The organism is Streptomyces sp. NPDC031466 (assembly GCF_055581265.1).
In genome coordinates this window covers 57,672-115,342 of record NZ_JBVIJT010000004.1, presented here as the reverse complement: position 1 = coordinate 115,342, position 57,671 = coordinate 57,672, and the positions used below count along the sequence as shown (strand labels likewise).

The 57,671-nt window shown below is 72.1% G+C and carries 34 protein-coding genes and 1 pseudogene (2 of these 35 cut by a window edge); 14 read left to right on the top strand and 21 right to left on the bottom strand.

The features are described from left to right. The 8 genes from ACZ5GP_RS09360 to ACZ5GP_RS09325 all read right to left on the bottom strand — a co-directional run. Positions 1-809, bottom strand: partial view of a cytochrome P450 gene (locus ACZ5GP_RS09360; protein WP_468750249.1) — the 5' portion only. It extends 535 nt beyond the left edge of the window; 809 of the gene's 1,344 nt are visible here — the first part of the coding sequence; it begins with the start codon at positions 807-809; its stop codon lies off the left edge, out of view. After that, the gene (locus ACZ5GP_RS09355; RefSeq protein WP_468750248.1) at positions 806-8,125 is read right to left on the bottom strand and encodes an amino acid adenylation domain-containing protein; all 7,320 of its coding nucleotides are present in this window, start codon (positions 8,123-8,125) and stop codon (positions 806-808) included. Before ACZ5GP_RS09355 ends, ACZ5GP_RS09360 begins: the two co-directional genes overlap by 4 nt. A 22-nt stretch (positions 8,126-8,147) precedes the next feature. Next, complete coding sequence (locus tag ACZ5GP_RS09350; protein WP_468750247.1) at positions 8,148-14,444, bottom strand: amino acid adenylation domain-containing protein; 6,297 nt, start codon at positions 14,442-14,444, stop codon at positions 8,148-8,150. A 177-nt stretch (positions 14,445-14,621) separates the two neighbouring features. After that, the gene (locus ACZ5GP_RS09345) at positions 14,622-17,012 is read right to left on the bottom strand and encodes a lantibiotic dehydratase (protein ID WP_468750246.1); all 2,391 of its coding nucleotides are present in this window, start codon (positions 17,010-17,012) and stop codon (positions 14,622-14,624) included. A 10-nt stretch (positions 17,013-17,022) separates the two neighbouring features. Next, a complete protein-coding gene (locus ACZ5GP_RS09340; protein ID WP_468750245.1) occupies positions 17,023-17,286 on the bottom strand; it encodes an acyl carrier protein in 264 nt (87 codons plus the stop codon). Next, positions 17,283-18,254 (bottom strand): threonine ammonia-lyase, encoded by a 972-nt coding sequence (locus ACZ5GP_RS09335; protein WP_468750244.1) that lies wholly within the window; start codon positions 18,252-18,254, stop codon positions 17,283-17,285. Before ACZ5GP_RS09335 ends, ACZ5GP_RS09340 begins: the two co-directional genes overlap by 4 nt. Beyond that, positions 18,251-19,753: an amino acid adenylation domain-containing protein gene (locus ACZ5GP_RS09330; RefSeq protein ID WP_468750243.1), complete on the bottom strand. Its 1,503-nt coding sequence runs from the start codon at positions 19,751-19,753 to the stop codon at positions 18,251-18,253. The genes ACZ5GP_RS09335 and ACZ5GP_RS09330 overlap by 4 nt, the downstream gene beginning before the upstream one ends. Further along, on the bottom strand, positions 19,753-22,080 hold the full coding sequence (locus ACZ5GP_RS09325) for a lantibiotic dehydratase (RefSeq protein ID WP_468750242.1): 2,328 nt from the start codon (positions 22,078-22,080) through the stop codon (positions 19,753-19,755). The genes ACZ5GP_RS09330 and ACZ5GP_RS09325 overlap by 1 nt, the downstream gene beginning before the upstream one ends. A gap of 215 nt (positions 22,081-22,295) precedes the next feature. Here ACZ5GP_RS09325 and ACZ5GP_RS09320 point away from each other — a divergent pair, with 215 nt between their 5' ends. Then, complete coding sequence (locus ACZ5GP_RS09320) at positions 22,296-22,514, top strand: MbtH family protein (protein ID WP_468750241.1); 219 nt, start codon at positions 22,296-22,298, stop codon at positions 22,512-22,514. Between the two features lie 96 nt (positions 22,515-22,610). On the opposite strand, the gene ACZ5GP_RS09315 is transcribed toward ACZ5GP_RS09320, so the two are convergent. Continuing rightward, positions 22,611-23,006 carry a hypothetical protein gene (locus tag ACZ5GP_RS09315; RefSeq protein WP_468750240.1) on the bottom strand — a complete coding sequence of 132 codons (396 nt, stop codon included), beginning with the start codon at positions 23,004-23,006 and terminating at the stop codon, positions 22,611-22,613. Positions 23,007-23,054: 48 nt separating this feature from the next. Further along, a complete protein-coding gene (locus tag ACZ5GP_RS09310) occupies positions 23,055-23,201 on the bottom strand; it encodes a hypothetical protein (protein ID WP_468750239.1) in 147 nt (48 codons plus the stop codon). Between the two features lie 573 nt (positions 23,202-23,774). Here ACZ5GP_RS09310 and ACZ5GP_RS09305 point away from each other — a divergent pair. Further along, on the top strand, positions 23,775-24,686 hold the full coding sequence (locus ACZ5GP_RS09305) for a MerR family transcriptional regulator (RefSeq protein ID WP_468750238.1): 912 nt from the start codon (positions 23,775-23,777) through the stop codon (positions 24,684-24,686). A gap of 651 nt (positions 24,687-25,337) precedes the next feature. Continuing rightward, entirely contained in the window at positions 25,338-26,069 is a 732-nt protein-coding gene (locus ACZ5GP_RS09300; protein ID WP_468750237.1) for an alpha/beta fold hydrolase, read from the top strand. A 365-nt stretch (positions 26,070-26,434) separates the two neighbouring features. Here ACZ5GP_RS09300 and ACZ5GP_RS09295 read toward each other — a convergent pair whose 3' ends face one another. Beyond that, positions 26,435-27,880 (bottom strand): endonuclease/exonuclease/phosphatase family protein, encoded by a 1,446-nt coding sequence (locus ACZ5GP_RS09295; protein ID WP_468750236.1) that lies wholly within the window; start codon positions 27,878-27,880, stop codon positions 26,435-26,437. Between the two features lie 343 nt (positions 27,881-28,223). Here ACZ5GP_RS09295 and ACZ5GP_RS09290 point away from each other — a divergent pair. The 4 genes and pseudogenes from ACZ5GP_RS09290 to ACZ5GP_RS09275 form a co-directional block, all read left to right on the top strand. Next, positions 28,224-28,494, top strand: a pseudogene (locus tag ACZ5GP_RS09290) (AfsR/SARP family transcriptional regulator); the annotation flags it as partial. 160 nt (positions 28,495-28,654) lie between these two features. Further along, positions 28,655-29,155 (top strand): HIT family protein, encoded by a 501-nt coding sequence (locus tag ACZ5GP_RS09285; RefSeq protein WP_468750235.1) that lies wholly within the window; start codon positions 28,655-28,657, stop codon positions 29,153-29,155. Positions 29,156-29,785: 630 nt separating this feature from the next. Next, on the top strand, positions 29,786-30,058 hold the full coding sequence (locus ACZ5GP_RS09280; protein ID WP_468750234.1) for a hypothetical protein: 273 nt from the start codon (positions 29,786-29,788) through the stop codon (positions 30,056-30,058). Between the two features lie 932 nt (positions 30,059-30,990). Then, positions 30,991-32,004, top strand: a complete 1,014-nt coding sequence (locus ACZ5GP_RS09275; protein ID WP_468750233.1) for a LacI family DNA-binding transcriptional regulator — start codon at positions 30,991-30,993, stop codon at positions 32,002-32,004. A gap of 113 nt (positions 32,005-32,117) precedes the next feature. Here ACZ5GP_RS09275 and ACZ5GP_RS09270 read toward each other — a convergent pair whose 3' ends face one another. After that, a complete protein-coding gene (locus tag ACZ5GP_RS09270) occupies positions 32,118-34,988 on the bottom strand; it encodes a glycoside hydrolase family 3 C-terminal domain-containing protein (RefSeq protein ID WP_468750232.1) in 2,871 nt (956 codons plus the stop codon). Between the two features lie 405 nt (positions 34,989-35,393). Here ACZ5GP_RS09270 and ACZ5GP_RS09265 point away from each other — a divergent pair, with 405 nt between their 5' ends. Genes ACZ5GP_RS09265 through ACZ5GP_RS09255 form a run of 3 tightly spaced genes read left to right on the top strand, consistent with a single transcriptional unit; the run spans position 35,394 to position 39,099 of the window. After that, a complete protein-coding gene (locus tag ACZ5GP_RS09265; RefSeq protein ID WP_468750231.1) occupies positions 35,394-37,073 on the top strand; it encodes an extracellular solute-binding protein in 1,680 nt (559 codons plus the stop codon). Then, positions 37,073-38,176, top strand: coding sequence for an ABC transporter permease (locus ACZ5GP_RS09260; RefSeq protein WP_468750230.1), 1,104 nt, complete (start codon positions 37,073-37,075; stop codon positions 38,174-38,176). The genes ACZ5GP_RS09265 and ACZ5GP_RS09260 overlap by 1 nt, the downstream gene beginning before the upstream one ends. Continuing rightward, positions 38,173-39,099: a carbohydrate ABC transporter permease gene (locus ACZ5GP_RS09255; RefSeq protein WP_468750229.1), complete on the top strand. Its 927-nt coding sequence runs from the start codon at positions 38,173-38,175 to the stop codon at positions 39,097-39,099. The genes ACZ5GP_RS09260 and ACZ5GP_RS09255 overlap by 4 nt, the downstream gene beginning before the upstream one ends. 257 nt (positions 39,100-39,356) lie before the next feature. On the opposite strand, the gene ACZ5GP_RS09250 is transcribed toward ACZ5GP_RS09255, so the two are convergent. From ACZ5GP_RS09250 to ACZ5GP_RS09235, 4 genes are all read right to left on the bottom strand, one after another. Beyond that, entirely contained in the window at positions 39,357-39,518 is a 162-nt protein-coding gene (locus ACZ5GP_RS09250; protein ID WP_468750228.1) for a hypothetical protein, read from the bottom strand. Between the two features lie 268 nt (positions 39,519-39,786). Next, entirely contained in the window at positions 39,787-40,773 is a 987-nt protein-coding gene (locus ACZ5GP_RS09245) for an acetylxylan esterase (RefSeq protein WP_468750227.1), read from the bottom strand. Positions 40,774-40,864: 91 nt separating this feature from the next. Beyond that, positions 40,865-42,379 carry a glycoside hydrolase family 43 protein gene (locus tag ACZ5GP_RS09240; RefSeq protein ID WP_468750226.1) on the bottom strand — a complete coding sequence of 505 codons (1,515 nt, stop codon included), beginning with the start codon at positions 42,377-42,379 and terminating at the stop codon, positions 40,865-40,867. A 145-nt stretch (positions 42,380-42,524) separates the two neighbouring features. Further along, on the bottom strand, positions 42,525-44,510 hold the full coding sequence (locus ACZ5GP_RS09235) for a beta-galactosidase (protein ID WP_468750225.1): 1,986 nt from the start codon (positions 44,508-44,510) through the stop codon (positions 42,525-42,527). Between the two features lie 346 nt (positions 44,511-44,856). On the opposite strand from ACZ5GP_RS09235, the gene ACZ5GP_RS09230 reads away from it, so the two are divergent. Genes ACZ5GP_RS09230 through ACZ5GP_RS09220 form a run of 3 tightly spaced genes read left to right on the top strand, consistent with a single transcriptional unit; the run spans position 44,857 to position 46,936 of the window. After that, positions 44,857-45,702 carry a helix-turn-helix domain-containing protein gene (locus tag ACZ5GP_RS09230; protein WP_468750224.1) on the top strand — a complete coding sequence of 282 codons (846 nt, stop codon included), beginning with the start codon at positions 44,857-44,859 and terminating at the stop codon, positions 45,700-45,702. 53 nt (positions 45,703-45,755) lie between these two features. Next, positions 45,756-46,625, top strand: coding sequence for a phytanoyl-CoA dioxygenase family protein (locus ACZ5GP_RS09225; protein ID WP_468750223.1), 870 nt, complete (start codon positions 45,756-45,758; stop codon positions 46,623-46,625). Next, positions 46,622-46,936: a hypothetical protein gene (locus tag ACZ5GP_RS09220; RefSeq protein WP_468750222.1), complete on the top strand. Its 315-nt coding sequence runs from the start codon at positions 46,622-46,624 to the stop codon at positions 46,934-46,936. The genes ACZ5GP_RS09225 and ACZ5GP_RS09220 overlap by 4 nt, the downstream gene beginning before the upstream one ends. Before the next feature lie 466 nt (positions 46,937-47,402). Here the strand turns inward: ACZ5GP_RS09220 and yicI are convergent, their stop codons facing one another. Continuing rightward, the gene (yicI, locus tag ACZ5GP_RS09215) at positions 47,403-49,631 is read right to left on the bottom strand and encodes an alpha-xylosidase (protein WP_468750221.1); all 2,229 of its coding nucleotides are present in this window, start codon (positions 49,629-49,631) and stop codon (positions 47,403-47,405) included. 901 nt (positions 49,632-50,532) lie between these two features. After that, entirely contained in the window at positions 50,533-52,671 is a 2,139-nt protein-coding gene (locus tag ACZ5GP_RS09210; protein ID WP_468750220.1) for an alpha-galactosidase, read from the bottom strand. A 105-nt stretch (positions 52,672-52,776) separates the two neighbouring features. Between ACZ5GP_RS09210 and ACZ5GP_RS09205 the strand changes: the two genes are divergently transcribed. After that, a complete protein-coding gene (locus ACZ5GP_RS09205) occupies positions 52,777-53,985 on the top strand; it encodes an ROK family protein (protein ID WP_468750219.1) in 1,209 nt (402 codons plus the stop codon). A 132-nt stretch (positions 53,986-54,117) separates the two neighbouring features. Here the strand turns inward: ACZ5GP_RS09205 and ACZ5GP_RS09200 are convergent, their stop codons facing one another. The 3 genes from ACZ5GP_RS09200 to ACZ5GP_RS09190 form a co-directional block, all read right to left on the bottom strand. Further along, a complete protein-coding gene (locus ACZ5GP_RS09200) occupies positions 54,118-55,764 on the bottom strand; it encodes a glycoside hydrolase family 27 protein (RefSeq protein WP_468750218.1) in 1,647 nt (548 codons plus the stop codon). Positions 55,765-55,851: 87 nt separating this feature from the next. Beyond that, complete coding sequence (locus ACZ5GP_RS09195; protein ID WP_468750217.1) at positions 55,852-57,255, bottom strand: non-reducing end alpha-L-arabinofuranosidase family hydrolase; 1,404 nt, start codon at positions 57,253-57,255, stop codon at positions 55,852-55,854. A 215-nt stretch (positions 57,256-57,470) separates the two neighbouring features. Further along, positions 57,471-57,671, bottom strand: partial view of a ricin-type beta-trefoil lectin domain protein gene (locus ACZ5GP_RS09190; RefSeq protein ID WP_468750216.1) — the 3' portion only. The gene runs 906 nt beyond the window's last position; 201 of the gene's 1,107 nt are visible here — the last part of the coding sequence; its start codon lies off the right edge, out of view; its stop codon occupies positions 57,471-57,473.

Below are 57,671 nucleotides of genomic sequence, written 5' to 3'. Positions count from 1 at the left end.
CCGATCTGGCCGCCCGCCAGCACGCAGCTGATCAGGTCGTCCTTGGGGTCGGCGCGGCGCTCGCGGACCAGACCGGCGAGGTAGTCGTCCAGTTTCACCAGGGATTGGAGGGACGTGCGGTACTCGCGTTCCTCCTGGGCGGCCCCGAGGACCAGGTCGCCCACCCGGGCGTTCCAGTACCAGAAGGAGGGGCTGTGCGCCTGGGGGACGCCCAGCCAGCGGGCGAAGACCAGCGCGGGCAGCGGCCGGGCGATGTCGGCGAGCAGGTCCCCGCAGCTGCCGGGGACGCTGCGCCGGGCCAGCATGGCCCGGGTGGCCCGCTCGACGAACGTCCGGTAGCGGCCGATGGAGCGCGCCGAGAACTGCTCCTGGAAGACCTGGCGCAGCCGCCGGTGCTGCGGAGCGTCGTTGAAGACCATCCAGCGGGAGAGGACGGAGTACGCCCGCTCGGTGTCCTCCCGGGCGCCCTCGGGGACGGCGTCCATCAGCGGGCCCACCCGCTCGGCGGAGACCGCAGGGTCGCGCAGGCAGTGCATCAGCTGGCCGTGGCCGGTGACGAGCCACGCGCGGTGCATGGCGGACCAGTAGACGGGGTCGTGGTCGCGCAGGGAGTTGAGGTACCGGTACGGGTCCGCGTTGACGGCGGGGTCGAGCAGGTACCGCTCGGTGAAGGGGGCCCGCGGTGCGGGCGGAGCCGTGCGGGGCGCCGTGGCCGGCGGGGCGGTGCGCCCGGACATGGGGCACATCGGGGCGGAGAGGTCCGCGGACGCGCTCGTGTCGGTGGGCGTGTTCGTGGTCAGGACGGTCATCGGCGTGCCTCCGACTGGATCCGGCCGAGCACAGCAGCGGTCTTGTGCATCAGCCGTTCGGACATCATGGACATGTGGTCGCCTTCGGTGACGTGGACGGTCAGCCCGCCGAGCGCGATCTCGCGCCAGCGTGCGACGTAGGTGCGGAAGTCCACGTCCAGCCCGGGCATCGGTTCCCCGTCGGGAAGTTCCGCGGCCGCGCTGCCCACCAGGAGGTGGACGTGGCCGGGGTAGGGGCGCAGTACGTAGTCGGACAGGGCGGTCAGCAGCGAGTGCCAGACCTCGATGGGGGCCTGCTCCACCAGGGCCGCCTCGCCCGGGCTCATGCCGGCGCCCAGCAGCAGGGTGGTGAGTTCGGCCGCGGCCGCGTCCCGCTCCGGGGACGGCGGCAGTTCACGGACGCGGTCGCGCATCCGCAGCCCGCGCTCCATGTCGCGGCCCACCGCCGCGAGGCGTTCGCAGGCCGCCGGGTGGGGCAGGTGCGGCTCGATCAGCGTCAGCGGTGCGACGGTGTGACCGGCCTCGTGCATCTGGGTGGCCATCTCCAGGGCGATGTTGGCGCCCATGGACCAGCCCAGCAGGTCGTGCGGGCCGTCCCCGCCGTGGGCCGTGATCTCGGCCGCGTAGTTGGCCGCGATCCCGGAGATCGTGGTCGGGTCCACCCCGCCGAGCAGACCGCGGGCCTGGAAGGCCCGAACCGGCTGACCGGGCGGCAGGGCCCGGGCGAGCGGCATGTACCAGGCGCCACTGCCGCCGCTGGGGTGCACGCACCACAGCGGGGTGCCCTCGCCCTCGCGCAGCCGGACCTCGGAGGTGACGGCCTTCGGGCCGGGAGCGGCCTGCGGGACGTCGGCGCCGGCCGCACGCTCCGCCGCCTCCGTGGCGCGGGCGGCGAGCCGGGCGATCGTGGGCAGTTCCAGCAGGTCCCGCACGGAGACGCTCAGCCCGCGTGCGGCCGCCTGCGCGGCGACCCGGACGGTGGACAAGGAACTCCCCCCGAGGGCGAAGAAGTCGTCGTGGACACCGACCCGCGCGATGCCGAGGACCGTGCGCCAGACCTCGGCGAGTGCCACCTCGGCCGGGGTGCCTGGCGCGACGTACTCGGTGGCGCTGCCCAGCCGGTCGGCCGCGGGCAGGGGCAGGGCCTTCTTGTCGACCTTGCCGCTGCTGTTGACGGGCATCGCGTCGAGGAAGACGAACCGCGCGGGGACCATGTATGCGGGCACCTTGGCCCGCAGCGCCAGGCGGAAGGGCTCGACGACGGGCCGCACGCCCTCCTCGGGCACCACGTACGCCACCAGCGCCGGTTCCGGCAGGTCCCGCCGCAGCATGACCACCGCCTGCTGCACCTCGGGCAGTTCCCGCAGCCCGTGCTCGATCTCGCCGAGCTCGATGCGGAACCCGCGCAGCTTCACCTGGCTGTCGCGGCGGCCGAGGACCTCCACGGCGCCGTCGGGCAGCTGGACGCCGATGTCTCCGGTACGGCACAGCCGGCCGCCGGGAGCGCCGTACGGGTCGGGGACGAACGTGGCGGCGGTCAGACCGGGGCGGTTCACATAGCCGCGGCCGATGGCCCGCCCGCCGAGGTAGACCTCGCCCTGCACCCCGACGGGAACCGGCTGGAGGTCCTCGTCGAGCACGTACACCTGGGTGTTGCGGATCGGCCGGCCGATCGGCGGACGCTTGCAGTCGGGCCCGAGCGGGGTGGAGACGGACCACACGGTCGTCTCGGTGAGCCCGTAGACGTTGTGGAACTGCCGTCCGCGCGCCCACTTCTGGGGCAGTTCCGCCGGGCAGGCCTCGCCGCACACCTGGAGGATCCGCAGCGCGGGGAAGTGGTCCTCGCCGAGGGCCGCCAGGGCGCTCGGGGCCAGCATCGCGACGGTGATCCCGTACTCCAGCAGGGTGTTCGCGAGGTCGGCGCCGGCGCGCAGCCCCTCCCTCGTCGGGGTGCACAGCTGGGCGCCGTTCGCCAGGGCCCAGGTCAGGTCCATGATGGAGACGTCGAAACTGAGCGAGGCGAACTGGAGCACCCGGTCCTCGGGTGTCACGGGGAACAGGTCGCGCTGTCCCTCCAGCATGTTGGTCAGGCTGCGGTGCTGGATGGTGACGCCCTTGGGCGTGCCCGTGGAGCCCGAGGTGTAGAGGACGTAGGCCGCGTTGTCCGCGCAGACGGCGAGGGCCGGCGCCGGGACCTGGGCGGGCGCCGCCCAGGTCGCCGGATCGTCCACGACCAGGGTCGGGCCGTCGAAGGGCACCGTCCCCAGCAGCGAGGACTGGGTGATCAGTACCGGCATCCCGCTGTCCTCGACGATGAACTTCAGCCGGTCGCGGGGGTGCTGCGACTCCAGCGGCAGGAACGCGCCGCCCGCCCGCAGCACACCGAGCACGGCCCGGACCAGCTCCGGACCCCGGTCGAGGCAGATGCCGACGGGTACCTCGGGTCCGACCCCGAGGGCGCGCAGTCGGTCCGCCAACTGGTGCACGGAGGCATCGAGTTCGGCGTAGGTGACCTCCCGGTCACCCTGTCGGACGGCCACCGCGCCGGGCGTGCGCACGGCGTGTTCGGCCACGCACTCGTGGAACATCAGCGAGGTGCTCGGCAGGTCGGGGCCGCGGCCCCATTCCTCCAGCGCCCGCATCCGCGCCTCGCCGGCCAGTGCCGGGGCCGTGACCGGGCCCTCCGGGCGCGTGGCCATCGCCTCCAGCACCCCGCACATCAGGTCGGCGAGCTGTTCGGCGGTGGCGGGCGCCAGGTGGTCCGGGTCGACGTCGAGGATGAGGGACTCCACGCTCGCGTTGAGCATCAGCGGGAACGCGGTGCGGGCGATCTCCAGCGAGTCGTCCCAGCTGTCCCCGGACAGCCGGTGGAAGTTCACGTAGTTGAAGAGGGTGTCCGCCACGCGCGGAGCACCGGACCTCAGCTGCGCCATCCGCGCCAACGGCACCCTGCGGTACGGGAGCATCTCCTGCTCGGCCGCGAACGCCGCCTTCAGGTACTCCAGCCAGCTGCCCCGGGGGCGGCGCACCCCGAACGGCACGGTGTTGAGGAACAGGCCGCGCATCCGGTCGGAGCCGGGAACCTCGGGCCGGCCGTTGGTGACCAGGCCCACCGAGTGGCCCTCGGCGGAGCCGTCGCGCTCGGCGAACAGGCTCATGGTGTGGTGGAACGCCGTGAGCAGGACGGTGCGGCGGGGCACCCCGGCCAGCCGGGCCAGCCGGCCGATCGGCTCGGCCAAGGACGCGTACGAGCGCCGCACCTCGTGCACGAACTGACCGCTGTCGGAGGCCTGTGTGCCGCGGCGGTTGAACAGCACCGGGCTGAGGTCGGCCAGCGTCGAGCGCCAGTACTCCAGGCCCTCCTCGTCGACCAGCGCGGCCCGCTCCAGCGCGACGTACTCGGCGTACGGGGGCGCCTCCGGCAGCTGCGGGGTCCGGCCCTGCGCCACGGCCTGCCGGTGCAGGTCGAGCAGGTCCGCGATCAGCGAGGTGAGGCTCCAGCCGTCGAGCACCACGTGGCAGTCGGTGAGCGTGAGCCGCAGCTCCCGGTCGGTGAGCCGGTGCAGGTGGATGCGGACCAGCGGCGCGGCCGCCAGGTCGAAGCGCCGGGAGAACTCGGCGTCGACGTAGGCCCGTACGGACGCCCACTGCTCCTTGTGGGAGAGCGCGCGCAGATCGCTGTAGCCCACCGGCAGCGCGGCGGTCGCGTGCACCAGCTGGAGCGGCTCGGAGAAGGAGACCAGGTCGATGGAGGACCGCAGGATGCTGTGGCCCCGTACGACGGTGTCCACGGCCGCCTGGAAAGCGGCGAGGTCGAAGCCCTCGGGCACGGTGATCTTGAGGTCGGTGACGTTGTGGTAGGCGCCGCGGCTCGGGTCGGCGAGCATTTCGTGCAGCATGCCGGCCTGGAGCATGGTCAGCGGATACGCGTCGTCGAGGCCCTGCGGCAGCCGCGCCGCGTCGGCCGGGTCGAGCTGGGAGAAGGGCTCCACGGGCGCGGGGCCGGTGTCCTCGGCGGCCTGCGTCGCCAGCGCCGCCAGGTCGCCCAGGGTGCGGGCCCGGAAGAGGTCGGGGACGCTGAGGCCCAGCCCCGCGGAACGGGCCTGCCCGATCACACGCAGGGCCAGCATCGAGTCGCCGCCCAAGTCGAAGAAGTTCGCCGTACGGCTGATCCGCTCGGCGCCCAGCACGTCCGACCAGATGCGGGCCAGCGCCTCCTCGGCCGGACCCGTCGGCGGGACGTGCCCGGGGGGCGCGGCGGCCCCCTCGACGGCCACCGCCACCAGGGACTTGCGGTCCACCTTGCCGTTGGAGGTGATGGGCAGCTTCGGGTGCCGGACGAACAGCGCGGGCACCATGTACTCGGGCAGCGTCAGGCGCAGCCGGTCGCGCAGGTCCGGCGCGTCCAGCGGGCGGCCCTCGGTCAGCACCAGGTGGGCGACCAGGCGGGCACCGCCGTGCGCGTCGGGCCGGGCCACCACCGCGGCGTCCCGGACGCCGGGCAGGGAGCGCAGCGCGGTCTCGATCTCGCCGGGCTCGATGCGGAAGCCGCGGATCTTCACCTGGTGGTCGGCGCGGCCCGCGTACGCGAGCTGCCCGTCGGGAAGCACGCGGACGAGGTCGCCCGTGCGGTACATCCGGGCGCCGTCGCCCGGGACGAACGGGTCCGACGGGAAGCGCTCGGCCGTCAGTTCGGGCCGGTTGCGGTAGCCGCGGGCCACACCGCCGCCCGCCACGTACAGTTCGCCGACCGTGCCGCGGGGCGCGAGCCGCCCGTGCCGGTCGAGGACGTACCCGTGCTGGCCGGCGAGGGGGCGGCCGATCGGCGAGTACACGGGGGAGACCGTGTCCTCCTCGGTGATCAGCCGGTACGTCACGTGCACGGTCGTCTCGGTGATCCCGTACATGTTCACCAGCGCGGGCCGCCCGGCGGCGGGACCGGCGAACCAGTCGCGGTAGTCCCGGGCGTCGAAGGCGTCCCCGCCGAAGATCACCGTCCGCAGGGCCAGGGCGGCGAAGTCCTCGCCCCGCTGGGCCAGATGGCCCCGCAGCCCCTTGAAGGCGGCCGGGGTCTGATTCAGCACCGTGACCCGCTCGTCACGCAGGACGGCGTGCACCGCGGCCGGGTCGCGGACCTCGTCCTCGGTCAGCACCACCACCCGTCCGCCGGAGGTCAGCGGACCCCATAGTTCCCAGACGGAGAAGTCGAAGGCCGGGGAGTGCAGCAGGGTCCACACGTCGTCGGTGCCGAAGCCGAAGTGGTGGTCGGCCGCGCCCAGCAGCCATGCCAGGTTGGCGTGGGTGACCTCGACGCCCTTCGGCTGACCCGTGGAACCCGAGGTGTAGATCACGTAGGCGAGCGAGTCCGGGCCCGGGACGACGGACGCGAGGTCCGCCGCGCCGGGAGCGCCGGCGCTGTCGGTCGCGGTGGTGTCCGTCAGCGGGACCACCCCGACCGCCAGCCCCTCCACGGCCGCGCGCCCGGTGTCGTCGGTGACGACCCACTCCACCCCCGCGTCGGCGATGGTGAACTCCCGCCGGGCCCGCGGGTGCGCCGGGTCCAGCGGCAGGTACGCCGCCCCCGCACGCCACACCCCGAGGAGTGCCACGGCCAGGTCCACCGACCGGGCCAGGCACACCCCGACCAGGGAATGTGGCCCGATCCCGGCCGCTCGCAGCCGCCCGGCCAGCGCCAGCGAGGCCGCGTCCAGCTCGCCGTAGGTCAGGGAGCGGCCGCCCCCGGAGACGGCCACCGCGGTCGGCGTCCGGCCGATGTGCTCGGCCAGCCGCTCCCAGGCGAGCCGGGGCGCGGCGGCCGCGGCGTCCGCCGCCGTGGTGACGGCCCGGCTCGCCGGGCCGTCGGGGCCGAGCAGCTCGGCCCGCTCCGGCGCCGTGAGCAGCTCCATCCGGCTCAGCGGGAGGGCCGGGGTCCGGGTGAAAGCCCGCAGCACCGCCACGGTGTGCTCCGCCAACCGGGCCATCGACTCCGCCGCGAACAGGTCGGGGCGGTAGACGAAGCGCAGGCCGAGCCGGCCCGCGTCGTCCGAGACGTCCAGCGTCAGATCGAACTTGGCGGTGTCCAGGTCGATCGGAAAGGCCGTGCCGGTGGCGCCGCCGAGGGCGTGGTCGCCGTGCTCGGCCGTGCTGTAGGTGAACAGCACCTGGAAGAGCGGATTGCGGGACAGGTCCCGTTCGGGACTCAGCTCCTCGACCACCCGCTCGAAGGGCAGCGCCTGGTGCGAGAGCGCCCCCAGCACGCTCTCCCGGGTCCGGGCGAGCAGCTCGTCCCCGGTCGGGTCGCCCGTCAGGTCGGCCCGTACCACCAAGGTGTTGACGAAGAACCCGACCAGCTGCTCGGTCTCCGGCCGTTCGCGGTTGGCGACGACCGTGCCGATCGCGATGTCGTCCTGTCCGCTGTGGAAGCCCAGCGCGGCCTGGAACGCGGCCATCGTGGTCATGTAGGGGGTGGTGTCGGTCCGCCGGCCCACCTCCGTCAGCGCCCGCGTCAGCTCTTCGGGCAGCTCGACGGTGTGCACGGCCGCGGCGTAGGAGCGGGTGGCCGGGCGCGGGTGGTCCAGGGGCAGTTCGAGCGGGGTCAGACCGGCCAGGGTCGCCCGCCAGTAGGCGAGGTCGGCGCTCTCGTCGCGACCGCGCTGCCAGATCGCGTAGTCGGCGTAGGCGATCGGCGCCGGGTCGGCGGGCGGCGCGGTGCCCTCGGACCGGGCCCGGTGGAAGGCGCGCAGGTCACGCATGAGGAGGTCGAGGGACCAGCCGTCGGCGACGATGTGGTGCAGGGCCAGGACCAGCACGTGGTCCTCGGCCGAGACACGTACCAAAGTGGCCCGGAAACCGGGCTCGACGGTCAGGTCGAAGGGGCGCAGCGCCGCCCTGCGCACGGCCTCGGCCACGGCCCGGGCATCCGCCCCCGCGGGCAGATCCACCAGGTCCAGGCCGCTGCCGTCGGCGGGCCGCACCTCCTGCGCCGGTACGCCGTCCACGTCCGGGAAGACCACGCGCAGCTGCTCGTGGCGCACGACCAGGTCACCGACGGCCGCGTCCAGGGCGAGGACGTCGAGGGGGCCGGTGAACCGCCAGGCGGCGGGCATCAGGTACTCGGTGCCCTGCGGGTCGAGCCGGTGGAGGAAGTAGAGGCCCTGCTGGGCGGCCGACAGCGGGACGCGGTCCGGACGGGGTGAGACGCGGGGGATGCCCGCCGGGGCGCCGGCGCGGCCCCGCAGTCTGCGCTCCAGCAACTCACGTGCGGCGGCGGAGAGTCCGGTCTGCACGGGGGAGGTCTCGACCTGTGAAGTGGTCATGGGAATGCGGTCCTATCTCGTCTCAGAAGTCAGCCGTCAGGGACAGGTCGATCTCGTCATCGCTCATTCCGGCGATCTCCTCGAACAGACGGCGCTCCACCAATGCGGCGAGCAGCTCGACCGTCGGGTGTTCGAACAGGTCACGGACCTGGACCGGGCAGTCGAAGGCGGCGCGGAGCCGGGAGGCCACCGCGACGGCGCGCAGGGAGTGCCCGCCGAGGGCGAAGAAGTCCTCGCACACCCCGATCCCGGGCAGGTCGAGGACCTCGGCCCAGATCTGGGCCGTCACCTCTTCGGTGGGGGTCCTCGGGGCCACGGACGCGGCCGGCGGGGGCAGTTCGGGGTCGGGCAGCGCCGCAGTGTCGGTCTTGCCCTGCACGGTCAGGGGCAGGGCGTCCAGGACCACGAAGGCGGCCGGGACCATGTAGCCGGGCAGCCGGTCACGGCACCACGCGGCCAGCTCGTCGGGGTTCAGGCCCGGCCCGGCGACGTAGCCCACCAGGGCGCGGTCGCCGCGGAGTTCGCGGACCAGGACGGCGGCGCCGCGCACGCCCCCGTGCTGTTCGAGAACGGCCTCGATCTCACCGGGCTCGATGCGGAACCCGCGGATCTTGACCTGCTGGTCGGTCCGGCCGAGGAAATCCAGCTCCCCGTCGGCCCGTCGGCGCACCAGGTCCCCGGTGCGGTAGAGCCGGCCGCCCGTGCCGCCGTACGGATCGGGCACGAACCGCTCGGCGGTCAGTGCGCTCCGGCCGAGGTAGCCCCGGGCCAGTTCCGGTCCGCCGACCAGGAGTTCGCCCGGTACGCCGACCGGCACCGGCTCGTCGTGCGCGTCCACGACGTACAACCGCCGCCCGCCCCAGGCCCGGCCGATCGGCACCCGGCCCTCGACCGGCCCGGTGACCAGGTGGGAGGTGGCCGAGATGACGGACTCGGTGGGCCCGTAGGTGTTCTCGACGGGCACGTCCGGCAGGTGGGCGAACCAGGCTGCCAGCGGCGCCGAGGGGAGTGCCTCCCCGCCGGTCACCACCAGGCGCAGGCTCTTGAGGTCCCCGGCCACCGTGTCGAGGCGGGCGGCGATCTCCTCCCAGTACGAGGGGGTGACCTCCATGACGGTCACGCCCTGCGCCCGCACCTGCTCGGCGAGTTCCTCCACCGTCCACACCTCGTCCGGACGGATCACCACCGCGGCCCCCGCGCCGAGCGCGGGCAGGATCTGTTCCAGGGAGGCGTCGAAGGAGTGGGAGGCGAAGTTCAGCACGCGGTCCTCGGCCGTGAGCGTGAACCGCTCGCGGGCGGCGAGGGCGTGCGCGGCCAGCGCGTGGTGCTCCACCCCGACCGCCTTGGGCAGGCCGGTCGAGCCGGAGGTGAAGATGACGTAGGCCAGTGCGCGGGGATCGGCCGCGCAGCGCGGTCCGTCCGGGTCGGGCCGCACGTCCTCTACCCGCAGGACCGGCCGGCCCAGGGCCGCGGCCAGGGAGGCGGTCGGGCCGTCCGTCACGACGTACCGCACCCCGGCCTGCTCCACCATGAACCGCAGCCGTTCCTCGGGCAGGTGCGGATCCAGCGGTACGTACACCCCGCCCGCCCGCCAGATCGCGGCCATCGCCGCGACCGACCAGGTGCCGCGCCGCAGGCACACCCCCACCGGGGTCTGCGCCGCGGCTCCCGCCGCGGCCAGCGCGCCGGCCAGTCCGCCGGTCAGGGCGTCCAGTTCGGCGTAGCGCACGGTCCGCTCCCCGCAGACCAAGGCCACCGCGTCGGCCTCGCCCCGCACCGTGAACGGCGGCGCCTGCGCCACCGTCGCAGCGGTTCCCGGCACCGCGGTGAGCTGTGCGCGCTCGGCGGGCGAGAGGAGTTCCAGGCGCGCCACGGGGCGTCCCGGATCCGCCACGGCCGAGGCCAGGACCCGGCCCATGTGACCGGCGAACCGGGTCACCGTCCCGGGATCGAAGAGGTCGCTCGCGTACTCGACGTTCAGCGCGAACCGGTCCGGGTAGAGCAGGAAGGTGACCGTCAGGTCGAACTTCGCCGAGCGCCACGGCAGGACGAAGTGCTCCACTTCCAGTCCTTCGACCCGCGGACCGCCCGTCGCGCTCTCCTGTACGTCGAACATCACCTGGAAGAGCGGATTGCGCGACGGGTCGCGCTCCGGGCGCAGTTGCTCCACCAGCCGTTCGAAGGGCACCTCCTGGTGGTCGAAGGCGCCGAGCACCGACTCGCGGACCTGGCCCAGGAACTCCTCGAAGGTGGGCTCGCCCGACAGATCCGCCCGCAGCACCACCGTGTTCACCAGCAGTCCCACCAGCCGTTCCAACTCCACCTGGCCGCGCCCCGCCACCGGGGTTCCCACCGCCAGGTCCCGCTGCCCCGACCAGCGGGACAGCACGATCTGGGTCACGGCCAGCAGCACCATGAACCGGCTCACCCCGAACCGCCGGGTCAGCTCGCCCAGCCCGGCCGCCAGCTCCACCGGCAGGTCCACCTCCACCGCGCCGCCGCGGCCCGACCAGCCCGCCGGACGCGGCCGGTCCGTCGCCAGTTCCAGCGCGGGCACCCCGGCGAGGTTCCGCTCCCAGTAGCCCAGCTGCCGGTCCAGCACCTCCCCGCTCAGCCGGTCGCGCTGCCAGACCGCGTAGTCGCCGTACTGCACCGGCACCGGCGCCAGCGCCGACGGCTCCCCGGCCAGCCGGGCCCGGTAGGCGGCCGACAGCTCGCCGATGATGATGTCCTTGGACCAGCCGTCGGTGGCCGCGTGGTGGAAGGAGAGGACCGAGACGTGGTCCTCGGGCCCCAGCTCCCACACCCCGGCCCGCAGCAGCGGTGGACGCGCCAGGTCGAAGCGGCGCGTGGCGAAGGCGAAGGCCAGGTCACGGACCTCCCCGAGCCGGACGGACTCCCCGCCCGGCGGGGCCTGGTGCCACTCCAGCGGTACGCCGATCCCCTCCACCACCCGCTGCACGGGCCGCCCGTCCAGCTCGGACAGCGCGGTGCGCAGGGCCTCGTGCCGCGCGACCACCTCGTCCAGGGCGCCCTGCCAGGCTGCCCGGTCCAGGCCGCCGCGCATCCGCCAGGAGAACCACAACACGTACGTGTCACCCGCGTCCGACATCCGGTCCAGGAACCACATGCGCTCCTGGGCGAAGGACTGCGGCAACGACCCGGAGCGGTCCACCGGGACCACCGCGCTCGCACCGGCCTGCCGGGCCGCCGCCACCAGCGGTCCGAAGGCGCGGATGGCCGGGTTCTCGAACAGGGTGCGCAGCTCCACCTCACGGCCGAGCCGCTCGGCGATCCGCGAGACCGCCATCGTGGCCAGCAGCGAGTGGCCGCCCAGGTCGAAGAACCCGTCGTCGATGCCGACCCGGTCCACGCCCAGCACCTCGGCCCAGATCTCGGCGACGACCCGTTCGGTCCCGTCGCGCGGGGCGATGAACTCGGCCCCGCCCACCGCGCGTTCGCGGTCCGGGCGGATTGCGGGCAGTGCGGCCCGGTCGAACTTTCCGGACGCGTTCACGGGGAGCGCGTCCAGGGTCACGAAGTCGGCCGGCACCGCGTGGAGCGGCAGCCGCTCCGCGCAGAAGGCGCGCAGCACCGCTGCGGGAACGGGGCCGTCGGCGCCCACCACGTAGCCCACGAGGGTGGTGCCGCCCTGGGCGTCCTCCCCGGTGGCCACTGCGGCGGCCACCACTCCGGGGCACTGGAGCAGGACGGACTCGACCTCCCCGAGTTCGATGCGGAATCCGCGGATCTTGACCTGGTCGTCGGTCCGGCCGAGGAACTCCAGCTCCCCGCCGGGCAGTCGGCGTACCAGGTCACCGGTGCGGTAGAGGCGGCCGCCGTCCGGGACGAACGGGTCGGGGACGAACGTCCGCGCGGTCAGGGCCGGCCGGCCGAGGTAGCCGCGGGCCAGTTCCGGGCCGCCGATCAGCAGCTCGCCCGGGACCCCCTCGGGGACCTGCTCGTCCCGCTCGTCCACGACGTACGCCCGGCGCCCGCCCAGCGGGCGGCCGATCGGCACCCGGGCAGCGCCCGCGCCGTCATCGGCGGGGGTCTCGGCCGTGATGTCGTGGACCGTCGCGGTCACGGTGGTCTCGGTCGGTCCGTAGGCGTTGACCACCCGCACCCAGGGGACCCGGGACCGCCAGGCCGCCAGCGCCCCCGCCGGCACGGACTCGCCCCCGAGGATCAGCAGGCGCAGCCGGGCCAGCGCGGTGGCGCAGGCGTCGGTCAGGGAGAAGGCCAGCTCGGCCCAGTACGTCGGCGGCAGGTTCAGCACGGTGATCGCGTACCGCTCGACGAGCGCGGCCACCCGGCCGGGCAGCCACTGCTCGTCGGGCCGCACGACCAGGCTCGCCCCGCAGCCCAGTGCCGTCAGCAGCTGGTCGAAGGAGGCGTCGAAGGAGAAGGAGGAGAAGGCGAGCACCCGGTCGCCCGCGGTGATCCCGAACTCGGTGCGCGCCGCCGCCACATGGGCGGCCATCGCGCCGTGCTCCACGCCGACTGCCTTGGGGCGGCCGGTGGAACCCGAGGTGAAGATGATGTACGCGAGTTCCCGCGGATCCGGGGTGTGCCGCGGCGCACCGCTCCGCGCACCCGAACCGGGCGTTACGCTCTCCACGGCCAGCACGGGCCTGTCGAGCGCCTCCGCCGTCCCGCGCGTCCCGGCATCGGTCAGCACGCACCCGACCCCCGCCTCCGCGGCCATGAACCGCAGGCGCTCCAGCGGGAGCCCGCGGTCCATCGGGACGAACACCCCGCCCGCCCGCCAGACGGCGGCCATCGCCGCCACGGACGGGATCCCGCGCCGCATGCACACGCCCACCGGGGTACCGGGGCACACCCCCGCCCCGGTCAGCGCCGCGGCCAGGTCACCGGTCAGTGTGTCCAGCGCCCCGTAGGTCAAGGACTCCTCCCCGCACACCAGGGCCACGGAATCCGGGGTGCCGGACACGGTGAAGGGCGCCGCGGGAGCACCGGGCGCGGTGGCACCGACCCCCGGGCCGCCCGCCAGCGCGACCAGGCGCCGGGCCTCCCCGCCGGGCAGCGGCTCCAGCTCCCGGGCGAGCGCGGCCACCGAGGCCTGGGGCGAGGCCACCACCGCGCGCAGCAGGGTGACGTAGCCGGCGGCGAACTGCTCCATCGTCGCGTCGTCGAAGAGGGTGGTGGAGTACTGGAGCAGGGCCGCGATGTCGCCGTTGGCGCGCAGGCTCAGGTCGAGGAACACGTCGAGCCCGGTGCCGCCGAGCGGAGTGGGGACGAGCGCCACGTCCAGGTCCGCCAGCCGGGCCGCGGCGGGTGCGTTGTTCAACAGGGTGAAGGAGGCCTGGGCGAGCGGGTGCCGGGACAGGTCGCGCTCGGTGACCACCTCGCCGACCACCCGGTCGAAGGGGGCGTCGGCGTGCGAGAAGTCCTTGAGGGCCCCCGTCCGCACCCGGGCCAGCAGCTCGGCGAACGCCGGGTCGCCGGACAGGTCGGTGCGCAGCACGATGGTGTTGACGAAGGGGCCGATCAGCGCGTCCACACCGGGCCGTCCCCGGTCGGCGAGGGTGGTGCACACGGCGATGTCGTGGCGGCCCGAGTAGCGGCCCAGCAGTGCCTGGTAGACGCCGAGCAGCAGCATGTAGCGGGTGGCCCGGTGCTCCCGGGCCACCCGGTCGACCTCGGCGACCAGCGCGGCCGGCAGCTCGAAGCGGACCACGTCCCCCGCGCCGTCCCAGAAGGCGGGCCGCGGCCGGTCGGCGGGCAGCGCCAGCGGGGTCACCCCGGCCAGCCGCTCGCGCCAGTACCCGAGCAGCCGCTCCATGCGCGGGCCGCTGAGCCGCTCCGCCTCGGCGGCGGCCACATCGGTGTACTGGAGTCCGGGGGCGGCGACCGCCTCCCCGCGGTAGCCGGCGTCCAGTTCGCGCAGCAGCACGGCCCAGGACCAGCCGTCGACCGCGATGTGGTGGACCACGAGGAGGAGCAGGTGCTCCTCGGGGCCGAGCCGGGTGAGACCGGCGCGCAGCGGGTGCTGCGTGGCCAGGTCCAGGGGCCGGGAAAGCTCCCGCGCGAAGACCTCGGCGGCGTCGGCCGCCTCCGCCCGCTCCAGGGTGACCGGGCCGGCCGGGTCCACCCGGGGCACGGGCTCCCCGTCCACCGCGGTGAACCGGGTGCGCAGCACCTCGTGCCGCGCGACGATCCCCGTCAGGGCGCGTTCCAGGGCCGGGACGTCGAGGGCGCCTCGGATCCGGAGCGCCAAGGGAAGCAGGGAGTCCGTGGACCCTCGGGTGAGCTGGTCGAGGAACCACAGCCTGCGCTGCGCGAATGATGCCTTCACTGCGGACCTCCAAGCGGTGTTTTCCATAACACTGCTGGCTGAGAAGGCCTGTCAGTAGGGAAGAAGACGCAGCCGCGCGCGCAGCCGCCGGGGGTAGAACGCGCAACGGCGGCCCCGCCCGGGCACGTCGACCGTGCCGGGCGTGCCGCCGTGGGCCACGCCGCTCCCGCGAAATCCCTATCCCTCGTCCACCGCCACGAAGCGCAGCTCGGAGGTGTAGACGGAGCCCTGGTCGTCGGTGAGCCAGGCCTCTTCCGGACTGGGCAGCATCTCGGTGAACACGGCGCGGCCGTCCGGGGCGTTGCGGGCCATCCTGCGCAGCGCCTTGGCCAGGATGGTGAGGTACACCGGGCTGTCGAAGTCCACGTAGAACGGCCGGGTCTCGGTCGGCAGGACCACGAACACGAACCGCGGCAGCCCGTGCCGCTCGCGCCAGCGCCGGGCCAGCACGAACCGACGGGCCTCGTCCTTCTCATCCGCGAAGTCGATCTTCTCCTTCGGCAGCCGCCAGGTCTCCCGGGCCACCACCAGCCGGTCCACGGACACCCGCGGGGAGTGCTCCGCGTCGTCCGGCAGGATGTGGAACAGGTCCATCGCGAGCGTCGTCAGGACGTGCGCGAACACGTCCACCGCCGCGAACCGCGCGCCGTCCGGCAAGGTGACCCGCAGCTCCCCGTCGTCCTCCCGGGTGACCACCACGTCGGCGCTGAGGACCGTGCGCGGCCGGGCCGGGTCGGCGGTGAAGTCGACCAGCGCCACGTGGTAGTCCTCGGGCCGCACCAGGGCGTGTCGGGTACGGACGGACAGCCGTGAGCGGTGCTCCTTGGGCAGCAGCGGCATCAGCCGGGGCCCCGGGTGATCGCGGTCGGTGAGCGCCGTCAGCTCCGCCGGGTCGGGGTGCTGGTGGACGAAGAGCGAGGAGCCCAGCGTGTTGGCCGCCAGGTGCAGTTCACCCAGTACGAGTGAGAATTCGCCGCGTGCCACCGCGTCCGCCCCGGTCGCCGCGATCATGATGTCGGGGCTGAGGTAGCGGGCGGCCGTCCAGCCACCGCGCACCCCGGTGGCGCGCGCGCCCCCGCCCTCCCCGGAGTCCGCGCCGAAGCGCTCGGCCACGGGCCCCGCGATGTCCGCCAACGACACCTGGACCCGCCGGGCGTCCGGCGGCGGTGACAGGATCGCGGCCCAGCGCGACCGGAACTCCCTTTGCAGCGCCTCCGTTTCGGTACGCGCCGCCCCGTGCAGGATCGGCATGCAGGCGAACCAGAACGCGGCCAGGTCCACCGGCCCCTGCGCGGCGAGCCGTTCGTACACCTCGCTCGCCCTGGCCATGACCGCGGCGGCCAGCCGCGCGGTGAGCCAGCCGGCACTGGTGAGCAGCGGCGCCAGCGGGGCGAGCGCCTCGTGCACGAGCGGACCCAGCCGGGCGCTCGCCGAGCGCCGGCAGTCGGAGTACACCAGGGCCCGGCACGGCGCCGTACCGGCCGCCTTCTCGCGGACGGCCGCGGTCTCGGTCAGGGCGACGAACTCGCCCTCCAGCGCGGTCATCGCCTCGACCAGGGCCTCGGAGCCCTCGGCCGCCGCCACGAGGTCACGGCCCCGCTCCAGCACGTCCAGGGCGGCCACGGCGCGCCCGCGCACCACCGGGTCCCCGATCCGCTCCAGCCAGCCCCGCAGGTAGCGCTCGGGCCGGGCGTCGGCGGGCACCTCCAGCTTCCAGACCACCCACCGACGGGCCACCAGGGCCGTCAGCTCGGCCGGCACGTCCGTCCCGGGCAGCGCCTCCGCGATCTCCCGCGCGGTCCGCACCCCGTCGCACAGGGCCAGTACGGCCGCGGCCGCCGCCCCCGCGAGCTGCGGCGGGCGGCCCGGCACCAGCACCTCGGCGCCGTCGATGTCCGCGGCGCCGCCGTCGGCGCCCCCGCTCCCGTCGTCCGTGTCGCCCCCGACGTCCCGGAGGCGGACGAACGGCACCCGCCGGGGGGCCAACCAGTCCCGCAGCTGCGGATCGGCCGTGATCGTCGCGGCGAGCGCGTCGATGGCCCAGCTGGCGAAGTACACCTGCGAGGCGGCGATCAGTCCGGTGCCCGGGTCGACGGCGACGCCCTGCGGGCCGTCGGCGCCCAAGTCCCAGCGACCCCAGCCGACGGGGCCGAAGAACCCGATGGTGTCGTTCTTGACGCAGAACCGCTGCCAGTAGTGGGCGACGAGCTCCTCGCGCTGGCGGGGCATGCTGGTGCGGCCCGTCGCGCTCGGCGTCCACTTCAGGAACGGTGCGATCCCGGAGGACAGCACCGGCCGGTTCTGCCAGGCCACGGCCTCCCGGAAGGCGGGCAGCCGGGCGATGTCCTGGAGCGCGTGCGCGTTCGCCACGGCCGCTTCGGCGAACACCTCCTTGAACTCGGCCCAGCGCTCCCCGGAGAGCTGCTCGCCCTCCGCGAACTTGTCGGCCGCTGCGGCCAGCCCGGAGGGGGCCAGCCGCAGCACGCCCCCGACCGGGAAGCCCGGCCCGCGCAGCGCGAATTGCTCCCACAGCCGCCAGCGGCCGCCCGGCAGATGGTGCTCGCTCATGGTCTGCCCCTCATGCCCGGACGAGGTCGGCGTCGACGACGGACGCGAGGTCGGCGGGCGAGGGGTAGGCGAAGACCAGCGCGACCGGCACCTCGACCCCCAGGGCCTCCTCGATCCGCGCGGTGATCTGGAAGGCGGTCAGCGAGTCCCCGCCCCACTCGTAGAAGTCGCTGTCCTCGTGCAGGGACTCCTCGCCCAGGGTGTCGCGGTAGATGCCGAGCACCAGATCCGTCAGTCCGGCGGTGGTCAGGGTCGGGTTCACGGACGTGGTCATGAGATCTCCTCCAGATACGGTTCGGTGGCCGCCGCGGCGGTGAGCGCAGCGGTGGTGTTGCCGCCCGACACGATGGCGACGGCGCGGCCGGTGCCCCGGCCCGCGCGCAGCGCCCCGGCCAGGGCGACGGCCCCGGTGGGCTCGGCCTCGATCCCGAGCCGCCGCAGGAAGGCCGCGGCGGCCAGGATCTCGGCATCGGACACGGCGATCAGGTCGTCGACCCGGTCCCGGATCAGCGGGAAGGTCACCGTCCCCGGCTGCTGGGCGCGCAGCCCGTCGGCGACGGTGTCGCTCGGCGGCAGCCGGACCGGGTGGCCCGCCGCCAGCGAACGGGCGTACCGGGGCGTCGCGGCGGGCTCCACGCCCACCACCTTGACCCGGTGGCTGTGGGCGGCCAGACAGACCCCGGCCAGCAGCCCGCCCCCGCCGGTCGGCACGTAGAGCGTTTCGACGTCGGGCACTTCGGCCAGGACCTCCGCCCCGACCGTGCCCTGCCCGGCGACCACGAGTTCGTGGTCCGAGGAGGGCACGAGGACCGCGCCCGTCTCCCCGGCCAGTTCCCGGGCCCGGCGGTCCCGCTCGGCCACCCCGCCCGGCACGGACACGATCCGCCCGCCCAGCGCCCGGATCAGCGCGGCCTTGGCCGCACTGGCCCCGGCCGCCATGACCACGGTGACCCGGACCCCGAGCGGGGCGGCCAGCCGGGCCAGCGCGATGCCGTGGTTCCCGGAGGACCCGGTGACGATCCGGTCCGCGCCCAGTGCCAGGACCGCGTTGGCGGCCCCGCGCACCTTGAACGAGCCGCTGTGCTGGAGGTGTTCGGCCTTCAGCAGCAGCGAGCAGTCCGGCAGCAGCCGCCCCGGCGAGGCCAGGCCGGGCAGCAGCGGGGTGCGCCGCACGTACCCCGCGAGCCGTTCGGCGGCCCGGGCGACGTCGGCCGGGCCCAGGGTGTCGATGGTGACGTTCATGACCGGGTGCCTCCGCTTTCGGCCAGGGCGCGCCGGTCGGCCTTGCCCCCGCGGGTGGTGGGCAGCGCGTCGAGCCGGACGAACCGGCGCGGCATCAGGTGCGGCGGCAGGGTGGCCACCAGGTGGGCCCGCAGCGCCGAGTCCGGAACACCGGTGTCGCCGGTGAGGTGGGCGGTCAGGAACACCCGCCCCTGGGAGTCGGTCGCGGAGGTGACCACCGCGCCCGTCACCGCGGGGTGGGCCAGCAGCGCGCCCTCCACTTCCGCCGGGTCGACGCGGTAGCCCCGGATCTTGACCTGCCGGTCCCCGCGGCCCACATAGCTCAGGCCCCCGGGCCCGCGCCGGGCCAGGTCCCCGGTCCGGTACAGCCGGGCGCCGGGCGGCCCGAGCGGGTCGGGCACGAAGCGCTCGGCGGTCCGGCCCGGCAGCCCCCGGTACCCCCGGGCCACCCCGGTCCCGCCGATGTACACCTCCCCGACGGTCCCGTCGGGGACCTCCGCCAGGCCCTCGTCCAGCAGCCGGACGACGACCCCGTCGATCGGGGTCCCGATCAGGTCGGCCACCGGATCCGGTGCGGCGGGGACGGCGTAGCGGGTCGAGGTCATCGTGCACTCGGTCGGACCGTACTGATTGACCAGCGCGCCCGGCACCAGCGCCCGGCCGCCCGCGGCGAGGAACGGCCGCAGCGACTCCCCGCTGGAGACCACCAGTCGCAGCCCCGCCAGCAGCGCGGCCGCGTCCGGCCGGCCCGCCAGGAACGAGAGGAAGGACGGGGTCACGCTCAGCAGCGTGTTCACCCCCTCGGTGCGCACCACCTCCCCGAACTCCTCCGGCCGCAGCAGCGCCGAGCGCGGTACGACGACCAGGCGCCCGCCCGCCAGCAGCGGGGCGAAGGTGTCGCGCACGGAGGCGTCGTAGCCCAGCGGCGCGACCTGGAGGCCGACCGTGTCCGGCCCGAGACCGTAGTCGCGGACGACGAAACGCAGGTACGAATCGAGACCCCTGTGCTCGACCAGCACCGCGCTCGGCTCTCCGGTGGTCCCCGACGTGTGACTGACGTACGCGAGCCCGCGCCCGTCCGGCGCCCCGGCCGGGGGGCCACCCGTCCCGACGGCGCCGGGCCGGTCCAGCAGCACCCGCGGTCCTGCGATCGGCAGGTCCAGGCGCGCCGATAGCTCCGAGGAGGTCAGCAGCATCGAGGCGCCGCCACTGCGCGCCAGCGCCGCCAGCCGCGGCGCGGGCTGCTCCGGGTCCAGGCCCAGGAACGCGGCGCCGGACCGCAGTACGGCCGCCACCGCGACCACGGCGTCCACCCCGCGCTCCACGGCCACCGCGCACACCACCTCGGGACGCGCGCCCCGGGCCCGCAGCACTGCGGCGAGCGCGTCGATCCGGGCGGCCAGTTCCTCGTACGTCAGCTCGCCGGCCGGGGTGGTGAGCGCCACCCGGCCGGGGTGGCGGGCCGCGTGCGCCGCGATGTCGTCGACGAAGGTCCGCATCACGCGTCCCCGTCCCCGGCGGGGCGTACGGCGGTCTGGTCGACCGCGACGAAGCGCAGCTCGGAGGTGAAGGAGTTGCCCTCGTCGTCCGTCAGCCAGGCCTGTTCCGGCGTCGGCAGCATCTCGCTGACCTTCAGCCGCGCCTCCGGGTCCTTGCGGGCCAGCCTGCGCGCCGCCTTGGCCAGGATGGTCAGGTACACCGGGCTCTCGAAGTCGACGTAGAAGGGGCGGGGTTCGGTGGGGGAGACCACGAAGACGAAGCGCGGCAGGTCGTGTTCCCGCTGCCAGTGCCGGGCCCGTACGTACCGCCTGGCCTCCGACTTCTCGTCGGCGAAGGTCAGTTCGGCCGCCGTGAAGGACCAGGTCTCGCGGGCCACGATCATCTTGTCGATGCTGATCCGGGGGGTGTGGCCGCCCTCGGGGCGGATGGTGAAGCGGTCCATGATCCGCTGGGTCAGGGTGTTCGCGTAGACGTCGAGCAGCGAGAAGGCGGTCCCGTCCGGCAGCACCGCCGTCAGGGTCCCCTCCCGGTCCTCCACGGCGACGTCCGCACCGAGGAAGGTGCGCGGCCGGTGCGGGTCGCCCGTGTCGTCGACCAGCGATACGTAGTAGTCCTCCGGCCGGTCCAGGGAGGGCCTGCTGCGCGTGGACCACTTCAGCGGCAGCTCCTTGGGGAGCATCGGCAGCAGCCGGGGCCCGGGGAAGTCTCGGGTCGTCTCCGCGATCAACTGGTCACGGTCGGGGTGCTGGTGGACGAAGAGCGAGGCGCCCAGGGTGTTGAGCGCGCTGTGCATCTCGCCGAGCACCAGCGCGAAGTCGCCGCGGGACACCGCCGCCGCGTCCTCGGCGAGGACCAGCACGTCGGGGCTGAAGTAGCGGGCCAGGGACCAGCCCGCGCCCGGCTCCTCGAACTCCGCCCGCACCCGCTCGGCGATGTCCGCCGAGGAGACCCGCACGCTGCGCGCGCCCTCCGGCACCTTCAGGATGCGGGCCCACTTCGCCCGCAGCTCGGCCTGGATGACGTCCAGATCGGCGCTGGCCTCCGGGTAAGGCGACGGCAGGCAGGCCAGCCACATCGCACCCAGGTCCACCGGGCCGCCGGCGCGCAGGCGTTCGTACACCTCGCGCAGCCGCACTCCCGCCCGCTCGGTGAACCGGTTGGTCATCCAGCGCGCCGAGGCCAGGCACTGGGCCAGCGGGGTCAGTTCGTCGAGCAGCGCGGTGCCCAGCGTGGCCGTGGCCGAGCGACGGCAGTCCGAGTACACCAGGCCGCGGCAGGGCGCGGTCCGCGCGCCCTTGGCCCGCTGGCCGTCGGTGTCGGTGAGCCGCGCGAAGTCGGCCTCCAGCGCGCCCATCGCCTCGCCCAGCGCGTCGGCGTCCAGGCCGGCCGCCTGCACCGCGTCCCGTCCGCGCTCCAGCACCGCGAGGCGCTCCAGCCCGGACTCCCGCAGCCCGGCGTCTCCGACGCGCTCCAGGATGGCCCGCAGCTCCCGCTCGGGGTAGGTGCTGCTCGGCACCTCCAGGCGCCAGTGCACCCACCGCTTCGACTGGAGCCACGCGACGGTGTCGGCCGCCTCCGCCTCGGTGATCCCGGCGGCCGCGGCGATCGCGGCGACCGGCCGGGTGCCGTCACACAGGTCCAGCACGGCCCGCGCCGCGTCGGTGATGGGCTGCGGCGGCCGCCCGGGCAGCCGCACCGTCCGGCCCTCGGCGCGGACGAAGGACACCCGGCGCGGCGGTATCCACGCCTTCATGGCCGGGTCGGCGCCCAGTGTCCTGGCGAGTGCGTCGATGGCCCAACTGGCGAAGTACACGCGGGATTCGGCGAGCAGACCTTCGCCGGGATCGACGGTGACGCCCTCGCTCGCGAGGTCCCAGCGGCCCCAGCCGACGGGTCCGAAGAACCCGATGGTGTCGTTCTTGACACAGAACCGCTGCCAGTAGTGGGCCACGAGTTCCTCGCGCTGGCGGGGCATGCTGGTGCGGCCCGCGGCGGTCGGCGTCCAGTTCAGGAACGGTGCGATGCCCGTGCGCAGCACGGTCCGGTTCTGCCAGGCCACCGCGGCGCGGAAGCGCGGGGCGGCGGCGATCTCCTGCAGCAGTCCGGCGGTGCGCACGGCGCCGGCGTCGAAGGTCTCGGTGAAGGCATCCCACTCGGGGCCGGCCAGCTGGTCGCGCGGGCCGAACTTGTCGGCGGCCACGGCCAGGCCGGGGGGCGCCATGCGCAGCACCCCTTCGGCGGGGAAACCGGGCCCGCGCAGGGCGAAATGCTCCCACAAGCGCCACCCACCGGTGGGCAGGTGCACGTGGTCCGGGTGGTCCGTCATGGCGGAGCTCCTTCCAGGCGGTACTGACTCCGCGCCGGGTACCGTCTGTGGCGTCACCCTGGCTCCCTGAACACTGCCGGTGCGCGGCCGGCGGCAGTAGGGAAGGACGGGCAGCGCAGGGCGCCGCGGCTTCTGCGCGTTTGTCTCTATGGCGGCCGCCGGTCCGGGGGCAGTCTGGGCACGTCGATGCGATCGAACGCGGGAGGGCCCAAGCGATGAGTGCCAGCGGTGAGAGCGGCTACCAGGTCGTGCGCAACGAGGAAGAGCAGTACTCCGTGTGGCGGCTCGATCGGGAGCTGCCGGGCGGCTGGTGGGCGGAAGGCACGTCCGGGACGAAGCAGGAGTGCCTGGACCACATCGACGTGGTCTGGACGGACATGCGGCCGCTCAGCCTGCGCCGTCGGATGGCCGAGGCGGCGGGAGGCTCCGCCTGAGAGGCCCGCGGGGGAACGCGAAGAAGGCGCCTGACCGGGACAATCGCCCGGGCAGGCCTCTTCTCGTCTCCCGTGGGGGACTGGCGGGGCGTCATCTCACCTGGAGGGTGACGTCGTCCACCACAAGGGAGTCCTGGAGGACTGGCCCTCGACCCCCTGGAACCGGAGAGTGACCACCTGCCCCGCGAACGGCGAGACGTCGTAGGTCTTCAGGACGGAACCCGACGTGGCGTTCACGTCGGACAGGGTCTCCCGCGTCTGGCCGCCCAGCGACACCTTGAGGGTGTCGAAGACGACGTTCTCGGTCCCGGTGGCGTCGATGTGCAGGTAGAAGGAGAGACGGCCGGCCGGGCAGCCCGCGGGGAGGGTCAGAGACTGGGCCGCGCTGTCGGAGCGGGCGATGCCCCAGCCGTTCGGCCACGCCATGTGGGCGCCGAGGTCGACGTACTGGGATCCCGGACGTGAGGCTGCGCAGGTCCGACTGTTACGCATGCGTTCTGACGCATCCAGCAGACCACCCCCTGGGGCGATGGCTCGCCCTTACGCTCCACAGAGTGCGGTGCGCAGTCGCCGCCAGCCGATGACGGCGCGGCCGAGGGTGACAAACGTGTGGTGGGTGTCGTCGCGGATCTCCCAGCGGATGCGCAGGCGGCGGAACCAGTGCAGCAGCGCGATTGTTCCTTCCACAACCCAGCGGTGCACGCCCAGGCCGGAGCCGTGCCCGGTGCCGCGCCGGGCGAGGTGCGGGGGTGATCTGGAACCGGCGGACCTTGTCCCGGTAGACCTCGTGGTCATAGCCGCGGTCGGCGTACAGGTGCTTGGGGCTGCGCAGTGGCCGGCCGTGGCATCAGGTGCACGATTCCTGAGCCGGTCGGGCGGGTCCGCAACCGCAGGCGCCGCGGACGCGGCGGTGGCCGTCCGCTCTTCTTCGACCACGAGGACTACAGGGCCCGGCACGAGGTCGAATGCGGGATCAACCGTCTCAAGCAGCAGCGGGCCGTGGCGACCCGGTTCGACAAACTTGCGGTTCGGTCCGAGGCGACGGTTCAGGTCGCGGCGATTCATCAGTGGCTGTGAACCCTCAGCCTGCCGTCGTGCGGATTCCCCAGCAGGAAAGGACGGGCCTGCGGTCATTCCGGAGGAACAGCGCGTTTCCTGGCATTGATCGGCACGGGGCGGTGTGTATGGGGTTGCACCTTCCGTAGCGGCATGTGGTCCGGTGGACTGACGTCCCGGTCCCTCGATGAAAGATCCCTGCTCATGCATTCGTCCTCCATGCCACCTCGCCAGGTCAAGATCGGTGACGCGGCGGCCTTCGCCGGCACCACGCCGCGGGCGATCCGTCATTACCACGAGATCGGCCTGCTCCCCGAGCCTGAGCGGGGCGGCGATGACCGCCGCCGCTACGGGTACGAGGACATGATGCGCCTGCTGTGGATTCGCAAGATGGCCGACACCGGGATCGCCCTGGACGACATCCGTGACGCCTTTACCACCGGCACGGCTTCCGCCGGTGCGGACAGCGGAGACGGTATCGCGGGCATCCTGGAGCGGCTGGAGGAAACCCTCGCCGAGCAGGAAGCAGAGGTGCGGCGGCAGCGGACCGCCGTGCAGCGAATGCGCACCGAAGGCAGCCGGGTGGGCCTGCTCTCCGACTTCGTCACCGAACGCCTCAAGGGCCTGCCCGAAGGCTCCCTGCGTCAGGCGGACCTGGACAGCCTGCTGGTCACCGAGCGGATCTTCGGCCCGCTCGGCGCGGCCGTCCAGGCCACCCGCTTCGTCGTCCTGGCCACGCATCCCGCCCTGCGGGAGGACTCCGACCGCATTGATGACGCCGAGGAGGCACTCGATGACAGCGTCGCCGTCGATGATCCACGGGTGGCGCAAGTGGCAGTCGAGCGGCACGCCTTCGAAAGCGCCCTGCAGGCCGCCATCGAGGAGTCCGGCCTAGGAAAAGACGACGATGCCCTCTTCGACGCCTGGGACACTTTGCACCCTGCTACCGCCGATGCCAGCGAGGACGAGGCCGACCTCAGCTCTGCCAGGCGGGAGGCTGGCTCCATGAGCGTGCTCGAAGCCACCGGCAAGATGCCCTACGCCTTCTCCCCGGCCCGCCTGCGCTGTATGGAACTGGTTGAAGAGCTATCCGCCCAAGAGCCACCCGCTACCTGAAACACGGCCTGGACGCGATGCCTAGGGGCTCGCTGCCCGGGACCGTCCCCTCGAGCGCGGGGATGGTCCCGCCGGCAGAAGGCCTTCCGGGTACGGCTGCACCGTCCCGCCTACCGGCTGGCGCGTCTGCTGGAGCGGGGCGGGGAAGTGAAGATGGTGACGATCTCCCGCAGCGGGCCACGCTGGTTCGCGGCGTTCGATGTACGGCTGCCGGCGCCCCCTGAGACTGTGGCGACGCGGGCTCAGCGTGAGCGGGGGACCGTCGGTGTGGACCTGGGAGTGGAGGCCACCGCGGCCACCTCTCAGCCGATCCGGCTCCAGGGGGCAGCCACACAGCTCGTGGCCAATCCTCGGTACCCGAACAACGCACGCCGCTCGCTGACCAAGTGGGAGCGGCGCAAGGCGCGCCGCTGGGTGAAGGGCGCCCGGTGGCCCGGTGCCTGCGGCGGGGTTCGCGGTCGGGTCCTTGTGTCTGCCATGTACTCGTTCTGCCGCCCGGACAGGATGACGGCCGCGCGCCGCCCCGCACAGCGTTCGAACGGCGCGTCCCACTGTGACCGAGCGTCCTCGCCGGCCGGCATCTCCACGTCTCAGCGCCGGGATGGCCCGCCGGTAGAGTCGGTCCGAGGAGAGTGCTGATGTGGGGGACTCATGACGGCAACGGGTGCACCGCCCATCATCCTCGTACACGGGACGCGGTTCAACGCGGGACAGTGGAGCCCACAGCTCGCCGCACTGCAAGAGGACTTCCGGGTAGCCGCTGTTGACCTACCAGGCCACGGCGCCCGCTCTGCTCAACCCTGGAGCCTGAACGCGGCGATGGAGATCATCGCTTGCGCGGTGGACTCGCTCGACAGCGGACCGGCTCTGATCGTCGGGCACTCACTCGGCGGATACACCTCGCTGGAGTTCGCGCGGCGCCGCCCCGAGCAACTGCGGGGGCTGGTCCTTGCCGGGGCCAGCGCCTCAACTCGTGGCCCCTGGGCAACGCCGTATCGGTGGGTCGCCGGACTCGTCCCTCGCCTACCGGCGGACCGGCTGGCCCGGTGGAACGACCGGTTGCTGCGCCGGCTCTATCCTGCCGAGGTGGTGGAGGCGACCATCCGCTCTGGCTACGCCTTCCACACCCTGCCATCCGCCTGGGGCGAGGTGCTGGGCCGCTTTGACGCGGGTTCGATGCGTCATGTGGCGGCTCCCGTGCTCATCTTGAACGGCGAGAAGGACGCCGTCTTCAGGTCCGGCGAGACGGACTTCGCCCGCGCGCATCCGCAGGCCCGCGTCGAATTGATCCCGCGGGCAGGACATCTCGCGAACTTCGACGATCCAGATGCCTTCACCGATGCCGTCCGCCGCTTCGCCCGACAGCTAACTGTTCGCAGCTGAGCGCGCCAGAGTCGGGTCCCACTGGGCTGCCCGAGCCCAGTGGGACCGTGAATGCTCAGGCTGACCACGTCCCGTAGCGGGCCGCGCCGTCCAGCACCTGCTCGATCGGCGCCATGCTGACCAGGCTCACCGGCAGTTGCACGGCCGCCAGGTGATGCCGGGCGCCGCCTGCTGCTTCGGTGGCCAGGGCCGCTAGGCAGTTTCGTTTGGATCACTGGGCGGACCAGAGGAAGATGCCTGCGATGTGGAGTCCGGCGAGGTAGATGGCGGCGGTCTTCGGATGTCTTCGACCCGATCGCCACGGGCGGTCACACTTTGGCGGTGTTCCAGGTGAGGAACATCGACAGGACCCTGCACAACCTCACCTACCGCGCCGGCAGCGTCACCGTCCCCCACACCGGACGGTGGTCCGAGGGGTTGTCGGTGTCGGTGCCGATGGTGCAGCCGGACCAGGTCGCGGGGGACGTGGCGAAGAGGTAGTCCAGCTTGGAGCTGCCCGCCGTGGGGCGGTTGGCGGGCTGGTCACATTCCTTGTGCGTGTCGTACAGCGGCTGCAGGACGGGCACCGTGCTCTGATCGGGCGTGACGGTGGGGGTGGCGTTCAGGTCGCCGCCGATCAGGGTCCGGTAGCCCGATGTCGAGTATGCCGCGGAGCGTTCGGCCATGTGGGCGGCCTGAGCCTGCTGAATGTGCCGCTCCGGGTCGTCGTAGTGGGGGCCGCCGGTGCTGAAGTGGGCCGTACAAGCCATGACGGCCCAGGAGCGGACGGCGGCGCACAGGGCGGTCCGGCGCTCCTTGTTGTCCGGTGAATCCAGTTCGATCGCCTTGTACCAGGTGTTCTCCGCGGGTACGGCGATGGCGACACCGTAGGCCCCACGGTTCTTGGTGCACGTCTTCTGCGCGAAGTGACCCGGGGCGACCTTGAGCTGGATGGGCGCGAACCGGACATCCCAGGTGTCCGCCCCGCCGTCCCTGGCCTCCAGTTTGTGCTCCAGTGGCTTGGCCAGCTTCTCGCAGAACTCCTGGAGGAAGATCACATCGGCGTGGGCGGCGGTGGCCCGCTGTGTGACGGTGTCGGTAAATGTGTCCGCCGAGTAGCCGTACATCTTGCATGCGCCGTTGTTGCTGCAGGTGTTCCAGGTCAGCGTGCGGAGGCTGCGCGCCGGCGCCGGGAGGGTGGCCGCGGGCGGCGCGTCCGAGGACGGGAACGGGATGTCGACGAGCTTGAACCGCTCCCAGGAGCCGGGCGTCGCGTCCGTGCTCGCTCGCAGCAGCCCCTTGTCCTCACCCTCAAGGTTGACCCGTGCGGAGACGTAATAGTCCTTGGAGATGCCGCTCTGGGTGTAGTTGTAGCGCAGCGCGTACCAGCCGTCTCCTAGTTGGACCAGCTCGGACTTCTCCCAGTTCCCGAAGGCTTCGCTCTGGCGGGCGCGCAACATGCCGAAGTGGGCGTCCGCGTCGTGGAACTCGGCGGACACGTACTGGCCGTTCGCCTCGGAACGCAAGGCCGGGAGTGCGTCCTTGTCGGTGTGGAGGGTAAAGGTCTCCGTCGGCTTCAGGGTGCGCGCGTCAGCGCAGTCCACCCGGGCGCGGAGCTTGCCCGCTTGATTGCTGGTTCCGTCGGGGTCGGCCACGGACGCGCACACCGGCTTGCCGGCCTCGTCGCTGGCCGCCTTCGACTGGAGCGCGTACCTGTGTCCCGCCGACTTCTCGGTCAGGATGTCACCGGCCTGCGCCGACGGTGCTATGCACAGCGTGAGGAGCGTCAGCAGCAGCCCGATCATGGCTCCCGCACGGGTGGTTCTTCGCAAGGTGACTCCGTTTCTCCTTCTCCGCACGGGTGGTCCGTGGGAGAGCGTCGCTCGCCCCCCAGGCACACGAGCAGGTGGACGCGTGTCAGCGGGACACGTGTATGGGGCATCGAGCGCTGTGGGCGGGGTGGATCATCTCACGCGGTCGACCGTGCCGAGCGGGCGTGGGCGTGCGCTGAACGGGACTCGGTGGAGGGCCCATTGAGTTGCGTTCCCCCTCATCGAGGGCGCCTTCATCCGTCCCGATCACTTCGGCCTGTTGTGCGGGCGCGAGTTGCGCAAGGCGGACAGGGCGACGTCCGCGTCAACGGTGGGCTGACATACCCCCGTTGCCCTGCACGAGGTGACCCCTGCCCTGATACTGCTGCCGCGCGTGGCCTGCCGTGGGCAGGAGGTCAGCGCGCCACGCCTGCGCGCTCTCCTCGCGCTGCTCGCGGACGACGTGCGTACGGGGTGCAGCACGGAGCGGCTGGTGGCCGGGCTGTGGCCGAACGTGCTGCCGACCCGCCCGGGGGAGGCTCTGCAGGTCGTCGTCTCCAGGACTCGGTCGCAGCTCGGCGCCGAGGTCATCGCGAGTACGCCGACCGGATACCGGCTCACCTTCGCCGAGGACGCCGCTCTCCGGGCACGGAAGATGGCATCCATGCTGAGCGCACAGCACCGTTGTCCGCTCGGGGAGGGCGCGGACCCGAAGTAGGGGGGGCGAGTGGTGGGTGTCGGGCGTGGGTGAGGATGGGGCCCCGACAGGCGGCGTACGAATGGATGTGACACGGCATGACGAGTGAGGGCCACGGGGATTGGCGCGGGAACCGCATAGCGAGCGCGCTCGCCGGCCAAAACCCCACTGTGCTCCGGCGGTTGACGGCCGGATTCGCCGCGATCGGTGACGTCCAGTTCCTGCCGGGCTACTCGGTCCTCCTCGTCGACGAGCCACACGTGGAGCGGCTCTCCGACCTGCCGAAGGCGAAGCGGCGTGCGTTCCTGTCCGACATGGACGCGCTCGGGGAGGCCGTGGAGCTGGCCTGCCGGCGCCTCGACGCGGAGTTCCGCCGGGTGAACCTGGAGATCCTCGGCAACACCGACGGGTTCCTCCACGCGCATGTCTGGCCGCGGTACGCGTGGGAACCGGCCGATCTGGTGCGGTTGCCGGTCTGGCTCTACCCGCGCGAGAACTGGACGGATGAGCGGTACGCGCTGGCGGCCCGGCACGACGAGCTCCGGGCCTCGATCGCCGCGGAATTGGACGGACTGCTGGCGGGCGGGACCGGCCCGTAGGGCGGTGCGCTCGGGCTCGGACTGGTGACAGCGGCCAGCGCGTCGAGCGCTTCGGCGGCCGCCGGGGCCATCTCACCGTCCTGGCAGACGGACACCTGCGGCGTGCCGTCGTGCTCGGGGTCGTCCCAGACGATGTGTGGCCGCCATGTCCGCGGATGTGTTCGGCGTCGCTGAGGCGGTCCCGGAAGACGGTGGAGGGCCGCTCTCCGGCCGCGCCACACCCGAACTCCGCGCCCTCTCTGCCCTCGCCAGCGTCCTCCCATAGCCTCACAGACCGCCCCGACGTTCCCACCCGCCCGACGTCGCTTCACCACCTTGCCCTGGGCAGGGCCAGTCACCGGCGGCCTGGCTGCACGAGGACTGCGCCGGCATGCCGCGGGCAGGGAGGGGTCAGGCGGCCGGGCGCACGCCGGAGGGGGGAGGGCTCAGGGGCTGCCAGCGGACCCGGGCACTGTCCTCGGTCTCGCTCCAGATGTACTGCTCTCGCTCTGTGCGGGTCATGCCGAAGTCGTACAGGGATGGCTTGCCGACCCGGTTCTACTGCTCCCAGCCGACGACGATCTCGTCGGCTGGGAGTCCACGCGCCGTCAGCAGATCGAGGAGGCGCTGTTCGTCCTCACTGCCGAGTACGTGGAAGAGTACGGGCACGCGCCGGGGGAGTGGGCCAGCTGTGGGCTGGCCTGCCGGGCCGCCGACCGGACACGCCCGCCCAAGCGCAAGGGCATACGGCCGCTGTTCGAGCTGCGGATGCGTTGGCGGGAATGGGCCATCGCCTCGATCGCTGCTGATGTCATCGATCGGCTGGCGCAGCGGGCGCGGGCGGCGGCCGCGGCGGGGTGGGCGCGGGTGCGGCCGGTGGTCGACGTCACCCTGGCGGCCGTCGACGTCGTCGCCGTGGTGTAACGCGGACGGGCGCCGCGATGCCCGACCCTGCCCCGGCGCGGCACCCCAACGCCTGGCTGGCTGTGGTGACGATGCAGGGCATCGTCCACCGAGTGGACTCCACTCCGGTGCGCCGGACGACGGTGGACTCCACCGTGGTGCGCACCACGATGGTGCGCCACGGCGCCCGGCACCGCACCCCTGCGACGAGGCCGGCACTCCCGCACGTGCCGGTGCGCCTCACCCGATGTCCGCGCCGCACCGGTACGCTCGCCGCCGACGCCCCCTCGCCCGGTGCGGCCGGACGCGTGCGACCCCCTAATCCGGCTCCGCCACACCCCCTTCACCAGCTCCGCCACCAAGTACGTTTCCCCTTGACACGGCCCATTTCGGCTCGCGATCAGGTCGTGGTCAAGGGGGTGTGGGATAGAGGAGCGCACCACGGTGGTGCGGTGCGCTGGGGGTGCGCGCCGCCCGCACCACCGCCGTCCCGCAGGTGCGCTACGCGGTGGTCCGGCGCACCGGCCAGGCACTCGCCGTCGCGAAGGAGCTCCATCAGAAGCCGTCCGAGCGCCGTCGCCAGGAAGGACTCTGTCCTGGTGCCTGTCTGGGTGAATCAGGCTGGAAGCCCACCCCCACATCCACGAGTTCGCTAGAAGGGGTGGATGACGGAACCTGAGGACCCGCTGGTCCGGCCCGGGCCCGGGGGTCGGTCCACAGGAACATCTCCAGCACGAAAATGGAGAGGTGCAGCAGGGCGAGAGCGACCACGGCACAGGTGGCAATAGCGGACATAGCGATCATTGCACGTCAGGGTCCACCGCTTCACGTGCACGGTCGAAGCGCTTCGATGAATTCCTGGACAGGTGCCATCGGGTCCGTCTATTGTGCGGGTTCAGCCACAATTGTCGTCGTATTATGCGCTGTCGAAGCGCTTATTCACCTGGAGTCCGATGGCCACCCTCGCCGAAGTAGCCCAGCATGCCGGAGTCTCGGCCAGCACCGTGAGCTACGTCCTCAGCGGCAAGCGGACCATCTCCGCGGTGACGAAGCAACGGGTGGAGCGCAGTATCCAGGAACTCGGCTACCACCCCAACGCGGGGGCAAGGGCGTTGGCGAGCAGCCGGTCCAACATCATCGCGCTGATGATGCCGTTGCGCACCGACATGTACGTGCCCGTGATGATGGAGATCGCCATCGCCGTCGCCACCCATGCACGGGAGCACGGATTCGACGTCCTGATGCTCACCGGCGAGGAAGGGCCCGCCGCCGTGCAGCGGGTGGTCGGCAGCGGTCTCGCCGACGCCATCATCCTCATGGACGTCGAACTGGAGGACGCCCGCGTGCCGCTGCTGCGCGAGAGCGGGCGGCCCGCCGTGCTCATCGGTCTCCCCGCCGACACCACCGGCCTCACCTGCGTCGACCTCGACTTTGCCGAAGCCGGGGCCCTGTGCGCGCAGCACCTGGCAGACCTGGGGCACCGGCAGATCGCCGTGATCGGCGAGGCGCCGGCCGTGTACGAGCGCAAGACCGGCTTCGCCGAGCGGACCATCGACGGCCTGCGCACCCGCGCCCGCGAGCTGGGGCTCGGCGTGCTGTACCGGCCCAGTGAGGGTGGGTACGCCGCGATGGCGGGCATCCTCGGCCAGATCTTCACCGAACGCCCCGGCGTCACAGGCTTCGTCGTACAGAACGAGCAGGCGCTGGAACCCCTCCTCGGTCTGCTGCGCCAGGACAGGCGCGCCGTCCCCGAGGACATTTCCGTCGTCGCCGTCTGCCCGGAACAGGTGGCCCTCCAGGCCTCGGTCCGGCTGTCCTCGGTCACCGTCCCGGCCCGGGAGATGGCCCGCCACGCCGTGGATCGCCTCGTCGCCAAGATCGAGGGCGACACCGCGGAAGAGGTCCTCCTCCTCGCCCCCGAACTCGTCGTCCGCGCCAGCAGCGGCCCGGCCCCCGCCGGGGCCTGACCGCCGGACCCCGACCCCGAACACCCGATCCCGAACGTCTGCGCAGGTCCTGCCCGCGTTGGCACCGGCCACGCTCCCGCACCCGTCCGGTGCCCCTCCGCCTCCTGTGGCCCTCAGCCGGAGAACCCGACCCGCGCCAGCCGTATCCCGCCGCGCAGCGTGAGTCGTACCTCGTGTACTCCGGCGGGCACGGCGACCGGCGCGCTCACGGTCGTGTAGGCGTACGGTCCCGCCGTACCCGGAGACAGGTCGAGCGCCGCCAGCACCGGGCCGTCGCCCAGCGCGAATTCGACCCCGCCCTCGCCCGCGGCCTCTACCGTGATAACGGCGGCCCCCGGCCCGAAGTCGCAATCCCAGAAGGCGAGGTGGCCCGTTCCGTCGTCCACCGGGGTCACGGCGTCCCCCGAGGTCTTCGTGCGGTCCACCAGCTCCGTACCGCGCTGCTCGTCGTAGTCCGCCGCCTCCAGGCCACCGGTCGTCACCGGCCGGGGTGCGGCCGGTTCGCCGTTGAGGTGGAGGGTCGTGGTGAGCCGGATGTCCTCGCTCGACGCGCCGAGCAGGATCTCGTACGCCCCCGGCGCCACCCGCTCGCGGCCCAGCGCCACGTCCCAGAACGCGAACGCCGGCACCGGGACCTCGAAGGCGACCTCCGTCACCTCGCCGGGCGCGAGGGACAGCCGCCGGTGTGCCAGAAGTTCCCGGCGCGGTCGGGGCAGCGGTGACTCGACGGCCCGTCCGTAGAGCTGGACCACCTCGTCCGCGGTGGCCTCGCCGGTGTTGACGACGGTGCAGGACACGTGCACGGTGCCGTCCTCGACACGCGTGAGGAGGCCGTCGTAGGAGAAGGACTCATACGACAGGCCGTGCCCGAACGGGAACAGCGGCGTGCCCTCGAAGTAGAGGTAGGTCTGCCGGCTGCCGATGATGTCGTAATCGCTGAGGGCGGGCAGGTCGAAGTCCCCGGCGTACCAGGTCTGCGGGAGCCGTCCGGCGGGGGAGACGTCACCGGCCAGTACCCGGGCGAGGGCCGTGCCCGCCGCCTGGCCGCCGTGGGCCGTCCACAGCAGGGCGGGGATCTCCGCGTGGGGGAGCGTGTAGGGGTACGAGGAGACCAGCGCCAGGACCGTGTGCGGGTTGGCGGCACGGGCGGCCCGCAGGAGGCGTTCCTGGTGGGCGGGCAGGGCGAGGGTCGTACGGTCCTCGGTCTCGCGTCCGTTGATGTGGGGGTCGTTGCCCGCGACCACCACGACCACGTCGGCCCGCGCGGCGGCGCGCTGCACGGCGTCCTCGCCGCGCTCCACGACCACGACCTCGAAGACTTCCCCGGCATCCTCCCCGGAAGTCCCGGAAATTTCCTCGCCGTCGGCGGCAACCTTCAGCCCGTCGGCAGCCACATGGAGGAGATGACCCGTCCCCAGGTGTCGGAGGAGGTGCCCGCGCTCGTGAGGTTCCAGGCGGAACGTCTCCTGTACGATCCAGCCGCCCGGCTGGTCGGCGGAGGCCCGGACCCGGTGGTCCTCGGCGACGGAGAGGTAGCGCCCGTCGGGAGCGCGCAGGGTCAGCACGCCCTCGCCCCAGTCCACGAGGGACAGTTCGGTGCCCTGCGCGGTGACGGTCAGCGCGGGCAGGTCCGTCCGTCCCGTCAGCAGTGCCGGGTCGAGGGCGCCTTCCGCGCCGCGCGCCGCGCCGTCGGCGGCCGCCTCGGGGACGTGCACGAAACGGCCGTCGGAGGTCTTCAGCAGGATGCGGTCCACGCCCTCGGCGTACTCCACCCGGTCCGCGCCGAACCGCTCGCGCAGCCCCGACAGCGGGGTGCTGCGGTGCAGGAGGGTGCCGCTGTACCAGTCGAGCTTGCACTCGTCGGCGAGCAGACCGGCCACGGCGACCCGCGCGCCGGGGGCCAGGGGCAGCAGGTTGTCGCTGTTCTTGAGCAGGACGATCGCCTGTTCGGCCGCCTCCTGGGCGAGCGCCCGGTGGGCCGGGGTGTCGAAGGCCGCCGCGTGCGTGTCGCCCTCCGGGTCGAACTCCCCCAGGCGCACCCGCACCGAGAGCTGACGGCGCACTGCCGCGTCGAGGTCGGCCTCCGTCAGCAGGCCACGTTCCAGGGCGCCTTGCACGCGGGCGGCGATCTGCGAGCCGTCGGTGCCGTGGTCGGTGAAGCTGTCGACGCCGGCCAGCAGGGCGGCGGCGGTCGCCTCCTCGTGCGTGTCGAAGTAGTGCTCGGCGTCGACCAGGTTGGAGGGGGCGCCCGCGTCCGAGCAGACCAGCAGGTCCTGATCGGTCCAGGTGCGCAAGTGCTCGCGCAGGTACGGCGACACGTGGTTGGGGCGGCCGTTGACCAGGTTGTACGCCGGCATCACACCGGCGACGGCCCCCGCCTCGACCGTCTCGCGGAAGGCGCGCAGGTCGTACTCGTGCAGCACGCGCGGACGAACGGAGACGGACATGACGGCGCGGTCCGTCTCGTTGTTGTGGGCGAGCCAGTGCTTGAGGACGGGCGCGGTGCGCCAGCGCGCGGGGTCGTCGCCGCGCAGTCCGTGCGTGTAGGCGGTGGCGATGGCGGAGGTGAGTTTCGGGTCCTCCGAGTAGCCCTCCTCGTTCCGGCCCCACAGGGGGTGGCGCAGCAGGTTGACGGTCGGGGCCCAGACGTTGAGGCCCACCCGGTCGTCGCCGGCGGCCATCGCGCGGACCTCCCTGGACACCGCGTCGCCCACCCGTCGTACGAGATCGGTGTTCCACGTCGCGCCCAGGCCCACCGCCTGCGGGAAGACGGTCGCGGCACCCATCCAGGCCACGCCGTGCAGCGCCTCCTGACCGGTGCGGAACGCGGCGACGCCGAGCCGCTCCACGGCGAGCGCGAACTGGTGCAGGAAGCCGATCTTCTCCTCGCGGGTGAGTCGCGACAGAAGGTCGTCGACGCGCTTCGCCACGGGCAGTTGCGGATCGCGGAAGGGCAGCGAAGCGAACGTCGTTTCGGCAGACACGTGGGGTCCCCTTGAGCTGGAGCAGGCAATGGATGCGAAGCGCTTCGATGCTCCGTACAGACCCAGGTGACTGTCAAGGGACAGCCGCCAATGCATCCGTGGGAGCCCAAAGAAAGGGCTCCGCGTCCCGTTGGGGAAAGTTCGGAGCGACTCTTGTGCACCTATGGGTGTTCACTTAATCTCGCAGCAACATTGAAGCGCTTCGATTCACGTCGCGTGACATTGGTCGGATGTTCGCTTCGGAGCAGTTTCACCCGCTTCAGTCCCAGCAGCTTCACGGACCTTCCGAGCAGGCTCCCGAGGCCATCTCCCGAGCACGCTCAGCTCAGCCAGTTCCAGTCACGACACCGCGCGAACCGCCGCTCCGCCGACGGGTGCCCCGGTGCGCCACGAAGGGTTGACGCCATGACGCCGAATTCCTCCTCCCCCCGGACCAGCACCGGACCCAGCAGGAGAAGCTTCCTCGCCTCCACGGCGATCGCCACCGCCGCGGTCGCCGGAGGAATGCCGCTGCTCGCCGCGTGCGGCGGCGGATCGGGGGGCGACACGAAGCGCGAGGGCGCCACCTCGGCCAAGGACGCCGCCAAGCTGCTCCCCGCCTACGTCCCCAGCACGGTCGCCCAGCCGGACATCCCGGCGAAGAACGGCTCGGCGGCCGGGTACACCGACAAGGTCGACCTCGCGGCCCTCGTCGTCTCCGTCCCCCAGAAGCTCGGCACCGGCACCCCCTTCAAGATCATGTCCCCGCTGTGGGGCACACCGCCGAAGCCCGACTGCGCCTACTACAAGGCGGTCAACGCGGCGGCGGGCACCAAGGTCGCCTGGCAGAACCAGGACGGCATGACCTATGCCGACAAGGTGGGCGCCGTCCTCGCCTCCAGCTCCCTGCCCGACGTGATGGTCCTGGCCGACTACCACATGGGCGGCAAGATTCGGCAGGCCGTCACCTCGAAGTTCCTGGACCTCGGCCCCTACCTGGCGGGCGACAAGGTCAAGAAGTACCCGAACCTGGCCGCGATCCCGACCGACGCCTGGCGCATGAGCATCTTCGGCGGCGCGCTGCGCGGCATCCCGATGCCTCTGGCCCCCGCGAACCGAATCGTGCCGTACTACCGCAAGGACATCTTCGACAAGAAGGGCTGGACTGCCCCCAAGTCGGCCGACGAGTTCCTCAGCTGGGCAAAAGAGGCCACCAGCAGCAGGGCCAAGGTGTGGGCCTGCGGGGACATGAGCTGGATCTCGGCGAGCATCTTCGGCGTCTGCCCGGGGTGGAACATCGACGACGACGGCAAGGTGCGGTTCCAGATCGAGCGGCCCGAGTACCTGGAGTCCCTGGAGTGGACCCGCAAGCTGTTCGCCGCCGGCGTGGTCCACCCCGACGACAAGGCGCGCTCCGGCGACCCCATCCAGCGCTTCACCGCCGGACAGATCCTGGCTTTCAACAGCGACAACTCCCACTGGTACACGCTGTCCGCCGAACAGAGCGCCACCAAGACCGACTTCAGGATCGAGGGCATGGACATCTTCGGCGCCGACGGCGGCAACCCGAAGCTGTGGGCGTCCTCGCCCGCCAGTATCTGGTCGATGATCCGCAAGGATGCCCCCAAGGAGGTCGTGGAGAACGCCCTGGCCGCCGCGAACTTCGCCGCCGCGCCGTACGGCACCAAGGAGCGGATGCTCGTCGACTACGGCACCGAAGGCACCCACTACACGGTCAAGGACGGCACTCCCGTCAAGACCGCGCAGGGAAACAGCGAGTTGATCAACGCCTGGCCGATGCTCGGCGCCCCGGCCCCCTTCATCGCCCACCCGGACCTCCCCGAGATCGCCCGCAAGCAGGTCGAGTGGCAGCAGCGGATGGGCGCCTTCATGAAAAAGACGTCGACGTACGGCATGAACATCATCGAGCCCAGCCGGTACGCCAACATCGCCTCCCAGCACGAGCAGTTGCAGCTCGACTTCGTGCGCGGCAACAAGAGCCTGGCCGACGTGCAGGCCGCGATCTCCACCTGGAGGTCCTCCGGCGGCGACAAGCTGCGCGACTGGTACAAGGAGCTCTTCGACAAGAACGGCAGCGGCAACTGATGGCACTCACCGCCAGGAGCAGGCCGGGCCGGGCCCCTGCTCCCGCGGCCGTCGGGGAGCCGCCCTCCGGCGCCCCCGCGGACGCGACACCGCACGAAGGGGCCGCGCGCGCCCCGGGCGCCCCGAGCACGAACGGCAAGGGCGGCAAGGGCGGCAAGCGGAAGAGCGCGACGGGCAAGGTGCCCTGGCGGCTGCGCCTGCGCCGCGACCGCACCCTCATCCTGATGACCCTGCCCGTCATCCTCCTGCTCCTGCTCTTCCACTACGTCCCGCTGTTGGGCAACGTCACCGCCTTCCAGGACTACGACCCGTACATCGGCAGCAACGGCCTCGCGGCGATCTTCGAGAGCCCCTGTATCGGCGTCGAGCAGTTCACGCGGATGGTCGAGGACCCTCTCTTCTGGGACGCCACCCAGAACACGCTCCTGCTGTTCGGGCTCCAACTGGTGCTGTTCTTCCCGATCCCCATCGCCCTCGCGCTGCTCATCAACTCCGTGCTCCGCCCCCGCGTGCGAGCCGTCGCACAGGCGATCATGTACCTCCCGCACTTCTTCTCCTGGGTGCTGGTCATCACTGTCTTCCAGCAGGTCTTCGGCGGCGCGGGCATCGTCGCCCAGACTCTCCAGGAACACGGCTGGGACGGTTTCGACCTGATGACGAACGCGGACCTCTTCAAGTACCTGGTCACCGCACAGGCGGTCTGGAAGGACGCGGGTTGGGGCATCATCGTCTTCCTCGCCGCACTGTCCGCCGTCAGCACCGACCTCTACGAGGCCGCCGCCATGGACGGCGCGGGCCGCTGGCGGCGCATGTGGCACGTGACACTGCCCGCACTGCGCCCGGTGATCGCCCTGCTGCTGGTCCTGCGGGTCGGCGACGCGCTGAGCGTCGGCTTCGAGCAGTACCTCCTCCAGCGGGACGCGGTCGGTGCCGGAGCCAGCGAAGTCCTCGATACGTATGTGTGGAACATCGGCATCCAGAACGGCGACTTCAGCTACGCGGCGGCAGTCGGCCTGGCCAAGGGCCTCATCGGAGTCGCCCTCGTCCTGGGCGCGAACAAGTTCGCCCACCTGCTGGGCGAGCAGGGGGTGTACAAGAAATGAGCCTCAACACCCAACTGATCCGCAGCCTCAAGGCACCGCCCCGGCCCGTGTGGGAGGAGCCCCCGAGCAAGGTGGGACTCACCGCCAAGAGCGGTTTCCTCGTGCTCTGCTGCCTGGGAGTGCTGGCCCCCCTGTGGATCGTGATCGTCACCAGTCTCTCGCCCAAGCAGGTCATCGACGAGGTCGGCGGGCTGGTGGTGATCCCCCGGGGCATCACCTTCGTCAACTACACCGAACTGCTCAGCGGCGGGCAGGTCAGCCGGGCCATCATGGTCTCGGTGGGCGTCACCCTCTTCGGCACCCTGTTCTCGATGACGGTGTCGGTTCTGGCGGCCTACGGCCTGTCCCGGCCCGGGAGCCTGGGCCACCGCTTCTTCCTGATGACCATCATGGCCACGATGTTCTTCGGGGCCGGCCTCATCCCCACGTACCTGCTGGTGCAGACGCTCGGCCTCACCGACAACTACCTGTCGCTGGTCCTGCCGAGCGCGGTCAGCGTCTTCAACATCCTCGTCCTGCGCGCCTTCTTCATGGGCATCTCCCCCGAACTGAGCGAGTCCGCCCGCATCGACGGGGCAGGAGACCTGCGCATCCTGCTGACCATCGTCCTGCCGCTGTCGCGAGCGGTGATGGCCGTCATCTCGCTGTTCTACGCGGTCGGCTACTGGAGCGCCTGGTTCAACGCCTCCATCTACCTCAACGACCACGAGATGCTGCCGCTCCAGAACATCCTGATCCAACTGGTCCAGAAGAACACGGAGATGCCCACGGGCCTCCAGCAAGCCGTGCGCACCGGCCAGCTATCCGCCCTGGGCCTCCAGATGGCGGTCATGGTCCTGGCCCTGATCCCCGTCGCGGTCGCCTCCCCGTTCGTCCAGCGCCACTTCAAGAAGGGAATGCTGACCGGCGCGATCAAGGGCTGAGGGCCCTCGCCGCCTACGTGAACCAGCATCCGGACCGGAATCCGGACCACCACCCAGGCCACCACCCGGGCCGGCCTCCGAAGCGACCAGAGGAAGTCGCGTGCGCAATCCGCGCAGGCGGCATGGCGCGCCGCACGGCCCAAGACCGCCTGCGCGTCGAGCCGTGGGGCCCGCACGCGGTCCGGGTGCGGGCCGCCGCGCGTCGAGCTGGCCGCAGCCACGACCCGGGTGGACGCCGACGCGGGTGGGCGCATCGGCTACTGGATCACCGCCGGCGACACGCCGGCCGCCATCCTCGACGCGTACACCCAGGACGAACTCCTCGCGGCCTCACGGCAGTACAAGGGGCGCGGACCGCTGTCCGTCATCGTCTGCGACTTCTTCCACTGGCCCAGGATGGGTGACCTCGTACGGGACACGGACGGCTGCCTCCTCACCCACCCGTGGCCGACCCGGGAAGCCGGGGACGCCCTGTTTCTGCTCGGCCTCGACGTACTGGTGGCGCCGGTATACGAGGCGGGCGCATCCCCGTCCTCGTCCGCGAGGGAAGCGACGTCACGCTGCACGCCGACCCGGGTCGGTCAGTGCGGGCGGACTGCGCCCAGGTCAGCCGCTCACGGCTGGCGCCGGTCTCGCGGCGGAGGGCGCCCGTGGCGGAGGCGGCCGGCCCCGCTGTTCCGGCGACTGCTACTGCTGCGGGGAGAGCCCCTGCTCATGCAGCCACCGCACTTGGCGCGCGGTGTTGCGGCCGTACCCGCCGCCGTGGTCGCCGAAGGGCCAGACGGACATGGTGCGGTCCTGCCCGGCGTAGTGGTTGAACGCGGCGTACACCGTGGCGGGCGGGCAGATCGGGTCCATGAGCGCGACGCTGAACAGGGCCGGAGCAGTCGCCCGGGTGGCGAAGTGGACGCCGTCGAAGTGGTCGAGCGTCGCGAAGGTCTCCTCGACGAGGTGCGGGCTGTGCCGGCGCAGGTACTCGACGATCTCCAGGTACGGGCCGCCCTCGCTGGTCCGCGTCGCCTCCCGGTAGTGGCAGAGGAACGGCACGTCCACCAGCGCCGCCGCCACCTTCTCCGACGCCAGCGCGGTCACCGCGAGGGCCAGGCCGCCGCCCTGGCTGCCACCGGCCGCGACGATGCGGCTGCTGTCCAGGCCCGGCAGTTCGGCGACGGCGTCGACGGCGCGCACGCAGTCCGTCATGAGACGCCGGTAGTAGTGGTGGTGGGGGGAGTCGATGCCCCGGGTCATCACACCCCCGACCCACTGGGGAGCGTCGCCCTCCCCGCGGTCGGGGGTGTCGTGCCCCTGCCCCCGGCTGTCGACGACGAGCTGGGCGTAACCGGCCGCCGACCACAGCAGATGATCGGTGGGCAGCCCGCGCCCCCCGGAGTACCCGGCGTAGCTGACGACCACCGGCAGCGGCCCCTCGGCGTCGCCGCGCGGGCGCAGCAGCCAGGCGGCCACCGGCTCGCCGTTCCAGCCGGGGAAGCGTACGTCGTCCACCTCGACGGTGTGCAGCAGGTGCTGCCCGGTGACGCGTTCGGTGCGCACGGCCCCGCCGTGGGAGCGGGCCTCATCGAGGGTCTTCTGCCAGAAGGCGTCGAAGTCGGAGGGGAGGGACAACTCCGGACGGTGGTCGCGGAGTGCGTCGGAAGCGAGGACGGTCTCAGACATGGTGATCCTTGGGGGGGCGGGAAGGCGAGGGATGACAGGGAAAGGCACTGGCCGCCCCGGCGGCCCGGGGGAGGCGGGCGGCCGGGACGGCTCAGTCGTCGAGGGGTTCGTAGTCGAACCAGTCGAAGTGGACGGTGCCGTCGGCGGCGTACATGCCGATGACCCGCCCGGTGAATCCGCCCGCGACCTCGGTCGACAGGTGACGGCCGTCGAGAACGGCCAGCTCGGCGACCGTGCCGTCGGCCTCCTCGACGCCCAGCGACAGGACGTCGGGCCCGGTGCACGGACCGTGCGGGAGCGGCGGGTCGACGGCGGAGACGGTGAGGGCCACGGGGCCCTGCGGCGTGGGCCGCGTGACCACAACCGTACGCAGCGAGCCGATGCGCGCCACCACGCGGATCTCTTCGGCGGACGCCTCGATCGCGTAATGGTGCCGTTCGTCCAGGCGTACGCCGAGTCCGCCGCGTCCCCGACCGGGGTCCATGAGGGTACGGGCCCGGAACGCCGCGTGCTGTTGCCGACGCCCGGTGAACATCACGTCCGGCGCGTCGAGAGACGTACCGCGCGCATGCAGCGTCAGCCAGCCGGGGCGCTCCTCGGTGGAGCAGTGCGCGTCGGACCGCTCCCGTACGGAGATCCAGCCCGGCCGCAGCGCGGCGTCGTCGAAGTCGTCCCGGAGGGCCTCGACCGGCCCGGGGCGCAGCGGCCACGGCACCTCCGGTAGCTCCAGGTCGACCTCCCCGACGACCGGCCAGCCGTCCACCCAGGTCACCGGCGTCAGAAAGGTCTCCCGCCCGAGCACGTGCCAGCCCGGCGTGCCGCCGCCCGGCCGGACCCCGAGCAGCACCATCCACCACGAGCCGTCCGGGCCCTGGACCAGGTCGGCGTGCCCGGTGTTCTGGACGGGCCGGTCGGTGCCCCGGTGGGTGAGGACCGGATTGTCCGGGCAGGGCTCGAAGGGCCCGGTGGGCGAAGTGCCCCGGGCGATCGAGACGCCGTGGCCACGCTCGGTGCCGCCCTCGGCGATAAGGAGGTACCAGTACGCGCCGATCCGGTACAGGTGCGGCGCTTCCGGTGCCTTGGCGTCCGGCCCGCCCGCCCAGACCTGGTGCGGATCGCCGTACGTCTTCCCGGTGGCCGGGTCGATGCGGACCTGCCACCCTCCGGCAACCGTGCACCAGCAGGTGCCGTCCTCCTCCCAGGCCAGGTCGGGGTCGATGCCGGGCACGCCGGGCGCCCGGATCGGGTCCGACCAGGGGCCGGCGGGGTCGGTGGTCGTGACGATCAGATTGCCGCCGTCCTTGCTGCAATTGGTGACCATCAGCCAAAAACGCCCGCCGTGGTGGCGCAGGGTGGGGGCGTAGATGCCGCCGGACGACGCCGCGGAGGCGAGCGGAAGCTGCCCGGGACGGTCGAGGACGTTGCCGATCTGCGTCCAGTGGACCAGGTCGCGGCTGTGGAAGAGCGGTATTCCGGGGAAGTACTCGAAGCTGGAACACGCCAGGTAGTAGTCCTCACCGACCCGGCAGACGCTGGGATCGGGGTGGAAGCCGGGCAGCACCGGGTTGGCGGGCCGTGCGTCGGTCCGGTTCGGAAGGGGCGGCACGAGGGTCCTTTCGTCGGGCGGGCGGCGGGTGCGCGGGAAGGCGCGGGACCGGGGGCGGCCCCGGGGCCCTGTTCGCGAGGGGTGCCGGGCGCTTGCGTGAGCCGGGAGGTGGCCCGCCGTGCGGCCGTTGCGCGCGGCGCCCCGCTCAGTGCCCGCGCAGCACCGCGCAGCCGCCCGGCGGCAGTGCGTGCGCCACGGCGTCCGTGAGCAGGTCGTGGCCGGGGTCGGGCAGCGGCACGGCCTCGTCCGTGTGGTTCAGCACAAACGTCCAGCGGCGGCCGTCGGCCGCACGCCGTACCACGCCCTCCACCCCCGCCGGAAGACCCGGAACCTCCGGTTCCACCCTGGCCTCCGCGAGCAACCGTGCCATAAGCGCCGCGTACGCCGTATCGTCCAGCCGGGTCGAGAGGTACCACCCCTGACCGTCGCCCGACCGGTGCCGGGTGAGGGCGGGCCCCTCCGCGAGCATCCCGTGGGTGTACGTCGCGACCTCCTGCGCCCCCTCGGCGTGCACGCACTCGCTCCAGTCCGTACCGTGTGAACCATCCGACAGCGTGATCAACTCCCCTTGTCCCAAGGGCCGGTACTCCTCCACCCGCACCCCCAGCGCCTCGCGCAGCGGCTCGGCCGGGCAGCCGCCCAACCGGGCCTGCAGCCGCTCGTCCACCAGCCCGGTCGCGTGCTGCACGAGAAGGGTGCCGCCCCCCGCCACATACCGGCGCAGGTTCTCCGCCCCCCTGTCCGTCAGCAGGAACAAGGCCGGAGCCACGACGACCGAGTAGCCCCCCAAGTCCTGCTCCGGATGAGCGAAGTCGACGCCCACCCCCGCCTCCCACAGCGTGCGGTGCGCCCTGAGGAGCGCCCCGTGGTAGTCGAGCCGCGCGGAGGGCAACCCGTCCACGCCCAGCGCCCACCAGGCGTCCGGGTCGTCCAGTACGGCCACTGAGGCGCTGACCGTCGACCCGGCCAGCTCGCCCAACCGTGCCACCGCGTCGCCCAGTTGCGTCACCTCGCGGAAGATCCTGCTCTCCGGGCCCGCATGCGGGACCATCGCCGAGTGCCAGGTCTCCGCACCCGCCCGGGACTGCCGCCACTGGAAGAACAACGCACCCTCCGAACCCCTGGCGATGTGCCCGAGGCTGTGGCGCAGCATCTCGCCGGGCTCCTTGCCCAGGATGCGGTCGCCGGCGTACACGGTGTTGGTGCCCTGCTCCATCAAGAGCCACGGCCGCCCGCCCGCCAGCGAGCGCGTGCGGTCCGCGTGCACGGCCACGTCGGCGGCGGCGCCCAGGCCGGGGGAGGTCGGGTACTGGTCGGAGCTGACGACATCGCATTCGCGGGCGAGGGCCCACAGGTCCACGTGCTGGTACGCGGGGAGCATCAGGTTGGTCGTCACCGGGCGGTCGCTGTGCGCGCGGATCGCGTCGCGCTGTTCGCGGAAGGCGGCGATCACCTCGTCGGACCAGAAGCGGCGGAAGTCCACCGCCTGGCCCGGGTTTTTGTGCCACTGCGTGGCGCGCGGCGGCAACACCTGCTCCCAGGAGCTGTAGCGCTGGCTCCAGAACGCCGTTCCCCAGGCCTCGTTGAGGGCGTCCAGTGATCCGTGCCGCGCCCGCAGCCACACCCGGAAACCGGCGGCGGTGTGGTCGCAGTGGCACAGCGTGGCGTACTCGTTGTGGACGTGCCACAAGGCGAGCGCGGGGTGGTCCCCGTACCGCTCGGCCAGGGCGGAGGCGATCCGGTGGGCCGCGCGGCGATAGGCCGGCGCGGCCAGGCAGTAGGTGTCGCGGCTGCCGTGGACCAGACGGGTGCCCTCGGGGGTGACGGGCAGCGCGTCGGGGTGGGCGAGGGCGAACCACGGCGGGGGAGAGGCGGTCGGGGTGGCGAGGTCGAGGGCCACGCCGTTGGCGTGCAGGCGCTCGATGTGGGCGTCGAGCCACCCGAACTCGTAACGCCCCTCTTCCGGTTCGAGCAGGGCCCAGGAGAAGACGCCCACGGTGGCCAGGTTGACCCTGGCCCGTCGCATGAGCTCGTCGTCCTCTTTCCACACGGCCTCGCCCCACTGCTCGGGGTTGTAGTCCCCGCCGAAGGCCAGGCCGCCCAGGCGGTCGGTGATGCTGCGAGTGGTCATGAGGGTTCCTCGGGTCGGGGGGAGGAGCCTGCGGGGGTGACTTCCGGCAGGGGGCAAGGGGAACGTCACGAGGGGAGGGGGGCGGCTCAGGGAGGGAATCGAAGCGCTTCAACCGCGCATGCAAGGTAACGGAACGGCCGCGCGCAAAACAAGAGTTACTGCCGCATGGACGTCACCACGACCACCCATCGGGCGAAGTCACCCGGCCCGGCGGGCGAGGCATCCGGCCTGCAGCCTCCAGGGAAGCGCTTCGGGATCATCGTCCTCCCCGGCAACCGCGGTGGAACCCCGCCCGGCGCAGTACGCTCTCCCGCACCCCACCCCCCACCCCCGCTCCCGAGGTGCCATGACCGACCACCCGTGCGCGCAGACGACCCTTGTCCCCCTTGACGCCCCGCCCGAGCCCGCGGCCATCGGCATCGGCGTCCACGGTCCGGCCGGGCACGTGGACGAGTTCCAGCTGCCCGACATGTGGCAGTTCCATCTCTACGGCTACGAAGCCGACTTGACCGTGGATGATGTCGAGCACCGCCTGCGCCCCGGCACCGTCAGCCTGGTGCCGCCCGGCACTCCCGTGCGCTTTCACTACCGGGGCCGCTCCGAACACCTCTACGTCCACCTGCGCCTCGGCACGACGGGCACGGCCCGCGAGGTGCCGACCGTTCAGCACGCCGGGGCGCAGGTCCCCGTACTCGACCGGCAACTGCGCCAAGCGCTGGCCGCCTGGCCGCACACCCCCGGCCGGGCCGTTGCCGAGGTGTGGGCGGCCCTGTGGGGCACGGCCGAACTGACTCCGCCCCAGGACGGGAACCCGAAGGTCCCGCACCCCGCCGTGGCCACGGCGGTGGCCCTGATCGAGGTACGGCTCGCCGAACCCCTCTCCGTGCCCGACATCGCCAAGGCGGCCGGCGTCTCCCACAACCACCTCACCCGCCTCTTCGGCACCGCCCTGGGCGACACCGTCGTCGGCTACATCCGCACCCGCCGGATGGAGCGCGCCCAGCACCTTCTGCGGGCCAGCACCCTCTCCATCTCCCGGGTGGCGGCCGCCGTAGGCATCCCCGATCTTCAGGCGTTCAACAAGGCCTGCCGACGCGAACTCGGCGCCTGCCCCCGCACCGTCCGGGCCTCCTGGACCGGCACCCCCACGGATCACCACACGGATCGCCACAGGGTGAGAATCGACCACTAGACGGTGAACACGGCCCACCCGCCCGGCAGCCGACCGCTCCTAGCGTGAACGCCATGACGACACAGACCGAGCACCGCACCCCCACCAACGGGTCCGCCGACCGGGGCGGCACGCTCCTCACCTCCGTGCAGATGGCGCGCTTCGTGGCGAGCGGATCACTGCGCCTGGACGCGGTGGTGCCGGCCGAGATGAACGCGGAGGCGCTGAGCGTGCTGGAGGCGGGTCTCCCGTCGGTCGCATACGGAACCCCGCTCCCTCAGGCGTACGCACCGGGCTCCTTCCCCTGCCGACTGCTCGAACTCCCGCAGGTGGCCGGCGCGTTGCGCAGCCTGGTCGGCGTCGAGCCGACGGTGGACCACCACGCCGTGCACATCCGCGAGCCGCACAACGGCGAGGCCCAGCCCCTGCACGCGGACGCCATCATCGACGTACGCCCGGACGCCTTCGACGTCCAGCTGATGTACTACCCGCAGCGGGTGACGCTGGAGATGGGCGGCACCCTCAGCGTGCCCGGCAGCCATCTGCGCCGCACCAACGAGTCCGACACCGGCCGCTACCAGAACCTCCGCGGCCAGGACCGGCTCGTCTGCCCGGCCGGGACGGTGGTGTTCCTGCACCACGGACTCTGGCACGGGGGCCGGCGCAACGACAGCGACATCCGGCGCTACATGTACAAGATCCGCTTCAACCCGACGCAGCGCCAACGCCTCCTGTGGGACCACTCCGACCTGCACGACCCGCAGGTGCGCGCCGAACTCGACGCGCACTTCCCGTGGTACGAGCAGGCCACCGGCCGCCTGGAGCGCTACAACCGCGTCCTGCTGTGGCGCGAGCTGACCGGAGACCCCATGTTCGACCTCGACCACTGGGTCACCAGGGTCACCAACCGCCCCGCCGACCGCCCCGAGGTGCCCTCCGTATGACCATCACCACACCCCAGAGCACCACCGACGCCCCGCTGCTGCGCCAGCGCCTGCTGGTCCTCTACCTCTCCACCTCCGCGCTGGACGCCCCGGTCATCGGCTGGTCCCGCTACGACGGCACCGGGCAGACCTCCCCGACGTCCGGCGACAGCGACGAAGCACCGTACGAGACGGGCGTGGCGGCCCTGCGCGACGGCTGGCGCCTGATCCAGGCCTCGCCGCTCATCCCACCGGGGCCGGGCAGCGAGTACGACGTGTCCTTCCTCAAGCACGAGTTCATCTTCGAGCAACTCGCGGACGCGCGCGGCTGACGGCGGAAGCGGCCGTTCTCCAGTTCGCCGCAGGTGGACCAGACGGACTCCCCGGCCCGGGGACGGTCTTGCGACGTTCGTGCGGCCGGTACTCGTGGTACTGGACGGTGCCGAACAGTATGCGCGGGGACAAGGATGGGTGGTAGGAGGGGCCCGACCGCCGAACTGCCGTGGGAGCCGGTCGGCCGAGGCCCAACAAGGCGTCATGGCAGGGGAGGTGCAAGCCTGCGCTGGTCTGCCGTCGGTGCGCCTAAGGGAGCCGCTACGGTGTTGCGTGCTGGGTGTTGATGCGCGGTGCTGGATACGAGTCGGGGCGCGGGGAAGCGGGATGCCGGGTACCGAGCCGGGCGCCGCGCGGCGCAGGACGGGCACTGGTGGCGAAGCGGGCCCCGAGGCCCCCGGGTGCCGGGTGCCGGGCACCTGAGCCTGCGCAGGCACCGCGACGCCCGCCCCGCCGGAGCGGTCCTCACAGCTCCGTGACCCGGGGCAGCGGTCCCCCCTCCGGAGCCGATACCGTCACCGCCCCGTTCCCGGCATCCCGCCTCACCCGGTACGTCGCCGCCGTGGCCCCCTCGCGGTCCGGCAGGACGACAGTCGTCTCCCCCGTCCCGGGTGCCACCAGCAGAGTGAGGCCGTCCGCCCAGTCGCCGTCCGGGCGTTGGTCGTCGGCACCGAACGCGATCACCGCGCCCGGCCGGACGTACAGCGGCAGACTGTCGAAGCCGTGCCGCTCCCGCCGCCAGCACGGCCCCTGCACCTGCTCACCGGTCAGCAGATGTGTCCAGGTGCCTTCCGGGAGGTAGAACTCGACGTCGCCGTCCTCGGTGAACACAGGGGCCACCAGCAGGTCGGGCCCCAGCATGTACTGCCGGTCGAGCGCCCGGCACGCGGGGTCCCCGGGGAACTCCAGCAGCATGGGCCGCATCAGGGGCACACCCTCGCGGTGCGCCTCGGCAGCGGCACCGTACAAATACGGCATCAGACGGTGCTTGAGCAGGGTGAACCTCCGCGTCACCTCGACCGCCTCCTCCCCGAACTCCCACGGCACGCGGTACGAATCCGAACCGTGCAGCCGGCTGTGCGAGGACAGCAGCCCGAAGGCCAGCCAGCGCTTGAAGACGGCCGGATCGGGCGTGCCCTCGAAGCCGCCGATGTCGTGCGACCAGAAGCCGAAGCCGGACAGCGACAGCGACAGCCCGCCGCGCAGCGACTCCGCCATGGCTCCGAACGACGCCCAGCAGTCACCGCCCCAGTGCACGGGGAACTGCTGGCCGCCCGCCGTGGCCGACCGGGCGAAGAGCACCGCCTCACCGGACCCGCGCTCCTTTTCCAGCAGCTCGAAGACGACCTGGTTGTAGAGGTGCGTGTAGTAGTTGTGCATGCGCTCCGGGTCGGAGCCGTCGTGCCAGCGGACATCGGTGGGGATGCGTTCGCCGAAGTCCGTCTTGAAACAGTCGACGCCCTGGTCGAGGAGGACCTTCAGTTTCTCCTGGAACCAGGCGCAGGCCCGCGGGTTGGTGAAGTCGACCAGGGCCATGCCGGCCTGCCACAGGTCCCACTGCCAGATGTCGCCGTTCGTCCGCCGCACCAGGTGTCCGAGCCGCGCGGCCTCCTCGAACAGGGCGGACTTCTGGGCGATGTACGGGTTGATCCACACGGAGACCCGCAGACCCCGCTCCTTGAGCCGGGCCAGCATGCCCTCCGGGTCCGGGAAGACGTCCGGGTCCCAGGTGAAGTCCGACCACTGGTACTCGCGCATCCAGAAGCAGTCGAAGTGGAAGACGGACAGCGGAATCTCCCGCTCCGCCATCCCGTCTACGAAGGAGGCGACCGTGGCCTCGTCGTACTCGGTGGTGAACGACGTCGTCAGCCACAACCCGAACGACCAGGCGGGCGGCAGCGCGGGCCGTCCGGTGAGCGCGGTGTAGCGGCGCAGCACGTCCTTGGGGGTGGGCCCCGCAACGACGTAGTACGTCAGGGACTGGTCCTCGACGCTGAACTGCATCTGCCCGACCGATTCGGACCCCACCTCGTAACCCACCCGCCCCGGATGGTCGACAAACACCCCGAACGCACCGTCGGAGGTCAGATGGAGACTGAACGGGACGTTCTTGTACGCCTGTTCGCTGCTGGTGCCGCCATCGGCCTGCCACATGTCCACGACTTGGCCGTTCTTGACGAACGGGGTGAAGCGCTCGCCGAGTCCGTAGACCTGCTCGCCGACGCCGAGGGCGAGCTGCGCGGCCATGTGGTGGGAGCCGTCGCCGGTGGTGAAGAACGCCGTGCCCTTGCGGCCCGCCCGGGTCACTTCGCGCCCGTCCGCGTCGTGGAAGGACAGCGACCACGGGGCGGCGGCGTCCAGCCGGACGGACAGGGCGCCGCTCTCCAGCGCGACAACGTTGCCTTCCGTCCGCACCCGCCCGGCGGAATCCTGTGCGCCGGGCAGCGCGAAGTCGGGGCCGGGGTTCCGCTTGCCCGTGTGATGCGTCAGGCGTACGCCGATGACTCCCTCGGCGGGGGAGAAGCAGTCGGTGGTCAGCAGTGGGGTGTTGAGGGTGTCGCCGCGGTGCCGTACGCGCTTGACGGCGGCGTACGCGGTGAACCGGTCGGTGCTCGTACGGATGTCGCGGACCTCGGTGGCGTACGAGGCCTGAACCCCGTCGCGCATCAACCAGAAGCCGTCGGTGAACTTCATGTTCTTCCCAGGGAAGCAGGGGCGGGACGGGGGCGGCAGAGCAGCTCGGCGGGGCTGCCGCCCACGCCATTTGAGCGCACGTAAATCGAAAGGGCAAGGGTCGAAGGGCGATTTTGTTGAAGCGCTTCGACGGAACTTTCCACGGGAGTTGAGGGCTCTTGCCCGCGCGGGACCGGAAAAGAGGCCCAGCGCTTCGACACAAGCGAGCGGTCCCGCGATCCCCATGCATGAGGAGGCCGACGGACTGCAGGGACATGTCCTACGGCTTCCGGAAGGGAACCCGGAAACGCTTCCGGTCCTCGTGCGACCGGGAGACCCCAGGGGCCTGGGTGTGGCTGAAGGCGCTCATGCCGTACGTGTGGCTTTGACTGATGGGCCGCCCAGTGCCCCGCGACGACACGGCCACTCATGGGGATGAGCGAACAGAGATCGCTTCGTGAGGACACGTCGGCGTGGTCGTCCGCAAGGACCAGTCAACCGATCGACGAGGGAGGCTCGGGTGCCCGCGCTCTGGGCGGGGACAGATGCGACCCCGTCGGCACCGTCGCCCACCCCGAGGCTCCGGCTGGTCGGCTACGCCCGCGTCCCGCTCGACCCGGGCACCCCGGAGGCGGGGGCCGGCCGAACAGGCCGACTGGTACGGCAAGGTGACCAGTGCCTGCCTGGCCGTCCGCCGGAATCACGCTGTAGGGCTACACCTACTGCCACTCACGGACCTCCCCGGTGAGGGAGCGGCTCTGCCCTGGCACGAGAACCTGGAGCGTAAGCCCGTCTGCGACGCGATCCGCAAGGCCCTGGAGGAGGGCCGCAGGCAATCCCCTGCGGGCCGGCGCCGGGCACAGTGGGCGGGGAAGATCACCGTGCCCGGCGGTTCGGCGGTTCCGGGAGATACGGCCGGGGGTCACACGCGCCGCAGGCGGATCACCCGGCTCGCGTAATCCCCGCCCGGCAGGCCCAGGTCAAGACCCCGGGTGGTCAGGAGTGCACCGTCGTGGACCCTCTCGCCGGCCAGCTCCTCGTACCGTGCGTCGGCGCGCAGACCGGGCAGGACCAGCGGGACGGGTGGCCGGCCGAAGCGGGACGTGGGACGGCACGCGATGATCACGTGCTCCGAGCCGTCCGGGGCCGCGTAGTGCACGCCCCGGACGCCGCCCTCCCCGGTGAGCCGGTACTGGTCCCCGTGCTGGACCAGGCCGCGGATCTCCTTGTACTCGGCCACCAGCGCGGCGGTCTCCGCCTTCTCCTGGGCGGTGAGCGCGGTCAGGTCGCCGCCGAGTCCGAGCGCCCCCGCCATCGCCACGTGGAACCGGAAACGCAGCGGTGTCGCGCGTCCGGTGATCGCGTTCGGGCTGTCGGTGACCCACGCCGACATCGCCTGCGCCGGGAAGAGCTGGCTGAACCCGTGCTGGATGCCGAGCCGGTCCACGGGGTCGGTGTTGTCCGAGGTCCAGATCTCGTCGGTACGGGCCAGGACACCGAGATCGGCGCGCCCGCCACCGCCCGCGCACGCCTCGATCCGCAGGTGGGGGTGGTCGCCGCGCAACCGGTCCATGATCGCGTACACCGCGCGGGTGTGGTCGATCCACAGCCGGTCCGGGTCCCGGTGGCCGCTCCAGCCGGCCTCGGTGACGACGCGGTTGGCGTCCCACTTCAGGTAGTCGACGCCGTACTCCCGGACCAGGCCGTCAAGTGTCCGTAGGACCCACTCCGCCGCGTCCGGCCGCCCGAGGTTCAGCATGAGCTGGTTGCGCATCTCGGTGGCCTGCCGGGTCGGGGCGTGCACGACCCATTCCGGGTGCTCGCGGTGGAGGTCGCTGTCCGCGTTGACCATCTCCGGTTCGACCCACAGCCCGAACTTCATGCCCAGCCGGCGCACCTCGTCGGCCAGCGGGCGCAGACCGCGCGGGAAGACGTCGGGGCTCGGCGTCCAGTCGCCGAGCCCCGCCCGGTCGTTGCGGCGCGCGCCGAACCAGCCGTCGTCCAGTACGAAGAGTTCGGCGCCGAGGTCGGCGGCGATCGTGGCCAGTTCCCGCTGCCCGGTCTCCGAGACGTCGAAGGCGGTGGCCTCCCAGGAGTTGTAGAGGACCGGCCGGTCCTCGTCGGGTTGGGGCAGTACGTGGGAGCGGACGTAACGGTGCCAGGAGCGGCTGGCCGCGCCGAACCCCGAGGGGCTGTAGAGCCCGGCGAAGACCGGCGTGCACAGGCTCTGGCCCGGCTCCAGTGTCCAGCTGACGCCTTCGTGCCCGAAACCGCCGCTCCAGGTGGTACGGCCCACCGGGTCCCGGGACACGGTGATGCGCCAACTGCCGCTCCAGGCGAGGGCGGTATTCCAGACCTCGCCCCGTTCCTCGTCGGCGGTTCCGTCGTCCAGGGCCAGCCAAGGGTTCGCATGGTGGCTGGTGACGCCGCGGCGGCTTGTCAGGACGGTCTCGGCTACCGGGAGCCGGTCGCGGCGCAGCTGGAACTCGCTGCTCCAGCCGCCCACCAGGTGGCTGATCCGGTAGTCGGCGCGGTGGGGGAGCGTCCAGGAGGCGGAGTCGCAGCGCTCGACGACGAGGGGCCCACGGCCCGGTCCGCCCTTGTGGTCGTCCGCCGCGTCGGTCCCGGTGTGGGTGACCTCGGTCCAGCGCTCGATGACGTCGGTGTCGCCGTGCACGCGGTAGCAGAGGGCCGCGGCGAGGGGGTAGACGCGGTCCGTGAGGTGGATCCGTAGCGTTCCTTCGTCCTCGACGCTGTGTCCGTCGAACCGCCACTGGGCCCCTCGCACCCCGTCGGAGAAGCGCACTTGGAGCCCGGCGGGGCCGAACCGGGCACCGGTCTGGATGCCCAGCTCGTCGGGTGCGGCGTCCGCGTCGAAGCTGCTGCCCGTGGGCGGCTGGGCCTCGGGCAGCGCGGCCACCTCGGAGGCTGCCAGGGGAGCACCCCAGTAGACGTGCCGAGGGCTTCCGTCCCGGCCGACGCGCAGCGCGTACAGGCTGTGGGTGGTCCGCAGCAGACCGAGGCCGGTCGCGGGATCGAAGGAGACGGGCGGGTGGGTCAAGGTGAATCCCCTTGTGGGCGACGGCAGTTGGTGCCCGACGGTAGGACGCGAAGCCTTTGGATTCAATACTTGACGAAGTTATTTATTGACCCCTAGGTTCCCCTCGTGCTTCCTGAACAGACCGCCAAGACACTGGCGGCGACACCTGCGGCGTCCGCCGTCCTGGCCCTCCTGCTGACCGAAGGCCCACTGAGCCGGGTGGAGATGGCCCGCCGTCTCGGTCTGTCGTCGGCAGCCGTCACCAAGGCCGCGCGGCCCTTCCTCGACGCCGGGTACCTGCACGAACTCGCCTCCCAGCGGACCGCACCGGGAGCCGGACGTCCGGTCAGCCCGCTGGCCGTCACCACGCAACGCGAGTTCTTCGCCGGGGTGAAGGTCATCGCCGACGGCGCGGCCGACGGCCTTCGCGGCGAGATCGTCGGCGTCCTCTGCGACCTGCGGGCCCAGGTCCGCGTGTCCCTGCGGCGGCCCCTCCCGGACCACAGCCCCGAGGCCGTCGTCCTGGAACTGGCCGCGCTCGTCGACCAACTCCTCGACACCGACACGGAATTCCGTACCCGCACCCACCATCTCGGCATCGCCGTCGCCGGCGACATCGACAGAACCCGGGGGCTGGTCCGGCAGTCGGCCGGCCTCGGCTGGCGGAACATCCCCCTCGCACAGCTCGCGGCCGATGCGACCGGGCTCGACGTCCTCGTCGAGAACGACGTCAAGGCGCTCACGGTCGCGGAGCACTGGTTCGGCGAGGGCGCGGGAACCGACTCGTTCGCCCTCGTCACCGTGGGGTCCGGCATCGGCTGCGGCATTGTCGTCGACGGCCGCCTGCTCACCGGCGCCCACGGCGTGGCCGGAGAGATCGGGCACCTCTGCATCGACCCGAACGGCGCGCGCTGCCGCTGCGGCGCCCAGGGCTGCGTCGAGACCGTCGCCGCCACCGGGGCGATTCTGGCGGCGGCCCGGGATGCGTCCGGCGACAACGACCTGGACTTCGCGCGCGCCGTGGAGCGGGCGCGCGCGGGCGACGAGCGGGTGAAGGAGGTCTTCGCCAAGGCCGGAACGGCAATTGGCCTCGCGGTCGCGGCGATGGTCAACGTCTGTGGCCCCGAACGGATCGTGGTGTCCGGCGAAGGACTCGACACCTACGACCTGTTCGAGGAACGCATCTGGGCCTCGTTCGCGGCACACGCCTTCGGAGCCGCCGCCCAGGCCGCGGTCCTCATCCGCCCCCACCCCTTCGAGCAATGGGCCCGCGGCGCCGCCGCAGTCAGCATCCAGGCCTTGTTCCCCCGGGGCAGCACCACCCGCCCACGGTGACCGCGCGCAGAACGCGCTGAACGTACGGCCGGCCATGGTGGGACCGCAGACCCTTGAGCCTGCGGTCCCACCATGGCCTTGCGGTCAGGACGGGGCGCCGTACTGGAGACCGCGCCCGTTCGGGCCTGCCTGTTACCGGAGCGTGGACCACTTCTGGCTGCTCTGGCCGTTGCAGGCCCGCAGGACAGCCGGAGTCCCGTTCGCCGTCCCGGCCCCGTCGACGTCGAGGCACAGCCCGGCATGGGCGTTGCGGAGCGAACCGTCGGAACCGGCGGTCCACTTCTGGTTGTTCTGGCCGTTGCAGGGCCACATGATGACCGGCGTGCCGTTGGTGGTTCCCTGGTTGGAGGCGTCCAGGCACTTGTCGCCGTAGACGCGGATCTCACCGCCCGCCCAGGTGGTCCACAGCTGGTTGGCGGCCGTGTGGCAGTCCCAGAGCACCGCCTTGGTCCCGGCCGCCGTGGCGGCGCCGTCCACGTCCAGGCAGCGGCCGGACCCGGCTCCGCGCAGGCGTGCGGTGGTGGAGGCCAGAGGGCTGCCGCCGGCCACCTTGAACACGGCGACACCGTGCGCGGGCACGCTCGCCGAGATCCCTCCGGAGGTGGTGGACGTACCGCCCGTCCACAGGTCGGTCAGCGTGAACGACCCGCCGGACAGGCCGACTTGGGCCGCCGAGGTGGAGACGGTCGCCGGGGAGCCGCCCCGGTTGAACAGGCCGACCGCCACGGAACCGTCCGACAACGGCTTGGCGAACACCTCGGTCGCGCCGTCGTCACGGACCCGGCGTCCGCCCGCGCCCAGCGCATCCTGGTTGACCGCGAGCAGGCGCGGGCTGCGCAGGATCGCGCTCACGTCGGCGGACATCGTGCGGATGTCGTTGCCCGCCATCAGCGGGGCGCCCAGGAGCGCCCACAGGGCGAAGTGCGAGCGCGACTCCGTCAGGGAAAGACCCGGGCGGCCGACGACCAGCATGTCGGGGTCGTTCCAGTGCCCGGGACCCGACTGCGCGGCGAGCGGGGCGGTGACGTCCAGGACGTTGCCGACGCCCATCGGGTAGCTGTTGGTGTTGTTGTTCTGCCAGATGTCGAGCAGGTCCTCGGTCGTCCGCCACAGGTCGGCGACCTCGCCCCAGTTGTACTTGTCACCGGCGGGGGAGTGGAAGCTGTTGGGGTTGATGCTGTAGACGATGGGCCGGCCCGTGGCGCGCAGGGCGTCGCGCATCAGGGTGAACTGGGCGACCTGTTGGCCAAGGGTGCCGCTGCCGGAGCACCAGTCGTACTTGAGGTAGTCCACGCCCCAGGAGGCGAATGTGGTGGCGTCCTGCGCCTCGTGGCCCTTGCTGCCGGTGGAGCCGGGGTAGGTGCCCACGCCCTGGGCGCACGTCTTCTCGTTGGGAGCCTGGTAGATGCCGAACTTCAGACCCTTGTCGTGGATGTAGTCGCCGAGCGCCTTCATTCCGCTGGGGAACTTGGTGGGATTGGCCCGAAGGTTGCCGTTCGTGTCGCGCTGCGGGTCGAACCAGCAGTCGTCGACCACCACGTACCGGTATCCGGCGGCCCGCATGCCCGAGGACACCATCGCGTCCGCGGCCTCGCGGACCTGCGCCTCGGTGATCCCGCACCCGAAGCTGTTCCAGCTGTTCCACCCCAGCGGAGGGGTGAGCGCGGGGCTGCCCGGTGCGGCCTCGGCAGCGGTCGCGACGGAGGCGGTGAGGGTGCCGGTGAGCGCAAGGGCGGTGGCGGTGAGGGCCCGCAGCAGTCGTCTGCGCAGGGAAACCATGGGAGGTCCTTCCCGGGAGGCGGAGCGGAAGCCGCTCCGCCTCCCACAAGGGGCAGGGTCACGCGCGTGCGATCACACGCGCGCGGGTCAGCGCCGCAGGGTGAGCAGGGCCGGCCGGTAGGGCAGCTTCAGGTAGTCGGTGCCGTCCGAGGAAGGGGACCTGCCCTGGTAGAGGAACTGGAGGTTGCAGGGGTCGACGGTCATCGTCTGGTCGGGGTTGGTGCGGACGAGGTCGCCGTGGCTGATGTCGTTGGTCCAGGTGGCACCGCTGTTGGCCTTGCCCGCGAAGGGGCTGTTCTCGCTGCCGGCCTGGACGGTCCACGGACCGTTCAGACTGGAGGCAGTGAACGAGCGGAAGTAGCGGCCGCCCGCCCCCCTCGCCTCAACGATCATGAGGTACTGGTTCTGGCCCTGGACCTTGTAGACCTCCGGCGCCTCGAACAGCTTTTCCTCGGTGTCGCTCATCACCGTCGTGTACGACGAGCCGAAGCTGCCCGGGAAGTTCCCGATCGGCATGGTCGACTTGAAGATGCTGCCCTTGTCGTTGGCGAAGAACAGGTACATGTTCTGACCGTCGGCGATCACGGTCGGGTCGATCGGGCCGCCAGTGGGGAGGCTGCCGGTGAACAGCGCCTGCGGCGCGGACCAACTCGCGGGATCGGTCGGGTCGTTGGACGTGCGGTACGTGAAGGGCCAGGCGGTGCCCCACCCGTTCGATACGAGCACCCATATCTTCTTGGGGGCGAAGTAGAAGAGCTTGGGCGCCACCGCGGACCCGCTGATCTTGGTCTGGCCGGTCGAGGCCATGTCCGACCAGTTCGTGAAGGGCCGGAACGCCGTCGCGCCCCACGACGTCCCGTCGGAGGTCGTCGCGTAGACCAGGTGCCGGCCGTTGTACGTCACCGTGGTGAAGTCCTTGAGCGCCACCTGACCGTTCGCCGGTTGTGCCAGCGGACCGGTCGACGTCCACCGGTAGGCCGACGGAAGAGAACACGAGGTGGGCGTGCCGGCCAGGCCGGTCCACTTCTGGGCGCCGGCGCCGTTGCAGTTCCACAGCTGCACCACCGTGCCGTTGGCCGTGGCGCCGCCGCTGACGTCCAGACACAGCCCGGACTCCACGGCGACGATCGTGCCGTCGGCGTTCACCCGCCACTGCTGGTTCGTACCGCCGTTGCAGGACCAGATCACCGGCCGGGTGCCGGCCGTGGTCGCGTGGCCCGGGACATCCAGGCACTTGTCGCCGTACACGGTCAGTTGGTTGCCGTCCGTCAGCGTCCACTGCTGGTTGGTCCCGCCGGAGCAGTCCCAGATCTGCAGGCCCGTGCCGTCGGTCCGGGCGGCGCCCGGTACATCGAGACACCGGTTGGAACCGGCACCGCGTACGGCACCGGTGGTGGCCGCCTGAGAGGGACTGACGACGAGCGTCGCCGCGGCGATCAGGGTCGCGAGCACCACGGACAGTTGTCTGCGGCTGAAACGTAGCCTGCGCAATTCGGACCTCATTCGTTGAGTGAGCGTTCCCGGTCCGGCCCCGCCCATGGCTGTCTGGACCGTCGACCCGGTGGACCCTCCTCGCATCGCCCTTGACCGATATTTCGAACGTGGGCCGATTTACCGGACGAGGAGTGGCGCCGAACGTAGAGGGTGTCTCGTGCGGAAGTCAACGCATGTGACAGGGCGGCTTTTTGAGGCCCCGGGACGGGGGGTCAGCCGCTGGCCAGGGTGGTCCACTTCTGCTGGGGGCCGCCGTTGCAGTCCCACAGCACGAGCTGCGTGCCGTCGGCCGTGGAAGCGCCCGGCACATCGAGGCAGCGGCCGGACGCGGGGTTGCGGTAGCCGCCGTCGTAGGGCTGCCAGACCTGGTTGGGGCCACCGTGACAGGACCAGAGCTGCACCTTGGTGCCATT

Bases quoted from the DNA above. Each gene is read 5' to 3' on its own strand.
- ACZ5GP_RS09275 (WP_468750233.1), top strand. From the start codon at position 30,991: ATGGCCACCCTCGCCGAAGTAGCCCAGCATGCCGGAGTCTCGGCCAGC.
- ACZ5GP_RS09265 (WP_468750231.1), top strand. From the start codon at position 35,394: ATGACGCCGAATTCCTCCTCCCCCCGGACCAGCACCGGACCCAGCAGG.
- ACZ5GP_RS09245 (WP_468750227.1), bottom strand. From the start codon at position 40,773: ATGTCTGAGACCGTCCTCGCTTCCGACGCACTCCGCGACCACCGTCCG.
- ACZ5GP_RS09235 (WP_468750225.1), bottom strand. From the start codon at position 44,510: ATGACCACTCGCAGCATCACCGACCGCCTGGGCGGCCTGGCCTTCGGC.
- ACZ5GP_RS09335 (WP_468750244.1), bottom strand. From the start codon at position 18,254: ATGAACGTCACCATCGACACCCTGGGCCCGGCCGACGTCGCCCGGGCC.
- ACZ5GP_RS09225 (WP_468750223.1), top strand. From the start codon at position 45,756: ATGACGACACAGACCGAGCACCGCACCCCCACCAACGGGTCCGCCGAC.
- ACZ5GP_RS09200 (WP_468750218.1), bottom strand. From the start codon at position 55,764: ATGGTTTCCCTGCGCAGACGACTGCTGCGGGCCCTCACCGCCACCGCC.
- ACZ5GP_RS09345 (WP_468750246.1), bottom strand. From the start codon at position 17,012: ATGAGCGAGCACCATCTGCCGGGCGGCCGCTGGCGGCTGTGGGAGCAA.
- ACZ5GP_RS09320 (WP_468750241.1), top strand. From the start codon at position 22,296: ATGAGTGCCAGCGGTGAGAGCGGCTACCAGGTCGTGCGCAACGAGGAA.
- ACZ5GP_RS09300 (WP_468750237.1), top strand. From the start codon at position 25,338: ATGACGGCAACGGGTGCACCGCCCATCATCCTCGTACACGGGACGCGG.
- ACZ5GP_RS09260 (WP_468750230.1), top strand. From the start codon at position 37,073: ATGGCACTCACCGCCAGGAGCAGGCCGGGCCGGGCCCCTGCTCCCGCG.
- ACZ5GP_RS09355 (WP_468750248.1), bottom strand. From the start codon at position 8,125: ATGACCACTTCACAGGTCGAGACCTCCCCCGTGCAGACCGGACTCTCC.
- ACZ5GP_RS09325 (WP_468750242.1), bottom strand. From the start codon at position 22,080: ATGACGGACCACCCGGACCACGTGCACCTGCCCACCGGTGGGTGGCGC.
- ACZ5GP_RS09230 (WP_468750224.1), top strand. From the start codon at position 44,857: ATGACCGACCACCCGTGCGCGCAGACGACCCTTGTCCCCCTTGACGCC.
- ACZ5GP_RS09255 (WP_468750229.1), top strand. From the start codon at position 38,173: ATGAGCCTCAACACCCAACTGATCCGCAGCCTCAAGGCACCGCCCCGG.
- yicI (WP_468750221.1), bottom strand. From the start codon at position 49,631: ATGAAGTTCACCGACGGCTTCTGGTTGATGCGCGACGGGGTTCAGGCC.
- ACZ5GP_RS09315 (WP_468750240.1), bottom strand. From the start codon at position 23,006: ATGCGTAACAGTCGGACCTGCGCAGCCTCACGTCCGGGATCCCAGTAC.
- ACZ5GP_RS09330 (WP_468750243.1), bottom strand. From the start codon at position 19,753: ATGCGGACCTTCGTCGACGACATCGCGGCGCACGCGGCCCGCCACCCC.
- ACZ5GP_RS09305 (WP_468750238.1), top strand. From the start codon at position 23,775: ATGCATTCGTCCTCCATGCCACCTCGCCAGGTCAAGATCGGTGACGCG.
- ACZ5GP_RS09285 (WP_468750235.1), top strand. From the start codon at position 28,655: ATGACGAGTGAGGGCCACGGGGATTGGCGCGGGAACCGCATAGCGAGC.
- ACZ5GP_RS09340 (WP_468750245.1), bottom strand. From the start codon at position 17,286: ATGACCACGTCCGTGAACCCGACCCTGACCACCGCCGGACTGACGGAT.
- ACZ5GP_RS09220 (WP_468750222.1), top strand. From the start codon at position 46,622: ATGACCATCACCACACCCCAGAGCACCACCGACGCCCCGCTGCTGCGC.